This is a genomic window from Polaromonas sp. YR568 (assembly GCF_943369415.1).
Taxonomy (GTDB): domain Bacteria; phylum Pseudomonadota; class Gammaproteobacteria; order Burkholderiales; family Burkholderiaceae_C; genus Polaromonas.
In genome coordinates, this window is record NZ_CALRNF020000001.1 from 109,672 (window position 1) to 167,342 (window position 57,671).

Genomic DNA, 57,671 nt, shown 5'->3' on the forward strand with positions numbered 1-57,671 from the left:
CAATGCGGTCGGCCACCACCTGGTGGGTACAGCCGTACAGGCGCTCCACGCCCTGGATGCGGATGCGGCGCGTGCCGTGGCCTTCAATCTTCGCGCCCATCTTGATGAGCATTTCGGCCAGGTCGCCGATCTCGGGCTCCTGCGCGGCGTTTTCCAGGATGGTCTCGCCCTCGGCCAGGCTGCCGGCCATCAGGAAGTTTTCGGTACCGGTGACGGTCACCATGTCGGTGGTGATGCTGGTGCCCTTGAGCCGCTTCTGTCCGGCCGGCAGCTTGGCCAACATGTAGCCGTGCTCCACCGCGATCTCGGCGCCCATGGCCTGCAATCCCTTGATGTGCTGGTCCACCGGGCGCGAACCGATGGCGCAGCCGCCCGGCAGCGACACCGTGGCTTCGCCGAAGCGGGCCAGCAGCGGGCCCAGTGCCAGCACGGAGGCGCGCATGGTCTTGACCAGTTCATAGGGCGCCTCGGGCGAGCTGAGCTTGCCGGCGTTGATGCGCACCGTGCCGTCGTCGCCGCGCTCGGCGTCCACTCCCATGTTGCGGATCAGCTTGAGCATGGTGGCCACGTCCTGCAGGCGCGGCACGTTGTGCAGCGTGACCTCGTCGGCCGTGAGCAGCGCGGCGCACAGTTCGGGCAAGGCGGCGTTCTTGGCGCCCGAAATTTCGACCGTGCCGGCCAGCGGCTTGCCGCCTTTGATGAGTAATTTGTCCATGTTTTTCTTAGCTCGCGTTGCCGTTGTTGTTGGCCCATTCGGTGGGCGTGTAGGTTTTCATCGACAGCGCATGGACCTCGTCGGTCTGCATGCGGCCGCCTAGCGTGGCATACACCTTCTGGTGGCGCTGTATCAGGCGCTGGCCTTCAAAGGCGCTGGACACCACGGTGGCATACCAGTGGCGGCCGTCGCCCGACAGCTCGATGTGCTCGCAGGGCAGGCCCGCGGCGATGATGGATTGCAATTCTTCGCTGGTCATAGCTTACCTATTGGGCACGAGAGGAGTGGCTTCGCAAGCAGGGGCCGCGGAACTGGCTTTGCCGGGCCGCAGGCGCAGCGCCCCCTCGGGGGGCAGAGAGCGACACGAAGTGCGCGAACGTGGGGGCTCATAGCTCAGTGTCTTATTTTGTAGCCGGTGCGCAGCATGTTGACGGCCACGGCGCTGACGCCCAGCAAGGCGGTCGCCACGATGCCCAGGCTGAGCCAGGGGGAGACGTCGCTGACGCCGAAAAAGCCGTAGCGGAAACCGTCGATCATGTAGAAAAAGGGGTTCAGGTGGCTGACCTTCTGCCAGAAAGGCGGCAGCGAGTGGATGGAATAGAACACGCCGCTCAGAAAGGTCATGGGCATGATGACGAAGTTCTGGAAGGCCGCCATCTGGTCGAACTTCTCGGACCAGAGGCCGGCGATCACGCCCAGGGCGCCCAGCATGGCAGCACCCAGCACCGCGAACAGCACGATCCACAAGGGCGCCACAAAAGAAGGCTGGCCAAAAAAAGCGGTGACGGCAAATACGCCCACGCCCACCAGCAGGCCGCGCGCGACCGAGGAACCCACATAGGCGAAAAACCAGTGCCAGTGCGACAGCGGTGTGAGCAGCACAAACACCAGACTGCCCATGATCTTGCTCTGGATCAGCGACGAAGAGCTGTTGGCGAAAGCGTTCTGCAGCACGCTCATCATCACCAGGCCCGGCACCAGGAAGGCGGTGTAGCTGACCTGGTTGTAGACCTTGACCTGGTTCTGCAGCACGTGGCCGAAGATCAGCATGTAGAGCACGGCGGTCAGCACCGGGGCGCCCACGGTCTGGAAGCCCACCTTCCAGAAGCGCAGGGTTTCCTTGTAGAGCAGTGTTTGCCAGCCGGTCATGTTGCCACTTTCGCGAGATCTACCGCCACGGCCGCGGTGTCGCCGGCGGGCTTTTTGTTCATGACGTCCAGGAACACGTCTTCGAGGTCGGCCTTGCGGATTTCAACGTCCTCGGCCACCAGGCCTGCCTCGCGTATCGCCGCGAGGTATTGCTCGATCTCATGGGCGTTGTGCGCCGGGAACTGCACGATGCGGCCGGTGATGCGGGCCTGCACCGCGAGGTGCGCGGGCAGCTCGCTGTCGATCTTGAAGCGCAGCACGTTGGAAGACGCCGCCTTGAGCAGTTCGGAGGTCTGCGCCAGCGCCACCACCCGCCCCTGCTTGAGCATGGCGATGCGGCTGCACAGCGCTTCGGCTTCTTCGAGGTAGTGCGTGGTCAGCAGCACCGTGCTGCCCTGCTTGTTGAGTTTGGCGATGAATTGCCAGAGTGTCTGGCGCAGCTCCACGTCGACGCCGGCGGTGGGCTCGTCCAGCACGATGACCTGCGGTTTGTGCACCAGCGCCTGCGCCACCAGCACCCGGCGTTTCATGCCGCCCGAAAGCTGGCGCATGTTGGCGTTGGCCTTGTCGGCCAGGCCCAGGCTGACCAGCAGTTCGTCGATCCAGTCGTCGTTGTGCTTGATGCCGAAATAGCCGGACTGGATGCGCAGCGCCTCGCGCACCGAGAAAAAGGGGTCGAACACCAGTTCCTGCGGCACGACGCCGAGCTTTCGCCGGGCGCTGGCGTAGTCGGTCAGCACGTCGCTGCCGTGCACCTTGACGGTACCGCTGCTGGCACGCGAAAGGCCTGCCAGAATGCTGATGAGAGTGGTTTTTCCAGCGCCGTTGGGGCCCAGCAGGCCGAAAAATTCGCCCTGCTGGATATCGAAACTGACGTCATCAAGCGCCTTGACGACAGGACCCGTTTGATTTCGCGCGGAGGAGTAGGTTTTGGAGACGGACTGAAATGAGATCGCTGGCATGAGCCCGTCATTTTAAGGGCGGATGCCGTTTTTTAACCGGGCAGGCAATGGAATGCCCTTGGCGGGACCGCTACGAGCCGCCGCGCCGGATAAAGCAGGTCAGGCTGGCGTCGCCGGAATCAGTTCCGCCACGCCGTACAGGCCCGCCAGTTGGCGCAGCCGGGGCGGCAGGCCCGTCACCGAAAAGTCCTTGCCGGCGGCCAGCGCTTCACGCCGGCACTCCAGCAGCACGGCCAGCGCGGAAGAGTCGAACTCCTTGAGCGCGCCGGCGTCCGCCACCACGCCGGCCGGCTGGGACAGCACGGCCTGCTTGAGGCCGCGGGCGAACCCGGCAGCCTCGGCATGTGTGAGAACGGAGGGAAGCGTCAGCACCGCAATTCGCCCGCTCAGGACTTCTTGGCGGTCGCGCCGGTGTTGGACTGGTTGCGCTGCACCAGCGAGGCGATCAGGCCGTCCACGCCTTTGGTGCTGATTTCCTGGGCGAACTGCGTGCGGTAGGTTTCCACCAGCCAGACGCCGAGCACGTTCAGGTCATAAATCTTCCAGCCCGTGGAGGTTTTTTCCATGCGGTAGTCCAGCTGGACAGGGTCGCCGCGTCCCAGGACTTCGGTGCGCACCACCACTTCGGTGTCGGCAGCCTCGGCACGCAAAGGCTTGACGTTGACGCTCTGGTCGCTGACCTGCGCCAGCGCGCCGGAGTAGGTGCGGATCAACAGGGTCTTGAATTCATCCTGCAGCTTCTTTTGCTGCTCGGGCGTGGCTTGGCGCCAGTTGCGGCCCACGGCGGCGGCCGTCATGCGCGTGAAGTTCACGTTGGGCATGATCTTGCTGTCGACAAGTGACAGCACCTTGGTCAGGTCGCCGGCCTTGACGGCCTTGTCTGTCTTGATGTTGTCCAGCACTTCGGCGGACACGCGTTTGATCAGGGCGTCGGGGGCCTCGACCTGTTGGGCGCGGACAAAAGGCGCCGCGCCCAGCAAGGCCAGGCTGAGGGTGGCGGTCAACAAATGGCCAAGGGTTCTGCGTTTCATGGTGTTCCTTCAATGACAAAACATACGCTTGCCGGTAGCGCGGCATCAAACTGATGCATTACGTGCCGGAAAGCGCTGCTTCGAGGGAGATTCTGCGGGATTGCTTCCAGACCGGGGATGAAGTTATTCGGCAGTCTTGTAAATATTGTCTGCTTGGCGCTTAAACAAGACCTATTTGGCTCTGTTCAAGCTTGTTTCATATTCTTACTTGGCTGCGGGCGCGGGCGTGGCCGTCGCGCCTTCAGGCAAATCGAAGCGCTCTTCCTTTTCCACCGGGGCGTTACCGATCAGGCTGCTGCGGCGCTGCTGGTAGATCTCACGGGTGAAGCTGTATTTGTCCAGGGCCGCCTGGTCGAGCACGTCGCCGGCACCGAGCAGGTTGGCGCGGACGTTGACCACACGCAGCGTCGACAGGGAATTGCGGACGCGGACGTTGCTGGCCTGGGTCACCAAATCCAGCTGGGAATCCACCAGCAGGCCGGCGGTGTCGCGCACCGTGGAGGGGCCCAGCAAAGGCAATACCAGGTAAGGGCCGGAGCCCACACCCCATACACCCAGGGTCTGGCCGAAATCTTCCGAGTGTTTCGGAATCTTCAATCCCGTGGCCACGTCAAAAATACCGCCCAGGCCCCAGAGGGTGTTGGTGGTGACGCGGGCCAGGCTGTCGGCGGCGAATTCACCCTTGCCCTGCAGCAGGTTGTTGACGATAGCCCAGACATCCGAAATATTGCCGAAGAAGCTGGTGACGCCGGTGCGCACGGGCTGGGGCGTGACGTCGCGATAGACGGTCGCCACCGGTTTGAGGACGGCGCGGTCCACGCCCTCATTGAAACCGAACATGGCGCGGTTGAACGGCTCCAGAGGATCGGTTGGATTGGCGCCCGGCCCGGTGGCACACCCCTGAAGCAGCGCCACTGCCAGAACCGCCGCACCTGCCCACCCTGTTGATTTTTTCATCGTGTTATTGCTCGTCATTTTTTTTCTGTCGTCGCTGGTGGCGGTGCAGACCCTGATCCGGAACTGCTGTCCGCCGCTTTACTGTATAAAAACTGGCTGATCAGATTCTCTAGTACTACGGCAGATTGCGTGTTTTTGATCACGTCTCCCGAAGCAAAATTTTTCTCGTCCCCGCCGGCTTCCACGCCGATGTACTGCTCGCCGAGCAGGCCGCTGGTCAAAATTTTCAGCGAGCTGTCTTTCGGGAACACATAACGGCTTTCCATGGCCAGGTTGACGCTGGCCTGGTAGGACTTGTCGTCGAAAGTGATGTTTTCAACCCGTCCGACCACCACACCGGCACTTTTTACCGCGGCTCGCGGCTTCAGGCCGCCGATATTGTCGAATTTCGCCGTGATTTTGTAAGAAGTGTCGAAATTCAGTGAAAGAAGGTTGGCGGACTTCAGCGCCAGGAACAGGATGGCCGCGCCCCCAATCAGGACAAACAGGCCAACCCAGAGATCATTTTTGGAACGTTGCATGGTTTTCTTTCAGTGGCCCCGGAGGGCAGCCCTGCACCAACCATTCAAGGCGAACACTGGAGCGGTGGATTTTCTCATGGGCCGATTAAAAATGTTTTAGGACGGTTTAAAGCCCGGATCAGAGGCTGAACATCGATGCGGTGAGCAGGAAGTCCAGCCCCAGGACGGCCAGCGAGGCCACCACCACGGTGCGCGTGGTGGCCCGCGAGACGCCTTCGGGCGTTGGCTGGGCTTCAAAGCCCTGGTGCAGGGCGACGAAGGTGACGGTCACGCCGAACACAAAACTCTTGATGATGCCGTTGCCGACGTCGCGCCAGACGTCCACACCGGACTGCATCTGGCTCCAGAAGGAACCTGAATCGATACCAATCATGACCACCCCGACCAGCCAGCCGCCCATGATGCCCACGGCGCTGAACACCGCCGCGAGCAGGGGCATGGCGATGATGCCGCCCCAGAACCGGGGTGCCAGGATGCGCCGGATAGGGTCAACGGCCATCATTTCCATGGCCGACAGCTGCTCGCCGGCCTTCATCAAGCCGATTTCGGCGGTCAGGGCCGTGCCGGCACGGCCGGCAAACAGCAGCGCCGTGACCACCGGCCCGAGTTCGCGCACCAGGCTGAGGGCCACCAGCAGGCCCAGGGCCTCCGCCGAGCCGTAGCGCTGCAACGTGTAATAGCCCTGCAGGCCCAGCACAAAGCCGACAAAGAGCCCCGACACCCCGATGATGGCCAGTGAATAGTTGCCCAGGAAGAAAATCTGGTCGCGCACCAGGCCGAAGCGGGCCAGCGCCGGCCCGCTCACGACCACAAGGCGCGACATCAGCCGGGCGGCGTAACCCATCTCGGCCAGTTGCCGGCGCGTGGCAAATCCGAGGTCGGACACCAGGCGCACGGGGCTGTAGCGGCTCATGCATGCTCCTTTTTGGCCGCATCCGCATTGCCGAAGTCGGCCTCGACGCCCGGCCCGGGGTAATGGAATTTCACCGGGCCCTCGCTCTCGGCGTTGACGAACTGGTGCACCAGCGGGTCGGTGGAGCGCCTGACTTCTTCGGGCGTGCCCTGCGCCGCGATGCTGCCGTTGGCCAGGATGATGACCTTGTCGGCGATGCGGAAGGTCTCTTCGAGGTCGTGCGAGACCACGATGCTGGTGATGCCCAGCGTGTCGTTGAGCTGGCGTATGAGCTGCGCGGCGGTGCCCAGCGAGATCGGGTCGAGGCCGGAGAAGGGCTCGTCGTACATGATGAGCTCGGGATCCAGCACGATGGCGCGCGCCAGCGCCACGCGCCTGGCCATACCGCCGGAAATCTCGCTGGGCATCAGGTCGCGCGCGCCGCGCAGGCCCACGGCGTTGAGTTTCATCAGCACGATGTCGCGGATCAGGCGCTCACTCAGCGCGGTGTGCTCGCGCAGCGGGAAGGCCACGTTGTCGAACACGCTCAGATCGGTGAACAGCGCGCCGAACTGGAACAGCATGCCCATGCGCCGACGGGCTACATACAGTTCTTCCTGCACCAATTGCCCGACGTCCTTGCCGTCAAACAGCACGGCGCCGGCGGTGGCCTTCTGCTGGCCGCCGATGAGGCGCAGCACGGTCGTCTTGCCGCCGCCCGAGGCGCCCATCAGCGCGGTGACCTTGCCCCGGGGCACGGACAGGGTGACCCCGCCCAGAATGACGCGGTCGCCCGCGGAACCGGGGTAGGAGAAGGTCACATCCTTGAATTCAACCAGTGAAGAAGCGGAGATGTCGGCCATGGAAAAAGGAAGGGCCGACGGTCGTGTCGGCGGTGCTAGGGGAATGCCCTAATGATACGGGGTTTGACCCGGCGCTTCCCGGTAAGTAATACCAGACATGAATACCCGTAAGGACTGTACCCGCGGCACAACGGTGCAAACCCGCCGCAATCATGGCGGTGCTGGGGCCGGACGGCGATGCACTCAGCACTTGCAGGAGTGCCCTTGAATACCCCCCAAGCACCAGCCTGGGAGGTATTTGATTGCCTGGACGTTCAGCGAGGCAAGTCGCTGTAACCCATCAGGAATTCGTCGACTGCGCGCGCGGCCTGGCGGCCTTCGCGAATCGCCCACACCACGAGGCTCTGCCCGCGGCGGATGTCGCCGGCGGCAAACACCTTGGGCACGTTGGTGGCATAGCCGCCCGTGAAATCGGTGCCGGCTTTGGCATTGCCGCGGTTGTCTTTTTCGATGCCGAAAGCATCCAGCACGGACGCCACCGGAGAGACAAAGCCCATGGCCAGCAGCACCAGGTCGGCCTTGAGGGTCTGTTCGGAGCCGGGCACCTCGACCATCTTGCCGTCTTTCCACTCGACGCGAACCGTCTTCAGGCCCGTGACCTTGCCTTTTTCGCCTATCAATTCCTTGGTGGAGATGGCGAACTCGCGCTCGCAGCCTTCTTCATGGCTGGAACTGGTGCGCAGCTTGATCGGCCAGTAAGGCCAGGTCATGGGGCGGTTTTCTTCTTCGGGCGGCTGGGGCATCAGTTCAAACTGGGTGACGCTGGCGGCGCCGTGGCGGTTGCTGGTACCCACGCAGTCGGAGCCGGTGTCACCGCCGCCAATGACGATGACGTGCTTGCCGTCGGCGCGCAGCTGGCCCTTGACCTTGTCGCCGGCATTGACCTTGTTCTGCTGGGGCAAAAATTCCATCGCGAAATGCACGCCGTCCAGGTCGCGGCCGGGCACGGGCAGGTCGCGCGACTGCTCGGCGCCGCCGGTCAGGATCACGGCGTCAAAGTCTTTTTGCAGCTGCTCGGGGCTGATGCTTTCCTTGGCCCAGTTGGTGACTTTCGAATCCTTGGGCAAGGCGCCGACCATCACGCCGGTGCGGAAGTTCACGCCCTCAGCCTTCATCTGGTCGACACGGCGGTCGATGTGGACCTTTTCCATCTTGAAGTCGGGAATGCCGTAGCGCAGCAGGCCGCCCACGCGGTCGTTCTTCTCGAACAGGGTCACCTCGTGGCCGGCGCGCGCCAGCTGCTGGGCCGCGGCCATGCCGGCGGGGCCGGAGCCGACGACGGCGACTTTTTTGCCGGTCTTGTGTTTGGGCATCACCGGCTTGACCCAGCCTTCGGACCAGGCGCGGTCGATGATGGCGTGCTCGATGGACTTGATGCCGACGGCATCGTCGTTCACGTTCAGCGTGCAGGCGGCTTCACAGGGCGCCGGGCAGATGCGGCCGGTGAACTCGGGGAAGTTGTTGGTGCTGTGCAGCGTGTCGATGGCGTTTTTCCAGTCGGCGCGGAACACCATGTCGTTGAAGTCGGGAATGATGTTGTTGACCGGGCAGCCGCTGTTGCAGAACGGCGTGCCGCAGTCCATGCAGCGCGCGGCCTGCTTGTTGGCCTGCGCGTCGTCCAGCCCGATGACAAATTCGCGGTAGTTCTTCAGGCGCTCCGGCACGGGCTTGTAGCCCTCCTCGATGCGCTCGTATTCCATGAAGCCGGTGATTTTTCCCATGATGAGGTCCTGTGCGATTCTTTTAACTTTTCAGGCTGCCGGCCCCTGCCCAACAAGGGCAAGGGACGCCGCAGCGGTCAATTCCATGCGAACGGGGGGTGCCGCGCCGGCCTACTTGGCCGCCACCGCTTCCTGGTTTGTGGCAACCTGGGCGCGGGTGGTCTCGGTGGCGGCTTCCAGCCGGCGCTCCTTGCGCTCGATCAGGGCCTTCTTGTATTCGTTCGGGAAAACCTTCACGAACTTCAGCCGCGACTCGCTCCAGTTGTCCAGTAATTCGCGCGCGCGCTTGCTGCCGGTCCAGCGGTTGTGGTCCTGCAGCAGGCGCTTGAGCAGTTCCTCATCGCTTTGCTCGGCATGCCAGTCGGCCTTGTCATGGGTGTGCTGCTCGGCCGTGGTGACGATGCGGTCCATGGAGACCATGGAAGTGTTGCAGCGTGTGGCAAACAAGCCGTCTTCGTCGTACACATAGGCCACGCCGCCGCTCATGCCGGCGGCGAAGTTGCGGCCGGTCTTGCCCAGCACCGCGACAGTGCCGCCCGTCATGTATTCGCAGCCGTGATCGCCCGTGCCTTCAACGACCGCCGTGGCGCCCGAGAGGCGCACGGCAAAACGTTCGCCGGCCACGCCGCTGAAGAAGGCCTCGCCGGTGGTCGCGCCGTAGAGCACGGTGTTGCCGACGATGGTGTTCTTCACCGCATCGCCGCGGAAGTCGATGCTGGGGCGCACCACGATGCGGCCGCCGGACAGGCCCTTGCCGGTGTAGTCGTTGGCATCGCCTATCAGGTACATGGTGATGCCCTTGGCCAGGAAGGCGCCGAAGGACTGGCCGCCCGTGCCTTCCAGCTGGATGCGCAGGGTGTCGTCGGGCAGGCCCTGCGGATGGTGGCGCGTCAGCTCGCCCGACAGCATGGCGCCGACCGTGCGGTTGACGTTGCGCGCCACTTCGATGAACTGGACTTTTTCGCCCTTTTCAATTGCGGCCTTCGATTTTTCGATCAGGCGCACGTCCAGCGCTTTTTCCAGTGCGTGGTCCTGCTCCATGACGTGCATGCGCGGCACGTCGGCCGGCACGTTGGGCTGGTAAAACAGGCGGGCGAAATCCAGGCCGCTGGCCTTCCAGTGTTCGATGCCTTTTTGCGTGTCCAGCAGGTCGGCGCGGCCGATCAGGTCGTCGAACTTGCGCACGCCGAGCTGAGCCATGAGCTGACGGGCCTCTTCGGCGACGAAGAAGAAGTAATTGACGACGTGCTCGGGCTTGCCGCTGAATTTCTGGCGCAGCACCGGGTCCTGCGTGGCGACGCCGACGGGGCAGGTGTTGAGGTGGCACTTGCGCATCATGATGCAGCCTTCGACCACCAGCGGCGCGGTGGCGAAACCGAACTCGTCGGCGCCCAGCAGCGCGCCGATGATGACGTCACGGCCCGTTTTCATCTGGCCGTCGGCCTGCACGCGGATGCGGCCGCGCAGGCGGTTGAGCACCAGGGTCTGCTGGGTCTCGGCCAGGCCGATTTCCCAGGGCGAGCCGGCATGCTTGATGGACGACCAGGGCGAGGCGCCCGTGCCGCCGTCATGGCCGGCGATCACCACGTGGTCGGACTTGGCCTTGGCCACGCCCGCCGCGATGGTGCCGACGCCGACTTCGCTGACCAGCTTGACGCTGATGCTGGCGCGCGGGTTCACGTTCTTCAGGTCATGGATCAGCTGGGCCAAATCCTCGATCGAATAGATGTCGTGGTGCGGCGGGGGCGAGATCAAACCGACGCCGGGCACCGAATAGCGCAGGGCGCCGATGTACTCGCTGACCTTGCCGCCGGGCAACTGGCCGCCCTCGCCGGGCTTGGCGCCCTGCGCCATCTTGATCTGGATCTGGTCGGCCGAGACCAGGTATTCGGCTGTGACGCCGAAACGGCCCGACGCGACCTGCTTGATGCGCGAGCGCAGCGAGTCGCCGTCCTGCAGCGGCAGGTCGACCTCGACCTGTTTAGGGCCGATCACGCTCTTGAGCGTTTCGCCCTTCTTGATCGGGATGCCCTTGAGCTCTTGCCGATAACGGTTGGGGTCTTCACCGCCCTCGCCCGTGTTGCTCTTGCCGCCTATGCGGTTCATGGCCACGGCCAATGTGGCGTGGGCCTCGGTGCTGATGGAGCCCAGCGACATGGCGCCGGTGGCAAAACGCTTGACGATGTCCTTGGCCGGCTCGACCTCGTCGATGGGGATGGCTTTGGACGGGTCGATCTTGAACTCGAACAGACCGCGCAAGGTCATGTGGCGGCGGTTCTGGTCGTTGATCAGCTGGGCGTATTCCTTGTAGGTGTTCCAGTTGTTGGAGCGCGTGGAATGCTGCAGCTTGGCGATCGCGTCGGGCGTCCACATGTGGTCTTCGCCGCGCACGCGCCAGGCATATTCGCCGCCGGCGTCCAGCATGGTGGCCAGCACCGGGTCGTCGCTGAAGGCGGCGCGGTGCATGCGCAGGGCTTCCTCCGCGATCTCGAACACACCCATGCCTTCAACCTGGCTGGCGGTGCCGGTGAAGAACTTGGCCACGGCGTCGCGGTTCAGGCCTATGGCCTCGAACAGCTGGGCGCCGCAGTAGCTCATATAAGTCGACACGCCCATCTTGGACATGATCTTGGACAGGCCCTTGCCGATGGCCTTGGTGTAGTTGTAGACGGCCTTGTCGGTGCTGAGATCGCCCGGCAGGCCCTTGGACAGCTCACCCAGGGTTTCCATGGCGAGGTAGGGATGCACGGCTTCGGCGCCGTAGCCGGCGAGCACCGCGAAATGGTGCACTTCGCGCGCGGAGCCGGTTTCCACCACCAGGCCGGCCGTGGTGCGCAGGCCTTCCTTCACCAGGTGCTGATGGATGGCCGACAGGGCCAGCAGGGCCGGGATGGCGACCTGCGCGGCACTGATGCCGCGGTCGCTGACGATCAGGATGTTCTTGCCGTCCTTGATCGCGTCGACCGCCTCGGCGCACAGCGAAGCCAGCTTGGCCTCGACGCCTTCGTGGCCCCAGGCCAGCGGGTAGGTGATGTCCAGGGTGTAGCTCTTGAACTTGCCCTGGGTGTGCGCCTCGATGTCGCGCAGCTTTTGCATGTCGGCCACGTTGAGCACCGGCTGGCTGACTTCCAGCCGCATCGGCGGGTTGACCTGGTTGATGTCCAGCAGGTTGGGCTTGGGGCCGATGAAGGACACGAGCGACATCACGATGGCTTCGCGAATCGGGTCGATAGGCGGGTTGGTCACCTGCGCGAACAGCTGCTTGAAGTAGTTGTACAGCGGCTTGTTCTTGTTGGACAGCACGGCCAGCGGGCTGTCGTTGCCCATGGAGCCGGTGGCTTCCTCGCCGTTGGCGGCCATGGGGGACATCAGGAACTTGATGTCTTCCTGGGTGTAGCCGAAGGCCTGCTGCCTGTCGAGCAAAGCAATGTCGGAAACGGCGGGCGCGGTCACCGGCGCGGCTTTTGCGGCCTTGCCGGCCACGTCGTCCAGCTTGATGCGCAGGTTTTCAATCCACTGCTTGTAAGGCTTGCTGTGCGCCAGCGTGGCCTTGATTTCCTCGTCATCGACCATGCGCCCCTGTTCCAGGTCGATCAGGAACATCTTGCCGGGCTGCAGACGCCACTTGCGCACGATTTTGTGCTCGGGGATGGGCAGCACGCCCGATTCGGAGGCCATGATGACCAAGTCGTCGTCGGTCACGCAGTAGCGCGAGGGGCGCAGGCCGTTGCGGTCCAGCGTGGCGCCGATCTGGCGGCCGTCGGTGAAGACGATGGAAGCCGGGCCGTCCCAGGGCTCCAGCATGGCGGCATGGTATTCATAGAAAGCCTTGCGGCGCTCGTCCATGGTGGTGTGCTGTTCCCAGGGCTCGGGAATCATCATCATCACGGCCTGGCTGATGGGGTAGCCGGCCATGGTCAGCAATTCCAGGCAGTTGTCGAAGGTGGCGGTGTCGGACTGGCTGGCAAAGCTGATCGGATAAAGCTTTTGCAGGTCGGCGCCCAGCACCGGCGAGGACATCACGCCCTCGCGCGCCTTCATCCAGTTGTAGTTGCCTTTGACGGTGTTGATCTCGCCGTTGTGAGCGACGTAACGGTAGGGGTGGGCCAGCGGCCACTCGGGAAAGGTGTTGGTGGAAAAACGCTGGTGCACCAGGCCCAGGGCCGAAACGCAGCGCGTGTCGGTCAGGTCGCGGTAGTAGGTGCCCACTTGGTCGGCCAGCAGCAGGCCCTTGTAGACCACGGTGCGGCTGGACATGCTGGGCACGTAATATTCTTTGCTGTGCGTCAGCCGCAGGTTCTGGATGGCGGCGCTGGCGGTCTTGCGGATCACATACAGCTTGCGTTCCAGCGCGTCCTGCACGATGACGTCGTTGCCGCGGCCTATGAAGATCTGCCGCAGGATGGGTTCTTTGGCGCGCACCGTGGGCGACATGGGCATGTCGCGGTTGACCGGCACGTCGCGCCAGCCCAGCAGCACCTGGCCCTCGGCCTTGACGGCGCGCTCCAGGGCCTGTTCACAGGCCAGGCGGGAGGCGTGCTCTTTCGGCAAAAACACCATGCCCACGCCGTACTCACCGGGCGGGGGCAACTGAACGCCCTGGGTTGCCATCTCTTCGCGGTAGAGCGCGTCGGGCAGCTGGATCAATATGCCGGCACCGTCGCCCATGAGTTTGTCAGCCCCCACTGCGCCCCGGTGGTCCAGGTTTTCGAGGATCTTGAGGCCCTGCTGGACGATGGCGTGGCTTTTGTGCCCCTTGATATGGGCCACGAAACCGACGCCACAGGCATCGTGCTCGTTAGCTCCGGAGTACAAACCGTTTTCTTCAAAATGCTTGATTTCAGCAGCCGTGGCCATGGCAATTCCTCGTCAGGTGGGGATGACGGCGGTGCAAGGCGGCCTCGAAAAAGGGGCCGGCAGCGCTTCCATCCGCAAGGTTCATAATTTTTCGCAGGGAATGGGAGCATAGTGCACTGCAACAACAATGCCAAGAACTTTAAATAGGGTCAGATTCTAATTAAATATCGATTAAATCAATCAACATTTAATTGGGGACATATCTAATTCAATAGCACACGCCCCCTAATGGCAGTACTCAATCCAATGGAGGGTCTTCTTTTGGCATCATCGGCGGCCGCCCCGCCTGGTTTTTACTCACACGGCGCTCGGTACGTTTTTGCAGTTCGGCCAGGAAATCGCCCTCCCCCAGTGCCCAGCCGCTGAGGGCCGAGCGCGTCAGCAGGTCTTGCTGCTCCAGCGTGATGCCGGCGCGCACCAGTTCGGCGTAGGCCGCTTCACGCGCGAACGGTGTGTTGCCCAACGCCCAGACCAGCGGGTGCGGCGTGAGCAGGCTGTCGACCCGCAGGCCGGCGTAATGGCGGTAACTGGACCACGGGTAGTCTTTGGCTTCGGCCACCAGCCCCGCGCGCACGGGATTGAGGTCCATGTAGGCCATGCAGGGCAGCAGGTAGCGCTCAGCGTGGATCACGGTTGCACGGTAACGTCCCTCCCACAGGGTGCCGCTGCGCCCCTGACTGTCGTTGTAGTAGCGCACGTAGCGCCGTCCCGCCGCCTGCATCATCTGCGGCAGGCCGTCTGCCGTGGAGGGGGTGGCCAGCAAATGGAAGTGGTTGTCCATCAGCACATAGGCATGCAAGGCAACGCCGAATTTTCGGGCACTTTCGCCGAGCAGCGTCAGCAGCATTTGCTGGTCAGCCGCAGAAGAAAAAACAGTCTGGCGGTTATTGCCGCGCTGGATGATGTGGTGCGCGCAGCCGGGAAGGGTCAGACGGGGAAGACGGGCCATGAAGGTGCAATGCCTGGAGTTCGCACCATGATATTGGAATCCGACCCCGATTTTTCACCTGCACCCCGCACCCAAAATCGCCGCGTGCGATTTTGGGGCGAACCCGCTTAGCGAACGACCTTGCCGTCGGGCGTGATAGTGACCAGGTCGATCGCGCGCACCGATTCGTATTTTTTGGGCCGCAGATTGACGCGAAAACCACCTACGTCGTAATCCGTCATGCCCTCAAACGCTTTTTGCAGGCCGGCCCGGTCAGGCTTTCCGCTGCCAGCGGCGGCGCGGCGCACGCCTTCGGCGAAAGTGCGGGCTGCGATGAACCCTTCCACGCTTTCATAGCTGGGCGTCTGGTCGGTCTGGTTCAGCACGTCCAGGTATTCCTTGATGATGGGCGTGCCCGTGCTGCGCGGCGAAGGCACCACCTGCGAGATGACGATGCCGCCGATTTCCTTGCCCAGGGCGCTGAACAGGGGATCAATACCGACCACGGAAAAATTCAGAAACTGCCCGCCGAAACCGGCCTGGCGCATCTTGCGGATAAAGGCCGCCGAGGAATTGAACAGGCTGACCTGAATGATGGCCTGGGGTTGCGCTTTCATCAGTGCCGCCACGGCCGCGTCGACCTTGTCACTATTGACCGGCGACAGCGCGCTGCCGACGATGGCCGGGCGCTTCAGATCTATCAGTGCCTGGTTGACGGCGGCCAGGCCGCCGCGCCCCATGGCGTCGTCTTCGGCGAACACGGCAATGCGGTCCTGGTTCAGCGTGGCGCAATGACGCGCGATCTTGTAGGCCTCATCGGCCAGCGCGGGACGCACGTGAAACACGTTGGTCAGCGCGGGATCGTGCAGCGCATCCGACGCGGCAAAGGGCGCGAAGAACAGGGTTCCTGATGCCTTGGCGGCGGCGAAAGCGGCATCGCAACTGGCGGTGCCGGTGAAACCGAAGAGCGCATCGACGCCTTCTTCGATCAGTTGCTTGGCGTTGGCGGCGGCCTTGGCGGGGGCGTAGCCGTCGTCCAGGGCCTTGACTTCGATCTTGTAGCCGCCCGCGCCGTTCTTGGCATTGATCGCATCAAAGTAGATCTTGGCGCCATTCAGGTAGGCCAGGCCGATCTGGTCTGCGGCACCCGTGAGCGGCACGGATTGCCCGACGACGATTTTCCGTGCAGTCTTGCTTTGCGCCCACAGCACAGGGCTTGCCACCACGGCACCTGCGGACACACCACTGAGAATTAACTGACGCCGATTGAAGCCCATGACAAACACCTTTGAGTACGAAGTAGCTAAGCAGGTTTGATGCCTGCATTGCAACCTGCGCGGACTGTTCCAGAAAATGTCTCAAACTGTGCGCAGATGCTGAGCGTAATCCGTGCGGCCCCAAAAAAACAGCGGAGAAATGCCGACACGTCATAAGCCTATGCGCCGTGTTGTGGCCTTTCGTTTTCGCTTTCGGCGCTTGCGGATTTATTTTTTTTCGGCGCGGGCCGCTATGTGCTCCACCGCACGCAGGGCCGGCAAACGCTGCAGCTGCAGCGCCAGCACGAGGCCAAGGGCGGAACTGGCCGCCGTGACACAACCCGTCCATTGCCAGTTTCCGGCCGTGGCAGCCACCCAGGCCACCAGCGGAGGTCCCGCGAACTGGCCGAGCGCCGACCATTGCTGCATCCAGCCCACGGTGGTGGAGACGGTGTCCGCACCGGGGGCCAAACGGACGGCCAGGCTGAACAAGGTGGCGGGAACCAGGCCGCCGAGCATGGAAAACCCCAAAATCGCCAGGTACTGCAGCGTGGGTGAAACCTGCGCCGAAAAAGCCAGCAGGGCACCGCCCGCCATCACCAGAAAACCCGTACCGAGCAGGGCCAGCGGTGGAAGGCCGCGCCCCAGCAACCGCCCGGCGGCGACGTTGCCGATGATGTTGACGGCGGCGGCAAGCGCCGTGAGCGGGCCTGCCCAGGCGCCAGCCACACCGGCCTGAGCGTAGATGGATGGCAGAAAGCCCACGACCGCGAGCCACTGCCCCGAATACATCGCAAAGGTCATGGCCAGAAGCCAGGCTGGGCGTGAACGCAAGGTCGCGCCTATCAATCGGCCGCTGGAGGCACGAGCGTGGCCATGGACGGCGACGGGCGGCTCCGCCGGCACACGCCACGCAACAGCCAGGGCCAGCGCTGCGGCCACAGCGGCCAGCAACCACCACAAGATACGCCAGCCCAATTGCGGCGTGCCCCAATTGATGACAAAAGGCCCGGCCAGCAAAGCCAGCGAGGCACCCAGAGGCATGTACGCGCCCCACATGCCCAGCATGCCGCTGAGTTTTTCTTTCGGCACCAGCCGGCGCAGCAGCGCCGGCGCGGGCAGCACCACCCATAAAAATCCAAGGCCTTCCAGGACGCGCGTCGCCAACAATCCATACACATTGGGGACCATCGCCCCAAGGGCGCTGGCCAGCGCCAGCAGGCCCAGGCCGGCCGCCATGCTGCGCTTGAGGCCCACACGCTGCACCGCCAATCCGGTCAACAGGCCGAGCGTCATGCCGGCCAGCTGAACGAGCGAGAGCAGGAAACCGGCCTGCAACAACGAGACCCCCAGCACCTGGCCCAGCACAGGCAAGGCGGGCGGCAGCTTGCCGACATGCAGCGCGGCTACCACCCCGGCCGCGATTACGTACCAGGCGGCCAGCGGGCTGGCGGCGGTGTCCGGCTTGAACTCGGTCACATCAGGTGAAGCGGACGGTGGGCTCACGCCGCGAAAGCGGCGCGTCCCTTGAGGCGCTCATGCTCCCTGGCGGCAAAGCGGTCCGTCATGCCGGCAATGTAATCGGCCACCACCCGCTCGGGCTTGGCCCCAGCGGCATGCGGCGCGTCAATGCCGTCAAAGCGATCGATGTGGGCTTGCGGCATCTGCGCCGGGTCGGCCATATAGGCTTCGAACAAATCGCGGACCACCTGCTTGGCGGCCACCGTGGTTTCAACCACTTTCGGGTGGCGGTAGAGGTTTTGCAGCAGGAAGCGCTTGAGCGACGCGGACTGCTGCGCCATCTCGGGCGTGAAACAGACCAGCGCCGCGTTCTGGCGCACGTCGTCCACGCTGGCGGGCGCCGCCTTGTGGATGGCGGCCCAGGTCGCATCCATCACGTTGTAGACCTGTGCGCTGAGCATGCGTCGTATGGTTTCAAACAACAGCCGGCGGCCTTGCAGGGAGGGATAAGCCAGGCGTGTCTCGCGGCAGTATTGGCTGAAGAGCTCCACGTCCTCGAGTTGCTCCAGCGTCAGCAGGCCCGAGCGCACGCCGTCATCGATGTCGTGCGCGTTGTAGGCAATCTCATCGGCCAGGTTGGCGAGCTGCGCCTCGAGGCTGGGCTGCTGCCAGTGCGGGCCTTCGGCGGGTTGCTCGACAAAGCGGCGGGCCACTCCGCCCGGTTCGCGCGCTTCAATGTGGCGCGCATTGCGCCGTGAGCAATGCTTGAGGATGCCTTCGCGCGTCTCGAAGCTGAGGTTCAGGCCGTTGTAGGCGGGGTAGCGCTCTTCCAGCGCATCCACGACGCGCAGGCTTTGCAGGTTGTGTTCAAAGCCCGCGCTCTCGGGGTAGCCGGCCTTGAGGCAGGCATTAAGGGCGTCCTGGCCGGCATGGCCGAAAGGCGTGTGGCCCAGGTCATGGGCCAGCGCGACGGCCTCCACCAGGTCCTCATTGAGCTGCAGCGTGCGGGCAATGGAGCGCCCCAGTTGCGCGACCTCGAGCGAGTGGGTCAGGCGGGTGCGGAATAAGTCGCCTTCATGATTCAGGAAGACCTGGGTTTTGTAGACCAGGCGCCGAAAGGCCGTGGAATGCACGATGCGGTCGCGGTCGCGCTGGAAGTCGGAACGCGTGGGCGCGGCCGGCTCGGCGTAACGGCGCCCGCGCGAAAGCGCGGGATCACAGGCATAGGGCGCCAGGCTCATGGTTCAGGCTTTCTGCGGCGTCATGCGCAGCACTGGTCAATCACGCCGCGCACAATCGCATCGGGCGCGCTGCGAAGCGCCGCCTTGCCGGGGCCGTCGATCACGATGAACCGGATTTCGCCGGCTTCGGATTTTTTGTCGATGCGCATCAGTTCAAGGTAGCGGCCGGCATTGTCGCCAGCCGACAGCACCGGCGCCTTGACCGGCAAGCCGGCGCGCCGGATGAGCTTTGTCAGCCGCTGGACAAAAGCCATGTCGACCAGACCCAGACGCTCGGACAGGTGCGCGGCCATGACCATGCCGCAACCCACGCCCTCGCCATGCAGCCATTCGCCATACCCCAGGCCGGATTCAATCGCGTGGCCGAAGGTATGGCCAAAATTCAGGATGGCCCGCAGGCCGGCTTCACGCTCGTCCTGCCCCACGACCCGGGCCTTGATCTCGCAACTGCGCTGGATCGCATGGGCCATGGCCGCCGGTTCGCGGGCCATCAAGCCGTCGAGATTGGCCTCTATCCACGCCAGGAAGGCCATGTCGGCAATCGGTCCGTACTTGATGATTTCGGCCAGGCCCGCGCTCAGTTCGCGCGCAGGCAAAGTCTGCAGCGCATCGAGGTCGCAGACGACCAGCAAGGGCTGGTAAAACGCGCCAATCATGTTCTTGCCCAGCGGATGGTTGATCGCGGTCTTGCCGCCCACTGAGGAGTCCACCTGTGCCAGCAAGGTGGTGGGCACCTGCACAAAGGGCACGCCGCGCATGTAGCTGGCCGCGGCAAAACCCGTCATGTCGCCCACCACGCCACCACCCAGCGCGAACATGACAGTTTTACGGTCGCAGCCGTTTTCCAGCAAAGCATCAAAGATCAGTTGCAACGTGGGCCAGTCCTTGTGGACTTCGCCGTCGGGCAAGTTGACCAGCAGCACCTTGGCGTAATGCTGCTTCAATGCGTGGCTCAGTTGTGCCGCGTACAAGGGGGCGACCGTCGTATTCGACACCACAAGCGCGGTGGCGGCTTTCGGAAGATCCTGGTATGTCAGCGGATTCCCAAGAAGCCCGTTGCCGATGATGATCGGGTAGCTGCGCTCGGCCAGCTCGATCTGGACCCGCGCCGCCGTGGAAGAGGAATTTGCGTGCATGGAGGGAAGTGTAGAGGGACTCGGGCCCGGCAAGCACCCAGACCCCTAGGGCGCGGGCATCAGCCCGGCCAGCTCCAGTTGCATGAGGATCATGTTGACCAGGGTCGACACCGAAGGCCGGCCGGTTTCGATGACGAAGTGGGCGGTTTCCCTGTACAGGGGATCGCGGGCGGCGTAGAGGTCCCTGAGCCGGGCCAGCGGGTCGGCGACCTGAAGCAGGGGCCGGTTCTGGTCGTGCCGCAGGCGGCGAAATACCTCCTCCGGAACGGAGTGCAGGTAAACCACCTGGGAGCGCTCGCGAAGATGCAGCCGATTGGCGGGTCGCAATACGGTTCCGCCGCCACTGGATAGCACGCAAGCCTGGCCCAAGGTCAACTCGTCGATGACCTGCTGCTCGATGTCGCGGAATGCGTTCTCGCCTTCACGCTCGAAAAACTCGCGTATGGAGCAGCCGATGCGCTGCTCTATCACCTGGTCCGAGTCGATGAATCGCAGCCCCATCTTGCGAGCCAGGTGCCGGCCGACCGTGGACTTCCCCGAACCCGGCAGGCCCACGCAGGCGATTCTCAACGGGTTTGCATTCAATGGAGTCTGGAGGCATTTGCCCCGGATGCATGGACAGGAAGGGAAGAAAAAGAAACGGCTTCACAAACGCGACAGGCCCCAAAGGGCCCGCCATTACCTGCATTTTCGCACCAGGCCTGCCCCCGCCTCACGGTGGCCCGGCCCTGCGTAAGCCTAACGAAGCGCCGAGCCGTTGGTCAGCATCTTGGGCGTGATGAACACCAGCATTTCGGACTTGGTCGCGGAGCGGGTTGTCTGTTTGAAGAGATTACCCACACCAGGCAGGTCGCCGAGGAGCGGAACCTTGGTGACGTTGTCGCGGTCATTCTGTTCAAAAATACCGCCGATCACGACCGTTCCGCCGTTTTCCACCAGCACCTGCGTCTGGATGTGCTTGGTGTCGATCGCAAAACCATTTGAAGTTTCGCGGCCCACGCTGTCCTTGTTCACGTCGACGTTGAGGATGATGTTGCCCTCTGGCGTGATCTGCGGCGTGACCTCAAGTTTCAGGTTGGCCTTGCGGAAGGCGATAGAAGTTGCGCCGCTGGAAGTCGCTTGCTGGTAGGGCAGTTCCGTGCCCTGCTCGATCAGCGCCTTCACCTGGTCCGCCGTGACAACCCGCGGGCTCGACACAATCTTGGTCTTGCCGTCCGCTTCAGAGGCGGAAATCTCGAGATTGAGGAATCGCGTCTTGGCGGCGTTGAACAAGGAGACGGCAAACGTGGCCGCCGAGAAGCCGTTCTGCCCCACGGCCGGCAGGCTCAGGAATTGGCCGGCAGTCGTACCTGCCGTCGTCGCGCTGTAGCTGCCACCGAAAGAAGAGTTGGTATTCTGGTTGAAGGGCTGGCCGCCGAGCCGCACGCCCAGCGATTTTCCGAACGTATCCGACGCTTCCACAATCCGCGCCTCGATAAGCACCTGGCGCACCGCCACGTCCAATTTGGCGATCAGGCCTTGAACCTGCTCAAGTTTGGACGGAATGTCGGTCACAAACAGCTGGTTGGTCCGGGCTTCCGCAATGACGCTGCCCCGGTTTGACAGTATCCGGGCGCTGGCTGGCCCCGTCCCGGCTGCGCTGAGCTGGGTCGCGATATCCGCGGCTTTGGCGTAATTGATCTGGAAAGACTGCGTCCGGACGGCTTCAAGATTCTGTATGGCATTGCGGGACTCCAGATCGAGCTTGTCCTTGGCGGCCAATTCGTCCTTGGGAGCGATCACCAGTACATTGCCGTTTTTTCGCATGCCCAGACCCTTGGACTGCAAAATGATATCCAGCGCCTGGTCCCATGGCACATCCTTGAGCCTCAACGTGACGCTGCCCGACACGGAGTCGGAAGTGACGATATTGAAGTTCGTGAAATCGGCAATGACTTGCAAAAGGGAGCGAATTTCAATGTTCTGGAAATTCAGGGAGAGTTTCTCGCCGCTATAGCCTGGACCCTGGGTCAGTTTGGTCGGGTCAACCTTTTGCGGGCGGACTTCGAGGACAAACTGGTTGTCGCTCTGGTACGCGCTGTGTTCCCAGGCACCTTTGGGCTCCACCACCATCCGGACCTTGTCGCCCGTCTGGAAAGTCGTCACAGTTTGCACAGGCGTGCCGAAGTCCGCCACATCAAGCCGGCGGCGCAGGCCTTCGGGCAAGGCCGTCTTCAGGAATTCAATCACCAGGGTCTGGCCCTGCTGGCGGATGTCAACGCCGACTTCGTTATTGGACAGACCCACGACGATGCGCCCGCTGCTGTCGGTTCCGCGGCGGAAGTCGATGTCCTTGAGCGGCAGCACGTCACGATTACGGCTCTCCGCAAATACCTGCACCGGCGCCGGAGACGATGCCGCCGTCGCGGAGGAGTCCAGCGTGATTACCAGGGATTTTCCCTGAATCTCGGCCTTGTAGGTCGATGGCGCCTTGAGATTGAGCACGACCCGCGTCCGCTCCCCGGCCTGAACCACGTTTGCCGAACGCAGGTTTCCCATGTTCATGTCCACTGCGGACCGCCCCATGGCATTGCTGACACCGGGAAAGTCAAGGGCAATGCGCGCAGGCGCCTGGATGCTGAATCCGGTGGGAACTGCGGCAAGAGGCTCGGCCAGGTCTATGCGGATGATTTCCGAGCCGCCCTGAACCGAGCCGGTCACCGATTGGATCGAATTTTGCGCCTGGGCGGCCTGCGGCAGCGCCGCCAGCAATGCCAGTGCCATGCTTAACGAAGCGCCGCGCAATACACGTTCAAGCAAACGCTTCAGGCCGCCTCCCATACCCTCTGCCTCAAATGCCCACGTCTGCTTGTTCATTTTGATCCCTCTAAAAGCTGTAAAGTCGCCGTCCGCTCAATCCATTCGCCCGCGGCGTCCTGCACGATCTCACGCAGGGCAACGCTTGTTTCGGTCACTTTCGTAATACGGCCGTAATTCTGTCCAAGGTAGTTGCCGGCGCGCACCTGGTAAACCAGGTTGTCAACCTTGACCAGCGCCACCGGCTGCCCCACTTTGATCAAACTCCCCACCATGAAGGTCGCGTCCAGGGGATAGGCCTCCAGGGGCTCCTTGCGCCGGCTCAACTCCGGCGCTATCAGCGCCACATTGGACGTCGCCTGGCTGGAGTCGCGCTTGAGCGCCTGGGTCAGTTTCTGGTTGCTGAAGGGCTCTATGGCACCTTCCTGAACATAGGCTTGCGGCGAGAATTTGGTAGGTTCCGGCAGGGGTTCCACGCGGGGCCGGATCGCGTTACGCTGTTCCGTCATCCACTGCTGCAACTCTTCCTGGTCGGACGAGCCGCAACCGGCCAGCCCAAGCGACATCAGCATCAAGCCTCCCGTGAGCGCATAACTGGCAAGCTTCATTTTTTGGCTCCCTTGGCAGGCGCATTCTTGCGCTGCAGGGCCACTTCTTCAGTGTCCAGATAGCGGAAAGTCTTGGCCGTGGTGTCCATGGTGAGGTTGCCATCCTTGCCTGGAACCAGGGTCAGGTTGTTCAGGGTAACGATACGGGAAAGGTTGGCGATGTCGGCGGCAAAAGCACCCATATCGTGATATCGACCGGTGACGCGGACCGCAATTGGCAATTCAGCGTAATACTCCCTCACGCTCACTTGTCCCGGCCGGAACAGTTCAAACTGCAGGCTACGGCCAAGGCCGGCCTGGTTGATGTCGGACAGCAAGGCATCCATTTCGGCTTTGCTGGGCAGCTGCTTCTCAAGCTGGGTCACATACTGCTGGACCTGCTCGCGTTGCTTCTTCAATGCGTCCAGATTTATCGCCTGCACCAGCTTCTTCTTGTAGTCTTCTCTCAGTTGAACCTCTTTGGCCTGCTCGGCCACAAGTTCTTCGTCCGAGGAACTCAACCAGACAAACCACAACGCGACGACCACGCCAACCGTGACAGCAACGCACAGGAGATAGCGCGGAAGCGCCGGCCATGAGGGCGGGTCATTGGGATCGAGTCCACTGAACTGGGCCTTCAGGTTGTTTTGGATCGCCGAGAAATCGACGGAGACTTTGGGGGGTTTTGCCATGATCGTTCAGCCTGTTTCAGGTCTTGGCCGGCGTCGAGGCCGCAGCCGCCGGTACCGCGCCGGCTGGCGTAGAACCGGCCGCTTTCGGCGCATTGGCGCGCTTGAGGCCGACGCGCATGGAAAAATTGGACACCCGCCGCTGGTCGCGCGGGCTCAGTGCTACCGTGCCGGCGGTAATTTCAACCAGTTCGGGCTTGGTCAACCAGGGGCTGTTGTTGCCGAGATTGCGCAAAAGCTCGGAAACCCGTTCATTGGATTGGGCTACGCCGCTGATCAGCACCGTCTGGTTGTCCTGCCTCATGCTGTTGATGTACACGCCATCGGGCAGCTGTTTGACCAGCTCGCTGAGCAAATAGACCGGCAAATTCCGGTTGCCTTGCAGATCTTCCACCGCGTTCTGGCGCGCCCTCAGCGCGGCGATTTCCTCCTGCAGGGCGGCAATGTCCTTGATTTGCCCTTCCAGGCGCTTGATCTCTGTTGCCAGGAAGGTGTTCTTGCTTCGCTGGCCTTCAATCTGGGCCAAGTACCAGGAGTACACGGCACCGCAAATCAGGCCGCCAACGAGGGCCGCTACGCCAAGCGTCGCAAAAAATACTTCCCGCCTGCGCTTGCGCGCAGCTTCGCGGTGCGGGAGCAGATTGACGAGAATCACTGCAGGAACCTCCGCAAGGCCAGACCACAAGAGGTCAGGTAAGACGATGCCTCACGGCGCATTTTCTTTTCCCGCACGCCGTCGCCCAGTTCCATGCCCTCGAAAGGATTGGCCAGTAGGCAGGCAAATGAAGTCTGCTGCGTGACGGAATCGGTGAGACCGGGCAGGGCGGACGAACCGCCGGCAAGCATGACGTAGTCCACCTTGTTGTGCGGGGTGCTGGTAAAGAAGAACTGGAGTGCGCGGCCGATTTCCTGGGCCATGCTTTCCACAAATGGTTTCAGCACGCCGGAGCCATAGTCTTCCGGCAAATCACCGCTGCGTTTCTTGCTCTCCGCCTCCTCCGGCGAAAACCCGTACTGGCGCACGATCAGCTGCGTCAGCTGCGCACCGCCAAAGGCCTGGTCGCGCTCGTACAGCACCTCGTCGTTCCTGATGACCTGCATGCTGGTGGTCAACGCGCCCACTTCAAACAGGGCAACCATGGTGTCCACCCCTTTATTGGGCAGGTTTTCGACCAACCGGGCGGTTGCCAGGCGTGAGGCGTAGGACTCCACGTCAACCACGATGGGTTTGAGGCCCGCGGCTTCGGCCAAACCTTGCCGGTCTTGCACTTTTTCCTTGCGCGAGGCGGCAATCAGTACCTCGACGTCGCCACTGGAGGTGGCGCTGGGGCCCACCACGCAGAAGTCAAGGCTGACTTCATCCAGGGAAAAGGGAATATATTGGTTGGCCTCAGACTCGACCTGGATTTCGAGTTCGGCGTCCGTCATGCCGCCGGGCAGGATGATTTTCTTGGTGATGACCGCGGAAGCGGGCAGCGCCATGGCGACATTTTTGGTCCGGGTGCCACTCTTTTTGACCAGGCGGCGCACGGCTTCGGCGACTTCGTCGAATTTTTCGACATTGCCGTCGGTGATCCAGCCACGCTCCAGGGGCTCGATCGCGCAGCGATCCAGCACCAGGTTGCCGGCCTTGTCACGGCTCAACTCCACCAGCTTGACGCTGGACGAACTGATATCCAAACCCAGCAAGGCGGGTTGTTGGCGGTTGAATAACGATCCCAGAGAGATCAAAGCGGTCCCCAAATGACGGCTAATATGTAGCCCTGCATACTTAAGAAATCACTTGAATAGTAGCAGTAAGCTCTTTGTGCAGTAAGGATTTTTCCTGTTTCGCACATTCAGAGCGTTGTCAAAAGCCGACGCTTGTAACTGTCTGCAAGCGGACAGACCTGGGCAAAACGATGTCTGCAAACGTAAAAGTGTGTCGCTTGGCATGATGCCCCGTACGCCCCGCTTTCCAGGATTTTTATAATAGTGACGCGACTTTACGATTGCCTACATGCCCTCCACGCCTACCCCTCCTGATTCAACCCCCGGCCCCGCGAAGTCAACGCCGGCCAAGTCCTGGCTGCCGCGCTGGCTGGTCAAGTTCCTTTTATGGAGCGTAGGCCTTTTGCTGGCCGGCGTCGCCAGCGTTCTGCTATTCGTGGCGGTCGCCCTGTCGGTCGCCTACCCCAACCTGCCCGACATCTCGGACCTGGTGGACTACCGGCCCAAGCTTCCGCTGCGCGTTTTCTCCGCCGATGGCGTGGTCATCGGCGAATTCGGCGAGGAGCGCCGCAGCCTGACCCCCATCAAGGACATCCCGCAGGTCATGAAAGACGCCGTGCTCGCCATCGAGGACGCGCGCTTCTTCTCCCACGGCGGCGTGGATTACCTGGGCGTGATCCGCGCGGGCTTTGCCAACGTGGGCCGCGCCAAGAGCCAGGGCGCCTCCACCATCACCATGCAGGTGGCCCGCAATGTGTACCTGTCTGCGGAAAAGAGCTACACCCGCAAGATCTACGAGATCCTGCTGACCTTCAAGCTGGAACATATGTTGACCAAGGACCAGATCCTTGAGATCTATATGAACCAGATCTTCCTGGGCAACCGGGCTTACGGCTTTGCCGCAGCGTCGGAAGCCTACTTCGGCAAACCGCTGAAGAACATTTCGATTGCGGAAGCCGCCATGCTGGCCGGCTTGCCCAAAGCGCCTTCGGCCTACAACCCCATCATCAACCCCAAGCGCGCCCGGGCCCGCCAGCTCTACATCATCGAGCGCATGGAGGAAAACGGTTTCATCACGGCCGAACAGGCAAAATCCGCCAAGGAAGAAGAGCTCAAGGTCAGAACCGGGCCCGACGCGGGCCGGGTGCACGCCGAATATGTGGCGGAAACCGTGCGCCAGCTGGTCTACAACCAGTATGGCGACGAAACCTACACCCGCGGCCTGAACGTCTACACCACCCTGCGCTCCACCGACCAGACCGTGGCCTACAAGGCGCTGCGCAAGGGCATCATGGATTACGAACGCCGCCAGATTTACCGCGGCCCCGAGAAATTCATCGACCTGCCCGTCAACCCGCAGGAAACCGAAGACGCGATCGACGATGCACTGACCGACAACCCCGACAACGGCGACGTGATGTCGGCCGTCGTGCTGGAAGCCAATCCCAAGCGCATCCTGGCGCTGCGCCAGAACAGCGAGACGGTCGAAATCACCGGCGACGGCCTCAAACCCGCGCAGTCCGGCCTGGCCGACAAGGCCGGCCCCAACATCAAGATCCGCCGCGGCGCCCTGATCCGCGTCGCTAAAACGCCGAAAAACACCTGGGAAATCACCCAGTTGCCCGAGGTCGAAGGCGCTTTTGTGGCGCTGGACCCGCGCGACGGCTCGATACGCGCGCTGGTGGGCGGTTTTGACTTCGAGAAAAACAAGTTCAACCACGTGACCCAGGCATGGCGCCAGCCCGGCTCCAGCTTCAAGCCCTTTATCTACTCGGCCGCGCTCGAAAAAGGCTTTACCCCGGCCACCGTGGTCAACGACGCGCCTCTGTTCTTCGACGCCGGCGTGACCGGCGGCCAGCCCTGGGAGCCCAAGAACTACGACGGCACCTTCGACGGCCCCATGAGCCTGCGGACCGGCTTGAAGAAATCCAAGAACATGATCTCCATCCGCATCCTGCAGGCCATAGGCGCGCCCTACGCCCAGGACTGGATCACCCACTTCGGCTTTGAAGCGGAAAAGCACCCGGCCTACCTCACCATGGCGCTGGGCGCCGGCTCGGTGACGCCGATGCAGATGGCCACCGCCTATTCCGTGTTCGCCAACGGCGGCTACCGCGTCAATCCTTACCTGGTCAGCAAGATCACCGACCAGCGTGGCAAGGTTCTGCTCGACACCAAACCGCCCGCGCTGGACGAATCCATGCGGGGCATAGACGCGCGCAACGCCTTCATCATGGACAGCCTGCTGCAGGAAGTGGCACGCTCCGGCACGGCGGCCAGGGCGCAGGCCACCCTCAAGCGGCCCGACCTCTTCGGCAAAACCGGCACGACCAATGACTCCATCGACACCTGGTTCGTGGGCTTCCAGCCGACGCTGACGGCGGCGGTCTGGATGGGCTACGACACGCCGAAAAAGCTCGGCGACCGGGAAACCGGCGGCGGCCTGAGCCTGCCGATCTGGATCAACTTCATGGAATACGCCCTCAAGGGCGTGCCGGTCGCCGAATACCCGCCGCCCGAAGGCGTCGTGAACGTCGGCGGCGAGTGGTATTACAGCGAGTACGCCCGCGGCTCCGGTGTCAGCACCGTGGGCGTTCAGCAGGATCCGGCGGCCGCCAATGCGGGCCAGCCTGCCGGTCCGGCCGCGCCGGGCGGCCCCATCCAGGTGCTGCCGCCCTCGGACGAGAAAAAGCGCATCCTGGACTTGTTCAAGAATTGACCCGGCCGCGAGCCGCGCATGAAAAACGGCCCGTCAGGGCCGTTTTTCATTCAAGCAGCGAATCCGTATCAGGTATCAGGCCCGGGCCGTGAACACCAGCTGCTGGCCAGCCTGCTCACTGGCATAGCGCGACAGGTTGGCGAAAAACTCGCTGGCATCCTTGGTGTCGGCCCAGCGCCCACCGCTGAATTTGTAGTGAAACCCGCCGGCCTTGGCCGCCATCCAGATTTCCTGCAGGGGTTTTTGCAGGTTGATGATGATCTGGCTGCGGTTGGAAAAGGTGAGCGTGACCATGCCGCCGGTTCGCTGGTTGTCGATGTCCGCATCGGTTTCATCGTTGATCCGGTCACAGGCAGCCTCCACCGCCTGGAGCGCGCGCTCGGCCAAATCCTGGTATTCAAGGTCCGTCATTACAATCCCGTCATGGTTTCTTCAGCTCAAATTTTAGGTCGCGTCCGCAATCCCGCCTTACGGTATGGCCTTGCCGCGATTGTGGCCGGTACCGCCCTGCTGGCCGGCTGCGGCCAAAAAGGCCCTCTTTATTTTCCGGTGCCGCCCAGAATCCCGGGCGCGCCGGCCCTGCCGTCCCTGACCACCCCCCCCGCCACCACGCTCCCTGCGGCGCCGGATGATGCGGCCGTCGTGCCGCCTGTGCCGGTCTTGCCGGCCTCCGCCGCCCGTTGATCTCGCCCAACGCTTGCCCTCCCCGGCCTGAACCTTCAAATTCAAGGCGCCGGCGGACCGCCACCTTGAATCGGTCATGGCGCGCACGCCGCGCGCTCCTTAAGATACCCCGAACCCTCAGCCCGCATTGACAGCCCACGTACCACCATGACCCGCCCATCCCTTCCCGGCCATCCCCATTTCGCCTACCGCGAGGGCGAGCTCTTCGCCGAGAACGTCCGCCTGCGCGAACTCGCCGCCGTACACGGCACGCCGCTCTTCGTTTATTCCAAAGCCGCCATGCTGTCGGCGCTGGCCGCCTACCAGCGCGGCTTTGCCGGACGCCATGCGCAGATCTGCTACGCCATGAAGGCCAACTCCTCGCTGGGCGTGCTGCAGGTGTTCGCCCGCGCCGGCTGCGGCTTTGACATCGTCTCGGGCGGCGAGCTGGACCGCGTGCTGGCCGCGGGCGGGGAGGCCGGCAAGGTCATTTTTTCGGGCGTGGGCAAAACCCGCGCCGAAATGCGCAAGGCGCTGGCCGCCGGCATCGGCTGCTTCAATGTCGAAAGCGAAGCGGAACTCGACGTGCTGTCGGAAGTGGCACTGGCCCTGCAGCTGCGCGCGCCCGTCAGCATACGCGTCAACCCGAATGTGGACCCCAAGACGCACCCCTATATTTCCACCGGCCTGAAGGACAACAAGTTCGGCGTGGCGCATGAAGACGCGCTGCGCATCTACCAGCATGCGGCGTCGCTCAAGGGCTTGCGCGTCGTCGGCATCGACTGCCACATCGGCTCGCAGATCACCGATGCCACGCCCTACCTCGACGCCATGGACCGCGTGCTGGACCTGGTGTCTGCGATTGAAGCCGCCGGCATCACGCTGGAACACATCGACTTCGGCGGGGGCCTGGGCATCAACTACAACAACGACACGCCACCCGAGGCCGACGCGCTGTGGCGGCAGTTGCTGGCGCGCCTGGACGCGCGTGGCTACGGCGGCAAGAAGCTGATGATCGAACCCGGCCGCTCACTGGTCGGCAATGCCGGCGTGTGCCTGACGGAAGTGCTCTACGTCAAACCCGGCGAGCACAAGAACTTTTGCATCATCGATGCGGCCATGAACGACTTGCCGCGCCCCGCCATGTACCAGGCTTTCCACGCCATCGTTCCGGTGACGGCCATCGCCACGAAAGGTGCTGCGGAAATGACTTACGACGTGGTCGGGCCGGTCTGCGAAAGCGGCGACTGGATAGGCCGCGACCGGGCGCTCACTGTGGTGGCAGGCGACCAGCTGGCCGTGATGTCGGCGGGCGCTTACTGCATGAGCATGGCCAGCAACTACAACACGCGCGGCCGCGCGGCCGAGCTGCTGGTCGACGGCGACCAGGTGCACCTGATTCGCCGCCGGGAAACCGTGGAAGACCAGATGCGGCAGGAAGTGCTGATCAACAGCTGAGGCGGTAGCCCCGCCGGCCGGCGGCTGGCCTCTAGGAAAGCTTGCCGCGCACGCCATAGGCGGGCTGCAGCTTCTTTTTCCGGATGAACTGCTGCACGCGCCAGCCCAGCAGCACCGCGATGATCGCGGCGTAGACGAACACCTCGGCGAAATTGTTCTTGCCGGCGCGCATCCAGAAGAAATGCAAAAGCCCCAAGCCGGCCACCAGGTAGACCAGCTTGTGCAGCCACTGCCAGCGTTTGGCGCCCATGGCCTTGATCGCGGCGTTGAAGGACGTGGCCGCCAGCGGCGTCAGCAGCACAAAAGCCGAAAACCCCACGAGGATAAAAGGCCGCTTGGCGATGTCCTTGGCGATGTCGGCAACATCAAAGCCCATGTCGAAGCCGCTGTAGCTCAGCAGGTGAATGACGACATAAAAATACGCGAACAGCCCCAGCATGCGCCGAAAGCGCGCCAGCGCCGGCGTGCCGCTGATGACCCGCAGCGGCGTGACCGCCAGCACGATGCAGATGAAGCGCAGCGTCCAGTCGCCGGTGGCGCGTATCAGCGCTTCGGCCGGGTTGGCGCCCAACTGGTTGGTGAAAGCGCCATAGAACAGCCAGGCGAACGGCAGCAGGCAGATGGTGAACAGCACCGGCTTGGCGGCCGGATGCAGCAGCCACTTCTGCGTTGCCGCCTTGAGCGTGCCCATCAAAAGTTCTTCTTGAGATCCATGCCGGCGTAGAGCTGGCCTACCTGCGCTTCGTAGCCGTTGAACATCAGGGTCTTGCGCTTCTTGGCGAACAGGCCGTCTTCGCCGATGCGGCGTTCGGTTTCCTGGCTCCAGCGCGGGTGATCGACGTTGGGGTTCACGTTTGAATAAAAGCCGTACTCCTGCGCGGCGGCCTTGTTCCAGGCCGTGCGCGGCTCCTTGTCGGTGAAGCGGATCTTGACGATGCTTTTGCCGCTCTTGAAACCGTACTTCCAGGGCAGCACCATGCGCACCGGCGCGCCGTTCTGGTTGGGCAGCACTTCGCCGTACATGCCAAAAGCCAGCAGGGCCAGCGGGTGCATGGCTTCGTCCATGCGCAGGGCTTCCACATAAGGCCAGTCCAGGACGCGCGAACCGACGAAAGGCATGGTCTTGGGGTCGGCCAGGGTGATGAACTCGACGTACTTGGCACTGCCCAGAGGCTCGACCTTTTTGATCAGTTCGGACAGCGAATAGCCGACCCAGGGAATCACCATGGACCAGCCTTCGACGCAGCGCAGGCGGTAAATGCGCTCTTCCTGCGGGGCCAGCTTGATCAGGTCTTCCAGTGTGAAGGTTTTGGGCTGTTTGACCAAACCCTCGACGGCCACCGACCAGGGTTTGGTCACCAGCGTGTGGGCGTTCTTGGCGGGCTCGGCCTTGTCGACGCCGAACTCGTAGTAGTTGTTGTAGGTGGTGACGTCCTTGTAGTCGGTGATCTTTTCCATGGTCACCGCGCCGGCCACCGCCGACTTGCCGCCGGGCAGCGCCGCCAGCTTGCCGGGTTTTTGCACCGTCTGCGCCATGGCCTGGCGCCCCGCCCAGCTCGCCATGGCGGCACCGGCGGCGCCCGTGGCCATCAGTTTGATCAGGTCGCGGCGGCCGTGGTAGATGCCGCGCGGCGTGATCTCGCTGGGAACAGGGTGGTCGAAACCGCTGGCGTGGGTCTTGATGAGCATGGAGGCGTCCTTGAATATCCGTTAGGGGTTAGTCTGAATACGCAGCAAGTTCTTACAGGGATTCAGCCAGGGGCTTCTACAAAGACTCGCCGACGGCTACAAGGTTCCGTAACTGTGCAGTCCCGAGAGGAACATGTTGACGCCCAGGAAGGCGAACGAGGTCACCGCCAGCCCCACGAGCGCCCACCAGGCGGCGACCGTGCCGCGCAGGCCCTTCATGAGCCGCATGTGCAGCCACGCGGCGTAATTGAGCCAGACGATCAGCGCCCAGGTTTCCTTGGGGTCCCAGCTCCAGTAGCCGCCCCAGGCCTCGGCCGCCCACAGGGCGCCCAGCACCGTGGCGATGGTGAAGAAGGCAAACCCCACAGCAATCGCCTTGTACATCACGTCGTCCAGCACCTCGAAGCTGGGCAGGCGCGCGGCGATGCGCTTGCGGCCCAGCAGGATGCCGGCGGCGATCAACCCCGACACCGCCAGGTAACCGACCCAGTAGTAGCTGCCGCCCACTTCGGCCGGCGACTTGCTGCGAAACACGATGGGCACAAAGCACAGCACCACGCCGAGCAGCCACAGCGGCGTGAGCCGGTGCCAGCGCGTTTCATTGGCCTGTTGCTTGATCAAATAGGACAGCGACACCATGGCGGCCAGCGAGAACATGCCGTAGCCAATGAAGTTGGCCGGCACGTGCAGCTTCATCCACCAGCTTTTGAGGGCGGGCACCAGCGGCTGGATTTCATGGGCCTCGCGCACCACGGTGTACCAGAGCAGGAAGCCGACAGCGGCACTGACCACCAGCATCACGAAAGCGCCCAGCGCGCGGGTGTTGTACTGCGATTCAAAGTAGAGGTAGAAGGCCGCTGTCATCCAGCAGAACAGCACGAAAACTTCGTACAGGTTGCTGACGGGGATGTGGCCGACGTCGGCGCCAATCAGGTAGCTTTCATACCAGCGCACCAGCGTGCCTATCAGCGCCATGCCGACGGCGACCCAGGCGATTTTCGAACCCAATGATTCCAGCGTGCTGCTCTGGCTCTTGGCGAACATGCCGAGCCAGTAAAAAATCGTGCTCATGAAGAACAGCACGCTCATCCACAAAATGGCCGACTGGCTGGAGAGGAAGTACTTGAGCCAGAACACCTGGTCGGCGCGCGCCAGATCGCCCTGGTAAGAGGCAATGCCCAGCAGCGCGAAGGCGCTCACCACCACCATCAGCACGCGCAGCGGCCGCCAGAACCAGCCCATGGCGATGGCCGCCGGAATGGCGGCCAGCAGGATGCCCTTTTCATAGACGTCCATGAAAGCGCCGTAGCGGAAGAAGGCGTAGAGGAAGCCGCCGGCGACCAGCGCGGCGAACACCCAGTCCAGCACGTTACGCCGCACGAAATAGCCTTCGTTGAGGCTCAGCGTGCTATCGCCGCCGCCGGCCTTGAGTGTGGTGGTGTTCACCGCCGTGGTGTTGATCGTGGAGGTATTCATACAGGACCCTGCAACAGTTTTGTTTTCAACATCTCGAATTCCTTGTCGCCATCCATGGTCTTGCGGTTGGTCGACAAAGCCATGGTGGCCTGGCTGTTCGCAGCCAATTCTGGCACCGAATCCCCCCCAGCGGGAGCTCCTTGTCCCAGGGGTACTCGCGGCGCCAGCCAGACCCAGACCCGGCGCTCGCGCACATACAGCATGGCGAACACGCCCAGAATGAGGAAGGCGCAGCCCAGGTACACAATGGTTTTGCCCGGGGCGCGCGCCACCTGGAACACACTCGCCTGGACCTGGGTGAAATCCTTGAGCTCAAAGGCCATGGGCGCGGGGTAGAAGTGCGCGTCCGACAGGCTCAGCACCATCTGCGACATGAAGCCCAGTGTTTTTTCGTCCTGCGCCATGGGCTTGAGCCCGGCCTGCTCGCGCGTCATCTGGGCCAGTTCGAACAGCGCGCCGTTGAGGATGCGAACCAGCACTTCGCCGGCGCGGTTGCGCTCGGCCTCGGGCACATTGGCTTCCATGAAATCGGAAATCGCCTGCAGGCCCGCGGTCTTGCCGCTGCCATTGCCAGCCGCCGCCGCGTCGGTACCGCTGCCGGCAAACAGCGCCAGCGCGCGCGAAGCGGAGGCCGCGAGTTGCTGCGCCAGTTCGGGCCGGTCACGGCCTATGGCCTGGCTGGCATAGCGCCTGACGGCGAGCTCACGCTGGGCCGGGTCGGCCAGCGCGGCGCGCAGGCGCAAAAAGGTTTCCATGGCGCCTTCGGTATCGACCGGGATGCGCAGGTACTGGAAGGGAGCCGACGGTGTTTCGCGCACGCCCATCAAATACACCGCCGGGCTGTTTTCATCCGGGTCGGTCTTGACCGGCAGCATGTAGTTGTGGAACTCGCGGGCCTGGCCGGCGGAGTCACGCAGCTTGTAGCTCACGCTGGGGCCGACGTTGCGCAGCTCTTTTTGCGTCACCGTCTTGTTGGCCGCGCCCAGGCGCGAATCAATGGCCTGGTGCAGGTCGACCTTGCGCACGTCGGCGCCCGAGCCGCCCATGCTGCCGCCCGAGGCGAAGTTTTCCACGTTGATCACGCGCAGCGCGGTGTATTCGAGCGTCAGCTTTTCGGCGCCCTCGCCCTGACCGTTTGTCAGGCTGCTGGTGCCGCCAATCGTGCCCTGGATTTCAAAGGGCTTGCTGGCCGCGGCCATGGGAATGGCCTTGAGCGTGACGCTGGAGCCGCCGTCGTCAAAACTGGACTGGTAGATCTCCACGCCCCTGTGGCGGGCCGGGTGGTTGACCTCCACGCGTGCCGGGATTTTTTCGCCGGTTTCCTTGTCGTGGATGATGATGTCGCTGGCAAACAGCTTGGGCATGCCGGTCGAGTAGTACTCGACGATGAACTTCTTCAGCTCGATGGAAAACGGCAGCTCCTGCAGCAGCACGCCGCCCGGCTGGTTCAGGATGGCGGTGCTGGCCTGCGTGCCCTCGGCCACCAGCAGATTGGCGCGGAAAGTAGGGTTGCTGTCGCTCAGGCGGTATTGCGCCGGCACGTCGGCGATCAGGCCGCCGCCGGTGTAGATCGATTTGCCGTTGAGCCACATCTGCGCGCGCACGACCATGTCGCCGTCCAGAAGGCCGCCCACGCACACCAGCACGATGGCGCTGTGCGCGGCGATGTAACCCAGCTTGTTGGCCGCGCCCTTCTTGGCGGCCACCATCCAGCCGCCGCCTTCGGGCGTCTGGCGCTGCTGCAGCTTGACCTTCCACCCGCTTTGCACCAGCGTCTGGCCGATGCGTCGCGCGGCGGCTTCAGGCGCTTCGGCCAGCGATGCCTCGGCTCGGTGGCCGAAAGCCTTGAGGCTTTGCTCGCGTACGTTTTCCTTGAGCTGGTTCAGGTCCGCCAGGATTTTGGGCGCGTTGCGCGAAATGCACAGCGAGGTGGAAATCACCAGGAAAGCCAGGATCAGCAAAAACCACCAGGCGCTGTAGATGGTGTTCAGGCTCAGCAGGCTGAAGGCCTGCGCCCAGAACGGGCCGAACTGGTTCACATAGTTGCCCAGCGGCTCCGCCTGCTTGAGCACGGTGCCGATGATGGAGGCGATGCAGATGACCGTCAGGAGCGAGATGGAAAACCGCATGGAGGACAGCAGCTCCACTGCCGCCCGCAAACTGCGGGAGCCCCAATTGACCTTCATACCGTGGGTGGAAACTGTCATGCTTTGAGTGGAACCGGAGGCGGAATCGGAATCGGGCTGCTGGCAGCCGACAAGGGAGAAAAAGAAAAAAGGCGGGCTTTCATCAGAAAGACCCGCCTTGGTGTGATTGGTTTTAGCGGCTTGGGTTCAATACTGCAGGCGCCCTGCGTGTACTTTCGGCACAAAAGCCCGCCTCCCGGCAGGCCAGGGGCCTAGCGCAGGCCGGCGATATAGTCGGCCAGCGCGCGGATTTCGCGGTCGTTCAGCTTGGCCGCGACCTGGGCCATGGGGACGCTGTTCTTGCGGCCGCCGTCACGGAAAGCCGTCAGCTGCGTCACGGTGTAGTCGGCATGCTGGCCGCTCAAACGGGGATATTGGGACGGGATGCCGGCGCCGGTCGGGCTGTGGCAGCCTGCGCAGGCCGCAATCTGGCGATCCTGCACGCCGCCGCGGTAGATGCGCTCACCGAGGGCGACCAGCTCCTTGTCCTTGGCAAAGCCGGTCTTGGCTTTTTTCGAGGTCGCCCAGTAGGCGATGTTTTTCATGTCCTCGTCGGACAGCGCCGAGGCGAAGCCCTGCATGATGGGGTTTTTGCGCTTGCCGGACTTGAACTCCTGCAGCTGCTTGACCAGGTATTCAGGGTGTTGCTGCGCCAGCTTGGGGTTGGCGGGCGTGCCGGAATTGCCGTCGGCGCCGTGGCAGCTGGCGCAAACCGCCGTGAAGCTGGCCTCGCCTTTGACCAGGTCGGGCTTGGCCACCTTGGCCGGCGCCGCCGCAGCGGCCTCGTGCGCGGGTGCGGCTTCGCCGGCGGCAAACGACGACACGGCAGGCACGGCCAGCAAAGCGGCCAGGAGAGAAGTAACGAACAGCTTCATATCGGGGGTTTTAATTGGTTGGCGCACAAAACTTATAACTTTCTGATTTTACAATGGCTTCTGGGCATCCCCGATTATTCGGGTCTTGCCGCGGCAAGCCGCCACCGGCTTTCTGCCGGCCAACGGCCTCGGCAGCCGCGCCCACAGGGGCTCCGGCCCCTTTCAACGCATGCCGCCGGCATGCAACAGACCTTCAGGGACCGCCCGACATGACCTCAGCTTCCCCACCCAAAGCGCCTCCAGTTGCACCCGGCGCCCCCGATCCCAAGATCGCCATGGGCTGGCTGCACACGGCCAAATTCCTGACCACTGCGCCTGAACTCAAGCACCTGCCGCGCGTCGACGTGCCGGAAATCGCCTTCGTGGGCCGCTCCAACGCGGGCAAGTCCACCTGCATCAACACGCTGACGCAGCAGCACAGGCTGGCCTTTGCCTCCAAGACGCCCGGCCGCACGCAGAGCATCAACCTTTTCAGCCTGGGCAAACAGGGCGTGACCGACGCGGTACTGGCCGACCTGCCGGGCTACGGCTACGCTGCCGTGCCCAAGGAAGCCAAATACCGCTGGCAACAGGTGATGGGCAACTATTTGCAGACCCGCGACAACCTCAAGGCCGTGGTGTTGCTGTGCGACCCGCGCCTGGGCCTGACGGAACTCGACGAAATCCTGCTGGACGTCATCCGCCCGCGCGTGGAGGACGGCCTGAAATTCCTGGTACTGCTGACCAAATCCGACAAGCTCAACAAGACCGAGGCGGCCAAGGCGCTGTCCATTGTGCGACTGCAGGCCGGCGGCGGAGACGTCAAACTCTTTTCTTCGCTGAAGCGCCGCGGCGTCGAGGAAGTCGCCCAGCATTTGTGGGACTGGGCGCATCCGGTGGAAAAGCCGGCCAAGCCCGCCAAAGCCGCACCTGAGGAGTTGCCCGAAATCAACGATTGATGCCGGGCGGCGCTGCCGGCTGTCAACAGAAAGCGTAGCGCCATGATCGAAACCACTTTGCAGGGCCTGCCGCACGGCATCACCCTGTCCTGCCGTGCCAGTGGCGCCAAAGGCCGGCCCGTGCTGATGTTTCTGCACGGTTTTCCGGAAGCGGCTTTTGTCTGGGACGGCCTGCTCGAACATTTCGCGCGGCCCGAAAACGGCGGCTTTCGCTGCATCGCGCCCAACCTGCGCGGCTTCGAACAATCCAGCGCACCTCCCGAGCCCGCCGCCTACCGGCCCAAACACCTGGCGCAGGACATCGCGGCGCTGATCGCGCTGGAAGGCGGGCGGCTTGAATGCCTGGTTGCGCATGACTGGGGCGGCGCGGTGGCGTGGAAGCTGGCAGCCGACCAGCCGGCCTTGATGAAAAAACTGGCCATCATCAACTCGCCGCACCCGGGCACTTTCTTGCGCGAGCTGCAGCATTCGCCGGCGCAGCAGGACGCCAGCGCCTACATGAATTTTTTGATCCGTCCCGATGCCGAGGCGCTGCTGGCCGAAGACGACTTTCGCCGCCTCTGGGAATTTTTCACCCACATGGGCGCGGCCGACGGGCCGCATGCCTGGCTGACCGACGCGGTGCGCGAACAATACCGCGCCATCTGGCGCCAGGGCCTGACCGGGCCCTGCAACTACTACCGCGCCTCGCCGCTGCGCCCGCCGCGGCCCGGCCCGCCGCACAACGATCCGGCCGCGGCCGCCGTGACGATTCCGCGCGAAATGCTGGAAGTTCATTTGCCCACACTAGTGCTCTGGGCCCTGGACGACATCGCGCTGCCGGCGGCCCTGCTGGACGGCCTCCAGGACTACGTTCCGCAGATGGAGCTGCACAGCATCGCGGGCGCGACGCACTGGATCGTCCACGAGCAACCGAAACTGGTGGCGGCGTATCTGCGGGATTTTTTGCGTTAGCCGGCAACGGCCCCGCTCAATACAGCGAGGGCTCGCCTTCAGGCCGCGTCTTGAACCGCTTGTGCACCCAGTAGTACTGCGCCGGCATGGCCGCAATGTACTCGCTCAAGCGCGCATTCATGAGCGCGGTGTCGGCCACCGGGTCTTCGCTGGGGAAATTCGTCCAGGCCGGCAGCACCTGCACTTCGTAGCCGGTGGGAGTGATGCGCGGCAGCAGCGGCAGCACCTTGGCGCGGCCCAGTTTGGCGAAACGCGAGAGCGAAGGCACGGTAGCGGTCGGCACGCCGAAAAATGGCACGAACACGGAATCATCGGGGCCGAAATCCATGTCGGGCAGCAAATACAGCGGCTGGCCTTCGCGCAGCGCGGCCACGATGGGCTTGACGCCTGCCGCGCGGCCGAACAGCCGCAAATTGCCGAAGCGCCGCCGCCCGCGCAGTATCCAGCGGTCCACCAGCTTGTTGGACTGATCGGTGTAAATGGTGGTGGAGGGCCGCGGCATCTGCAGCGCCACGGCCGTCCAGGCCGCGTCCAGGCCCACGAAGTGCGGCAGGAAAATCACGGTCGGCGCGTTGCCCGCCAGCTCATCGACAGCGCCCGTCAAATGCACGCGCCGCTGTACCCAGGTCTTGGGCGCGTGCCACAGCCAGGCACGGTCCAGCCAGGCCTGGGCGAAGTAAACAAAGGTCTGCACGTTCAGCCGGCGCCGCTCTTGTACGGAAAGCGCCGGGAAACATAGCGCCAGGTTGGTCTCCACCACGCGCCGGCGCGCGCCCACCATCGCATACAGCACCCAGCCGAGCAGCACGCCCAGCCCGCGTGTCCACGACAGCGGCAGCAGGGCGAGCAATTGCATAAAGAGGATGCCGCCGCGGGTCACAAGCCGGCCGGCGATCTGGCGCGCAGTCTTCAAAGCGGTGCTTCCTTGCGTGGTGTCTTGTAGCGCGCGTAGCCCCAGAGGTACTGGCCGGGCTGGCTCAGCACGATGGCTTCGATGGCGCGATTGATCCGGGTCACGGCCTGCAGCAGGTCGGCGCGCGCTTTACCGGAATCGGCGGGCTCAACCCCTTCGACGGCCGGCCATATCTTGAGAAAGTAGCCCTTACCGTGCGCCAGGCGCTCGCAGCTCACCGGCAGCAGCACCGCGCCGCTTTGCAGGGCCAGCCGCGCCGCCAGCGTCATGGTGTAGGCCGGCTTGCCGAAAAACGGTGCCCAAACGCCCAACCCCTCCGGCGGCACCTGGTCGGTCAGCAGTGCCACGGCCTGGTTGGCCTTGAGGGTCTTGTGCATCAGGCGTATGCCGCTCAGGGATGCCGGCACCACGGTGAGGTTGGCGCGGTCGCGCGCCAGCCGTTCCAGCCGCGCCAGCCAGGCCTTGCGCGCGGGCCGGTAGATGGCGGTGATCGGCCCGTAAAGCTCGGCCAGCGCCTGCGGACCCAGTTCAAAGCTGCCGCAATGGGGGCCGAAAAAAATCACGCCGCGGCCCTGGGCGAAAGCGTTCTCCGCATTGCTCTGGCCCTCCACCCGCACGTTGCCCAGGCAGGACTCCGACGCGGGGCGCATCCACAGCTTGGGCAACTCGGCGATAAAACGCCCGGCTTCGGCAATCGCCGGGCGGGCCACGTCAAACGGCAAGCCGGCCTGCGCCACGTGGGCGCGGAATTGCGCGCGGTAGCGCGGGCTCAAGCCCCAGACCAGCCAGCCCAATGCGCCGCCCACCGCATGCAGGGCGGCCAGCGGCCAGAGGGCAAAGAAACGGAATAACCAGGACATCGATCAGGGAGGGGTATTGAAGGGCCAATGCGGCCTAAATAAGACAGTCATATAATGAGCGCTGTCGCCGAGTTACTGAACAACTTGCAGGGCGACATTAAACCAAACTGCTAAAGCGTTCGCCGAAGCACCCCAGCCGGCAACGCGCCGACAAACTTCATGGAGTGTACGCAATGGCGAACGATTTTCTCTTTACTTCCGAATCCGTCTCCGAGGGCCATCCCGACAAGGTCGCGGACCAGATTTCCGACGCGATTCTCGACGCGATTTTCAAGCAGGACCCGCGCAGCCGCGTCGCCGCCGAGACCTTGACCAACACCGGCCTGGTCGTGCTGGCCGGCGAAATCACCACCAACGCGCACGTCGACTACATCCAGGTCGCGCGCGACACCATCAAGCGCATCGGCTACGACAACACCGAATACGGCATCGACTACAAAGGCTGCGCCGTCATGGTCTGCTACGACAAGCAGTCCAACGACATCGCCCAGGGCGTGGACCATGCCAGCGACGACCACCTGAACATAGGCGCCGGCGACCAGGGCCTGATGTTCGGCTACGCCTGCGACGAAACGCCCGAACTGATGCCCGCGCCGATTTATTACGCGCACCGCCTCGTCGAGCGCCAGGCCCAGCTGCGCAAGGACGGCCGCCTGCCTTTCCTGCGCCCCGACGCGAAGAGCCAGGTCACCATGCGTTATGTGGACGGCAAGCCGCACAGCATAGACACCGTGGTGCTGTCGACCCAGCACAGCCCCGACCAGAGCGAGACGGCTCACAAGATGAAGGCCTCCTTCATCGAAGCCATCATTGAAGAAATCATCAAGCCGGTGCTGCCCAAGGGCATGCTGACCAAGGACACCAAGTACCTGATCAACCCGACCGGCCGCTTCGTCATCGGCGGCCCGCAAGGCGATTGCGGCCTGACCGGCCGCAAGATCATCGTCGACACCTACGGCGGCGCCTGCCCACACGGCGGCGGCGCCTTCAGCGGCAAGGACCCCAGCAAGGTGGACCGCTCGGCCGCCTACGCAGCCCGCTACGTCGCCAAGAACATCGTGGCCGCGGGCCTGGCCCGCCAGTGCCAGATCCAGGTGGCTTACGCGATCGGTGTGGCAAAGCCCATGAACGTGACGATCTATACTGAAGGCACCGGCGTCCTTTCCGACGAGAAGCTCTCGGCCCTGGTCAACGAACACTTCGACCTGCGCCCCAAGGGCATCATCCAGATGCTGGACCTGCTGCGTCCCATCTACGAAAAGACGGCAGCCTACGGCCACTTCGGCCGCGACGAACCGGAATTTACGTGGGAGCGTACCGACAAAGCTGCGGCCCTTCGGGCTGCAGCCGGCCTGTAATACCGAACGCTGTAAGCGCAACGTCCTACGCCGCCGACCGCCAAACCCCGGCAACATAAAGCCACCTTCGGGTGGCTTTTTTTATGCCTCGCCGAAGAGCCGGCGTCTACAATTTTCAGCAGGTTTGCGCCCAACCGGTGGCGCCTTTTCGAGCCCTTCACAAGAAAGCACCCATGCGAAGCACCACCCGAAAAATGGCCGTCAACATCGCCTCTGCCTTGTTCGCTTTTTTCACGCTCATCGGCATCAGCGAGTTTTCATATGACAACTCCATGGATGCCATGGATGATGTGGCGCAGGCACAGCTTGCGCGCGGCCACGTGCAGCGGCTGTTGCGCGACGTGCTCGATGCCGAAACCGGGCAGCGCGGCTACCTGCTGACGGGCGACACCATGTATCTGGAGCCCTATAAAGCCGCCATTGCCGACATCGGCCAGACACAGGACCAGTTGCGCGAACTGTTCGCCGCGCGAAGCGATCAGATCGGCACCCTGGCGCGGCTTGGGCGGACGGTGCAACGCAAGCTGGCCGAGATGGACCTGTCCATCCGCATGAAAAACGAAGGCAAGGACGATGCCTGGCGCTTTGTCCTGACGACGGAGGTGGGCCGGGAGCAGATGGACATCATCCGCAGCAGCGCCGGCCAGCTGATCGGTGAAACCAACCAGCAAACAGCCCATGGTTACGCCGAAGTGCGCCGCTCGCTGCTACTGGCGCGCTTAGGTATCACGCTGGTGGGGGCCGTTGCCTTTGTCGCTTTCTGGCTGTATTTGCGCCAGACTGCCGCGCTGGACCAGGCCGGCCGGCGCCAGCAAATGGCGCTGGAGGCCGAGCGCGACCTGCTGGACGTTCAGGTCAGGGAACGCACCACCCGGCTTGCCGAACTGGCGACCCATTTGCAGCAGGTACGGGAAGAGGAGCGCGGCCACCTGGCGCGCGAGCTCCACGATGAACTCGGCTCGCTGCTGACCGCCGCCAAGCTCGACGTGGCGCGTATCAAGGCCAGGATAGCCGCCGATGCCGGCGACCTGCATGCGCGCATCGAGCACCTGATTGAAACGCTGAACAGCGGCATCGCATTGAAGCGGCGCATCATCGAAGACCTCCGCCCCTCGTCGCTGTCCAACCTGGGCCTGGTGCCGGCCCTGGAAATACTGACCCGCGAATTCGGCCAGCGCTCGGGCCTGAACATCATCGCCAACCTGGAGCCGGCGGAACTCGACGAAACCATCCAGTTGACGGTCTATCGCCTGGTGCAGGAGTCGCTGACCAATATCGCCCGGTACGCGGAAGCGAAAAACGTGGAAATCAGCCTGCTCAGCTACAAGGACTACATCCTGGTGACCGTTCACGACGACGGCCGGGGCTTCGATCCACAGGCCGTGCAGTCCTCCAGCCACGGCCTGCAAGGCATGCGTCACAGGGTAGAGGCGTCAGGCGGCCGCCTTGACATCCGTTCCGATAACGGCGCCACCATTTCGGCCACCTTGCCCCTGACGGTGCGTAAAGCCGCGCCGCAAGCCTGAGGCAGCGGCTGAAGGCTTTCGCTCACCCGCGCGTGTAAGGCGTCTTTCCGACGTGCGGGGTGTTGCCCAATTCCTCTGAAGGCGCGGTGTCGGCCTTGGGTTCAGGAATGGTTTTGTTGGTGCCTTCCCTGCCGTATTCGCCGGCGGAGTTCTTGCCGGGCCCGGCCGCCGGCGTTTTCGCGGCGCCGCCCGGGCTGGTTTTCGCCGCCGTGGTGGTTTGTTGGCTCATGTCTTCTCCTTTGCCGCAAGGGCCGGCGAAATTTCGCGCGACCCCATCAGGTCACAAAACTGCTGGGGGCCGCCAAGGAAGACGCGGGCGCCTCGGGCGTGTGCGCCGCGCCAAAACCCCTGTCGGTCACGATGAAAGGCCATGCGCTGCGGGACTTTCCCGCATCAACCGGAGCGGGCTCACGCAGCGGTCGCACCGCCCGGTTTTCCGGCATTTGCAATTGCATGGGGAAACTGTCTAGAAACATGGCGATGCCGATAAGGCTGGAAGTGGCTGGGTTTTGACTTTAGGGTCCGTGCCGGCCATGAAGCGTCGGCAGGATAGGAAATGTGTGTAGGACAAGCCCGAATCAGCGGGCCACGTAGGTTCCGCCCCGCCCACCTCCATCGGCCAGGCAGGACATCAGCCTGTCATAGTCCACCGGCTTGACCAGGTGGTGGTCGAACCCCGCCAGGCTGGCGCGGTTTTTGTCGGTCGACTGACCCCATCCCGTGAGGGCGATGAGGACGATTTTTTCATTGCCCGGCTGCTGGCGGATCAGCCGCGCCGCATCGTAGCCGTTCATGCCGGGCATGCCGATGTCCATCACCACCACGTCCGGCCTGCCCGCCGCGACGGCGGCAACGGCGGCAAGGCCGTCGTAGGCCGTGCTGACGGCAAACCCGTCCATGCCCAGCAAGGCCTCCAGTGTGTTGGCCGCGTCCACGTTGTCGTCCACCACCAGGATCTTTTTGGCGCTTGCCGGCGGGGCGATGCCGGCCGCCGGCGCGGGTGATTCAGGCACCTCGCCCTCCAGCACCACCGGCATGGCCAGCACGAACTCGCTTCCTTTGCCCAGGCCTTCGCTGAGGGCGTGGAGCGTGCCGCCGTGCATCTCGGCAAACTGCCTGGCCAGGCTCAGGCCAATGCCCAGGCCGGTAGGCGCCTCGCCCGGCACAGGGGTCTGTGCAAACAGGTCGAATATCTTCGCGAGCGAGGCCGGCTCCAGCCCGATGCCGTTGTCCTTCACGCGAAACGTCACCACCGGCCCTGCGACTTCGGCGCGCAGCACGATATGCCCGCCGGCAGGCGTGAATTTGGCGGCATTGACCAGCAGGTTGGCAACGCTCTGCACCAGGCGGGCATGGTCGGCATCCAGCACGTGCGGCGCGTCGGGCTGCTGCACGTCCAGCCGGTGCTGCTTGCTCTCCATGGCGGAGCCTGATATTTCCACCGCATGGTTGATCACCGACTGCAGCGTGATCCGCCCCTTTTTCAGCATCACCTTGCCGCTGGTGATGCGGGCCACGTCCAGCAGGTCGTCCACCAGCCGCGTGAGGTGGGTCACCTGCCGGTCCACCACATTGCGCACCTGGGTGACCTGGCCCGAATCGGGATGAAGGTGCTTGAGGATGCCCATCGACGTGCGTATGGGCGCCAGCGGGTTGCGCAGCTCGTGCGCCAGCGTGGCCAGGAACTCGTCCTTGCGTTTGTCCGCATCGCGCACCTGGTATTGCCGTTCGCGCGCCCGCACGGCCGAGCGCGTGGCGGTGATCAGCGCGATGGTGCGCACCGGCCGCTCCACCAGCGTCACGTTGCCCAGGTGTTCCACGGCCCGCTGCACGTCCAGGGAATCGGCGCCGCTGCGGGTCAGCAGCAAAATCGGAATGTCCGACCAGGTCGGCTGTGAGGCCACATACTCGGCCAGCGGCCGCATGCCCGTGCCGCTGACCACCTCTTCCACCAGCAGCAGGGCACCGGCGCCCTGCGACAGCTGCACCATGAGTTCTTCGCTGTTCGCGCAGACGATGCTGTGGATCCCCACGGACTGGAGCACTTTGGCGGTCAAGGCGGCATCCCGCCCGGTCGGTGCGCAGATGACGATGCGCCGCTCCACTATCGCCCTCCGCGGGCGGCACCCACCTCGGGATCACTGCCGGTATACACAGGCACTCCCGTCAGGATGCCGCGGAAGCCGCGCAGCGGCGCGCCCACGTGGATGCCCTTGCGCGACATCGAAAACTGGCGGATGGTGCGCTCGTGCAGGCTGCCGCGTTTCTTGAAGACCGACACGGCCTGCTTGACCTCGCCGTCGTGCTCGAAGTAACGCAGCATGAGCACGTTGTCCGCGAGGTAGCTGGCGTCCACCGTGGTGGACATTTGCCCGCCCAGCATGCCCTGCTGCACGCCCACCAGGATGGTCACGACGCCGCGCTGGCCCAGGTAAGTCAGCAGCTCGTGCAAATGCGTGGTCAAAAAACGCTCGTCCGGCATGGCATTGAGGTAGCCGTTGATGCTGTCGATGACGATGACTTTGCAGCCGCGGTCGGCGGCCTGGCACACCACGGACGCAAACTCCCCCGGGGATAGCTCGGCCGGGTCAATTTGCTGGATGCTCAGCGTGCCGGTTTCGTAGGGCTCGCGGATCTTCATGCCCAGCCCGTCGGCGCGGTTCAGCAAATTATTGGCGGCCTCTTCGAACAGGAACATGGCGCTGGTCTGCCCGCGCTCCGCCGCGGCCGTGACAAACTGGGCCGCCAGCGACGACTTGCCGGTGCCGGGCGGCCCGGCAATCAGGGTGCTGGTGCCTTCTTCCAGACCGCCTCCGAGAAGCGTATCGAGGTCGCCCAGGCCGCTTTTGAGCTGTTCACGCTTTCCCATCACGCGCGATTCGGACGCGACCAGGCGCGGGTATACGCAGAGGCCGCCATACTGGATGTCGTAGTCATGCATGCCACCGCGAAACGCAACGCCGCGGTATTTCACCACGCGAATGCGCCGCCGCTCGGCGCCGTAATCCTTCACCGACTGCTCAAGCGTGATCACGCCATGGGCGATGCTGCGCACCTGAAGGTCTATGCCGGCGGCGGTGCGATCATCCAGCAGCATCACGGTGCAGGACCGGCTGGCGAAGAACTGCTTGAGCGCCAGCACCTGGCGGCGATAGCGCAAAGGCGTGTCGGCCAGCAGCTGCAATTCGGACAGGGAGTCGATCACCACCCGGGTCGGTTTGTACTTTTCAATCACCGACAGGATCATCTGCGTGGTCGTGCCCATTTCCACCTCCGACGGATGGAACATGGTGTATTCCGCCTCCGGCGTCAGCAGGTTTTCAGAAGGCAACACTTCATGGATAAGGATGCCGTCCAGGCCCCAGCCGTGGGATTCGGCCACGCCTTCGAGTTCGGCGGCCGTCTCCGCCAGCGTGATGTAGACGACGGATTCGCCCCGCTTGGCGCCTTCCACCAGGAACTGCAGGCCGGTGGTGGTCTTGCCGGTGCCCGGCTCACCTTCAATCAGGTAAATGCGGTCCTTCAGCAGGCCTCCGCTCAGGATGTTGTCCAGGCCGGGGATGCCGGTTGACAGGAAATTCGTCTCAGGAGGTTTTTGAGGGCTCATGGTTGCTTGCGGGTTGTCGGCCACACGGGGCACAGAAAGCACAATCCGCAACACCCCGTCAAAGAACGAAGCGGCTTGTAACACCTGGATAAATATTAGCCAGCACGCCCCGGATTTCAGGGTTTTCAGGGCCTGAGCTGCGCGTAGGACAAGACGCCGACCCGCAGTGCGACACGGGCTTGCGGCCGATTTTCACGACATCCCTTAAGGTCCGCTCCAACAGGGTGCGGATTCGGATTGGTGCGATAAAAAGAGAACGAAACAGCAGTTTCAGGTCGCGTCGCCTTGAAATGGGCCCTGATTGCCCCTATGATTAGCACTCGATGGTATTGAGTGCTAACAAGCCTCACCAACCACCAAAGTTAACAAGCGCCCACTTTCAGGTGGGTGTTTTTTGATTCCCAAAACCATTGTTCTCAAACAAGGAGCTCTCATGAAACTTCGTCCTTTGCACGACCGCGTGATCGTCAAACGCGTGGAAAACGAAACCAAAACCGCTTCCGGCATCGTCATTCCTGATAGCGCCGCCGAAAAGCCTGATCAAGGCGAAGTGCTGGCCGTTGGCCCCGGCAAGAAAAACGACAAGGGCGAATTGAGCCCCGTGGGCGTGAAAGTGGGCGACCGCGTCCTGTTCGGCAAATACAGCGGCCAGACCGTCAAGGTCGATGGCGACGAACTGCTCGTCATGAAAGAAGAAGATTTGTTTGCAGTGGTCGAGAAGTAATTCTTCGCCACCCCGAACCCCTTATTAACTGAATCTGGAGAATTAAACATGGCAGCAAAAGACGTCATTTTCGGCGGCGAAGCCCGCGCACGCATGGTCGAGGGTGTGAACATCCTGGCCAACGCGGTCAAGGTAACCCTGGGCCCCAAAGGCCGTAACGTGGTTCTGGAGCGCTCGTTCGGCGCCCCAACGGTGACCAAGGACGGTGTGTCCGTCGCCAAGGAAATCGAACTCAAGGACAAGCTGCAGAACATGGGCGCGCAGATGGTCAAGGAAGTCGCTTCCAAGACCTCCGACAACGCCGGCGACGGCACGACCACCGCCACCGTTCTGGCTCAAGCCATCGTCCGCGAAGGCATGAAGTACGTGGCCGCCGGCATGAACCCGATGGACCTCAAGCGCGGTATCGACAAGGCCGTGCTGGCCCTGACCGAAGAGCTCAAGAAGGCTTCCAAGCCCACCACGACGTCCAAGGAAATCGCCCAGGTCGGCTCGATCTCTGCCAACTCCGACGAATCCATCGGCAAGATCATTGCCGACGCAATGGACAAGGTTGGTAAAGAAGGCGTGATCACCGTGGAAGACGGCAAGTCCCTGCAAAACGAACTCGACGTCGTCGAAGGCATGCAGTTCGACCGCGGCTACCTCTCCCCTTACTTCATCAACAACCCTGAAAAGCAGTCCGCACTGCTGGACAACCCGTTTGTGCTGCTCTACGACAAGAAGATCAGCAACATCCGCGACCTGCTGCCCACCCTGGAGCAAGTCGCCAAGGCAGGCCGTCCGCTGCTCATCATCGCCGAAGAAGTCGAGGGCGAAGCCCTGGCAACCCTGGTCGTGAACACCCTGCGCGGCATCCTGAAGGTTGTGGCTGTGAAGGCCCCCGGCTTCGGCGACCGCCGCAAAGCCATGCTGGAAGACATCGCCTGCCTGACCGGCGGCAAGGTCATCGCTGAAGAAGTCGGCATGTCGCTTGAAAAAGTGACGCTGGCCGACCTCGGCCAGGCCAAGCGCATCGAAGTGGGCAAGGAAAACACCATCATCATCGACGGTTCCGGCGCCGCTGCCGACATCGAAGCACGCGTCAAGCAAGTCCGTGTCCAGATCGAAGAAGCGACCAGCGACTACGACCGTGAAAAACTGCAAGAGCGCGTGGCCAAGCTGGCCGGCGGTGTTGCCGTGATCAAGGTTGGCGCTGCCACCGAAGTCGAAATGAAGGAAAAGAAGGCCCGCGTGGAAGACGCACTGCACGCTACCCGCGCTGCCGTGGAAGAAGGCATTGTGGCCGGCGGCGGCGTGGCCCTGCTGCGCGCCAAGCAAGCCGCAGGCAAGATCGCCGGCGACAATCCTGACCAGGACGCCGGTATCAAGCTGGTGCTCCGCGCCATCGAAGCCCCCCTGCGCGAAATCGTTTACAACGCAGGCGGCGAAGCCTCTGTGGTGGTGAACGCCGTGCTGGCCGGCAAGGGTAACTATGGCTTCAATGCAGCCAACGACACCTACGGCGACATGATCGAAATGGGTATCCTGGATCCCACGAAGGTCACCCGCACCGCACTGCAGAATGCAGCTTCCGTCGCATCGCTGATGCTGACGACCGAAGCCATGATTGCCGAGGCTCCGAAGGAAGAGTCCGGCGCCGGCGGCGGCATGCCAGGCGGCATGGGTGGTATGGGCGGCATGGGCGACATGGGCATGTAATGCCTGCCTGAGCTTCTCGCTCCATCAAAAAGGGCCGCTTTCGCGGCCCTTTTTTTATGCTGCGTCCGACGGGCCCGCAGCAGGCGGCACCGGCGAGGCGCCTTCGTCAAATTGGTTGGGGCCTTCCGAAGGCTGCACGCACCAGTACAGCAGCAGCAGGTTGACCAGCGGGATCAGGCCGATCAGCAACAGCCAGCCGGTCTTGCCGATGTCATGCAGGCGCCGCACGCCAACCGCGATGCCCGGCAGCAACAGCGCAAGGGCGGCGATGCCGTACAGGGTGTAGCTGACCATGCTGGTGACACCCAGGACGATCACCTGGAACAGGAAAAACCACCAGAATTCCGGCCGCGATGCGCGGCCGGTAAAAGTGACGTATTTGGAAAAGCAGGTGGAAATGGCTTGGCCGAAATTCATGGCGATGATCCTCCTCACAAGGTGTAACGGGGTGAATTCCCCGTTGCATGATAAGGCCGCGCGTCCCGCGAGCGCTACCGCGCCTTGTACGAAGAACGTTTTCAATTGGCAAGCCGTTGCGCCCGCGCTTCACTCTTTCCCCCTAAAACTGCCCTGGATGCACCGGAAAGAGACGCTTGCCGCTACCATGCCATTTCACCGATCCACTGGATGAACCCCCTAACACCTCACAACGGTCCACCAGCCACATCACCCGCACCTTTCCCATGATTTCCACCAAAAAACACCTGATCGCCGCAGCCGTTCTCGCTGCATCCGCCACCCCTTTGTTTGCACAGCAAGCCGGCACCTGGTCCCTGTCGGCCGGCGTCACCTATATCAAGCCCTCCGTGGACAGCGCCAGCCTCACGGGCAGCATGCCGAATGTGCGCGTGGGCGTCAGTAACGACACCCGGCTGACGGGCGCGGTGAACTACATGGCCACCGACCACCTGAACCTGCATTTGCCGCTGGGCCTGGGGTTCCGGCATGACGTCACCGGCGACGGCGTGCTCGCGGGTTTCGGCAAGGTGGCCGAAACCAAGGCCTTGCCGATCACGCTGATAGCCCAGTACCGGTTTTTCGAGGCTGAGGCCCGATTCAGGCCCTACCTGGGCGCAGGCCTCTCCTACGTGAGGTTTTATAACGAGCAGGGCAGCAGCCTGCTGACCGCGCTCACCAATCCCGGCGGCCCGCCCACCGGCGTGACTTTCAAGTCGAAGCTGGCCCCGTCCTTCCAGGTGGGCGGCGTCTACCAGCTCAATGAAAAATGGTTTGTGGAAGGCAGCTACACCAAGACCCTGCTGAAGACCCGCGGCACGCTGAGCACGGGCCAGACGATCGATGTGGGGCTGGACCCGAACTGCTTCACGGTGCAGCTGGGCTACAGGTTCTGATCGCTACTTGCGCGCGACAGCCGAAGCCGGTACCAGCTTGAGCGGCCCGTAGAAGGCCTGCAACTGGCCTTCGTTTCTTTCGCCTTCGGTAAAGACCGCGACGCTCAGCAAGGCCCCCGGATCTTCGCCAAAGGCCTGGCGGTAGTCCGCACGGATGTCGCGCTCGTAGCTGCGCCACTCGTTGTAACCGTGGTCGCCCGAGTCGACGACGATCTTGCGGATGCGGTCGGTGCGGTCGTTGACGACGACCTCTCCCGGCTGGTTGACCCGCGACCACGAATAGACCAGTGTCGCGAACGGCATCTCTTCGCCGGTCAGCAAGCGGCTCAATTCCGACAACATGGCGTTTTTCATCGACAGCCGCGAGCGGTCGCCTTCAAACGCGAGCACCACACGCACCGGCACATCGTCGAGTTGCGGCAGCGTGAGGTTGGCGCCCACACCCGCGTTTGGCACGTTCCAGGAAAAGCGAACGAGGCCGAGCTCTTCGGGCTCGATGCGGTAGCGATGGCGCAGGATGCTGCCGGAGGCCTCGGCCTTCGCGAGCACCGCATCGCGGCCGTCATGGCGCACATAGCTGTAGCTGGCCGATTGCTTGCCGGGGACGCGGAATATCTCCCACTGGAGGTCGTCTGGCTTGAGTTCCCCGGCCTTCGGCGGTGCCGACATCTCGGCCCAGGCCGTTCCGGTCACCCCTTCCGCCAGGCCCAGGGTGCCGCCCTGGCTGACCGGCTCGTCGATGTCGGCGTCCTCATCAGCAACGCGCGCGCGCGTTGCGCAGCCGGTGGCCAGAACTGCCGCGAGGAAGGCTGCGGCGACTGCCGAAAAACGAGGGAGCACTAGGTAAGGCGGGACGGGAGAAACCATGATGCGAAGTCATCGAAAAATCTGTGAAGCGACAAGTTGACCACGGAACGGCGCGATCCCGTCAGGGAAAAAAGCACAGTGTTGCGCAAATCAGCCGGTAATTTTGCGCAGCAGGCCGGCCGTCGAGCCGTCAAGGCCGGCCACGTTCCCGCTTTGCAGGCGCGGCTCAATGTCTTTGGCCAGCACCTTGCCGAGTTCAACGCCCCACTGGTCGAAGCTGTTGATGCCCCAGATGGCGCCGCTGACGAACACGCGGTGTTCCTGCAGCGCGACCAGCGCACCCAGGCTGGCGGGCGTAAGCCGCTCCAGCAGCAAAAAGGTGCTGGGCCGGTTTCCGGGGAAATGTTTGTGGCCGCCCACATCTTCCTTGCCCTGCATGAGCGCTTGCGCCTGGGCCAGCACATTGGCCAGCAAAGTCGCGTGATGGCCCGGCAGGCTGTGTCCCGCCTGCCTGACGGCGACAAACTCCACCGGCACCACCGAGCTGCCCTGGTGCAGCATCTGGAAGTACGCATGCTGGCCGTTGGTGCCGGGCTCGCCCCACAGCACCGGGGAAGTGGCGAAAGGCAAGGCTTGGCCGTCGGCATCGACACGCTTGCCGTTGCTTTCCATTTCAAGCTGCTGCAGATACGCGGGCAAACGCCGCAAGGCGCTGCTGTAAGGCGCGATGCTGCGGCTGCTGAAGCCGTAAAAATTGCGATACCAGACATCCAGCAGGCCCAGGCGCACCGGCAGGTTGCGCGCCAGCGGCGCCGTGCGGAAGTGCTCATCCATGGCATGCGCGCCGGCCAGCAGCTCGCGAAAGCCCGCCGCGCCTATGGCGATGGCAATCGGCAGGCCTATGGCCGACCAGAGCGAATAGCGCCCGCCCACCCAGTCCCAGAAGCCGAAAGTCGTGGTGATGCCGAAGGCATTCGCCGCCGCGACATTGGTCGTGAGTGCCGCGAAATGCCGGGCGACGTCCGTGCCGCCTTGCGCCTCGAACCAGCGCCGCGCCGAGTGCGCGTTGGTCATGGTTTCGGTGGTGGTAAAGGTCTTGGACGCCACCAGGAACAGCGTGCTTTGCGGCTTGAGCCCCTGCAGCACGCCGGCCAGTTCACCGCCGTCGACGTTGGAGACAAAGTGAAAGCGCTTGCCGGGTATGGCGAATTCGCCCAATGCGATCACTGCCATCTGCGGCCCGAGGTCGGAGCCGCCTATGCCGATGTTCACGATGTCGGTGATGGCCGTGTCGGCACGCAGATCCTCTGCATAGGCGAGCATGGCATCCAGCGTCTCGTGCACGCGCGCAAGGTCACCTGCCATATCGCCGGCGGCCGGGCTCCTCAGCAGGAAATGCATCACGGCGCGCTGCTCGGTGCCGTTGATCAGCTCGCCGGCAAACATGGCGTCGCGGTGCTGCTCAAGCCGGCATTGCGCGGCCAGGTCCAACAACAGCGCTTCGCTGGTGCTGTCGATCAGGTTCTTGGAAAGGTCCGCGAAGAGGTGGGGCGCTGCCTGGCTGAAGTGCGCAAAGCGGCCGGCATCGGCCGTGAAGGCCTGACGCAGGTCAAATGACTTCCCCTGCGCATCAAAGCAGGCCTGCAACGCGGCCCAGGCCGGCGTGCGGTCGCAACGGGGTCTTGGTTCGACAGCCATTTCAAGCCGCCAGCATCAGGTGCTCAAGTTTCACGGCATCGGCCGCGAAAGCACGTATGCCCTCGGCCAGCTTCTCGGTGGCCATGGCGTCCTCATTGAGCGCATAACGGAAACCGGCCTCGTCGTAGTTGACGGCCGGCAGGTCCAGCGCAGCCGCGGCCTTGGCGTCCAGTGCGCGCGCGAGCGGCGCATCGGAAGCAGCCAGTTGAGCCAACAGCTCGGGGCTGATGGTCAGCAGGTCGCAGCCAGCCAGCGCGGTGATCTGGCCCACGTTGCGAAAGCTCGCACCCATCACCTCGGTGGCGATGCCGAAATGCTTGTAGTGGTTGTAGATCTCGCGCACCGACTTCACGCCGGGGTCGTTGGCGCCGGCCATGGCGGCTTCGTCCCAGGCGGTGCCGGCGGATTTTTTGTACCAGTCGTAAATGCGGCCGACAAAAGGCGAGATCAGCTGCACCTTAGCCTGGCCGCAGGCGACCGCCTGGGCGAAGGAGAACAGCAGGGTAAGGTTGGTGTGGATGCCGCGCTGCTCGAGCTTTTCGGCCGCCTGTATGCCCTCCCAGGTGGCGGCCACCTTGATCAGCACGCGGTCGATGTGTATGCCTTCGGCCTGGTAGAGCTCGACGATGCGTTCGCCGCGCGTGTAGGTGGCATTGGCGTCAAAGCTCAGGCGGGCGTCGACTTCGGTCGAGACGCGGCCCGGGATGATGGAGAGGATTTCGCAACCGAAGCGCACCAGCAGGCGGTCCATGATTTCATCGAGCTGCCGGCCCTTGAAGCGGGCAACCGTGTCCTTCAGGAGCGGCTGGTAGTCGGTTTTTTGCACCGCCTTCAGGATCAGCGAAGGGTTGGTGGTGGCGTCCTGCGGCTTGAACTGCCCCAGTTGCTTGAAATCACCGGTGTCGGCGACCACGGTGGTGAACTGTTTGAGCGCGTCAAGTTGGGTCATGGCGGGAAAGGCTGTGCAATACGCGAAAGTGGTCCGGATGAAACACCGTGGGAGCACCTGGAGGCGTGCATCTCGCGGGTTCAGGGTCGAGTTACCATTATGCCCATAGAATGTGAAACTTAATTACCAAGACACTTTTTTACCATGAGCTTTGACCTCATCCTGTTTGGCGGCACCGGCGACCTGGTGTGGCGCAAGATCATGCCGGCCTTGTTCCAGGCCTTCCGCCATGGCTCCTTGCCGGAAGGCGGGCGCATCGTGGGTGTGGCGCGCGACGATTTGTCCGACGACCAGTACCGCGCGCTGATCAAGTCCCGCTTTGACAACGTCGAGCTGGCCAAGCGCCCGAGTGAGGAAGAGTTCTCGCGCTTTGCCGCCTTGCTCGGTTACCTGCGCATGGACCTGTCCAACCCGGCCGATTACGCCGCGCTGGCCGCCCGCTTGCAACAGCGGCCCGCCGATGTGGTGGTGATGTACATGGCGACGGCGCCCAGCCTGTTCACCACCGTGTGCGAGCAGATCGCCGCCGCGGGCCTGAACGGCCCGCAGACGCGCGTGGTGCTGGAAAAACCGCTGGGCCACGACCTGGCCTCCAATCGCGCCATCAACAAGACGGTGCGCAGCGTGCTGAGCGAACAGCAAATCTTCCGTATCGACCACTACCTGGGCAAGCCCTCGGTGCAGAATTTGTTCGCGCTGCGCTTCGGCAATTCGCTGTTCGAGCCGCTGTGGCGCCGCGAGACGATCGCCAATATCCAGATCACCATCGCCGAAGACCTGGGCGTGGAAAAACGCGGAGCGTTCTACGACAGCACCGGCGCGTTGCGCGACATGGTGCAGAACCACGCGCTGCAGTTGCTGTGCGCCATCGGCATGGAGCCGCCCATCAACTCGCACGCCGACGCCATCCGCGACGAAAAGCTCAAGGTGTTGCGCTCGCTGAAACCGTGGACGCCTGAAACGCTGGGCCAGCATGTGGTGCGCGGCCAGTACGCGGCCGGCACCATAGACGGCGAAGCCGTGCCCGGCTACCGCGACGAAAAAGGCGTGGCGCCCGACAGCAGGACCGAAACCTTTGTGGCCCTGCGCACAGAGATCGCCAACTGGCGCTGGGCGGGTGTGCCCTTCTACATCCGCACCGGCAAGCGCCTGGGCAGCCGCGACGCCCACATCGAGGTCAACTTCCGCCCAGCGCCGCACGCGATCTTCAAGACGTCGATGGCAGGCTCCAATGTGGCCAACCGCCTGGTGATCAACCTGCAGCCCAAGGACGGCCTGGAGCTGCACCTGCTGGCGCAGGGCGCCGACCAGCGCTCGGGCAACCACCACGCGCGCGGCACACCCTCGCTGGCGCCGGTGCAACTGGACCTGGACTTCGACAAGCGCTTCGGCTCGGAACGCGTGGGCGCCTATGAGCGGCTGCTGCTGGACGTGCTCGACGGGCGGCTCAACCTCTTTGTGCGCAGCGACGAGCAGGAAGAAGCCTGGCGCTGGGTCGAACCGATCCTGGACAGCTGGAGCAGTGATTCCGGCGCGCCGCGGTCCTATGCGGCCGGCAGTTGGGGGCCTAGTGCGGCAAGCGCGATGATTGCGCGCGATGGCTATTGTTGGAGCGAGGAGTGCTAGCCCCCACGCTTTTCGCTCGCAGAGCCAAATACTGCAAGCCGGGGCCGCGGGACTGGCTTTGCCAGACCGCAGGCGCAGCGGCCCCCTCGGGGGGCAGGAAGCTACACGCAGTGAGCGACCGTGGGGGCCATTTCAATGCTTGACCGAATCAAAGCCTCCCTGCCTTCATTGGCCCCTGCGGAACAACGGGTGGGCCGCCTCGTACTGGCCGATCCGCGTGCCTTTGCCAACCTGCCGATCACCGAGCTGGCCAGCCGTTCGCACGTGAGCAAACCCACCGTCGTGCGCTTTTGCCGCAGCATGGGTTACGACGGGCTGTCGGACTTCAAGCTCAAGCTGGCGGGCAGTGTGAGTGAGGGCGTACCTTTCATCCACCGCAGCGTGGACGCCGATGACAAGACCGGTGACGTGATGGTCAAGGTGATAGACAACACCGTGGCGGCCTTTCTGAAGTACCGCAACGACGCGAGTTCGGTGGCCGTGGAAAGGGCCGCCGACGCGCTGCTGGCGACCTACAACACCGGAAGGCGCATCGAGTTTTTCGGCGTCGGCAATTCAGGCATCGTGGCGCAGGACGCGCAGCACAAGTTCTTTCGACTGGGCATCACCAGCATTGCCTACAGCGATGGCCACATGCAGGTCATGAGCGCCTCGCTGCTGGGTCCGGGCGACTGCGTGGTGGTGATCTCGAACTCGGGCCGCACGCGCGACCTGATGGACGCCTGCGACATCGCGCGCAAGAATGGCGCCACCACCATCGTCATCACGGTGACCGGCTCGCCGCTGGCCGCGGCCGGCAACATCCACCTGGCGGCCGACCACCCCGAAGGTTACGACCGCTACAGCCCCATGGTGTCGCGCCTGATGCACCTGATGATCATCGACATCCTGGCGACCTGTGTGGCGCTGCGCATCGGCAGCAAGCTGCAGCCGCTGCTCAAGGAAATGAAGAACAACCTGCGCAACAAGCGTTACGCCTGAGCCGATAGCGCCGGCACCGCCGGTATCAGGCCAGCGGCAGCGAACGCTCCACGATGCCGGCGAACAGCGCCGAGCCCAGCGGCAGCACGCTGTCGTTGAAGTCGTAGCAGCTGTTGTGCAGGAAGCGGCTGCCTACACCGCCCACGGTGCCGCCCTTGCCGTCGGGCAATTGCTCACCCTGGCCCAGGCGCAGGTAGGCGCCCGGCTTGACGCGCAGCATGAAAGAAAAATCTTCCGAACCCATGCTGGGCTCGAGGTTGCGCACCACGTTTTCCGCACCGACGAGTTGGTCGGCAACGCTGGTAGCCAGGGTGTATTCGGCCGGCGAATTGATGGTGGCCGGGTAAATGCGTTCGTACTTCACGGTGGCCGTGGCGCCAAATCCCTGCGCCACCGCCGCGCACAGTTCCTTGAGGCGGCGCTCAACCAGGTCCTGCACTTCAGGCTTGAAGGTGCGCACGGTGCCGACCAGTGTGGCGGTTTCGGGCACCACACTCATGGCACCCAGCTCCCCCGCCCGGACGGCGCAAATGCTGATCACGGCGCTGTCCATGGCCTTGACGTTGCGAGACACGATGCTTTGCACCGCAGTGATGATGTGAGCGGCCGCCAGCACCGGATCCACTGTCAGGTAAGCATGCGCGCCGTGGCCGCCCTTGCCCGTCACCTCAATGGTGATGCGGTCGGCCGCGGCCATCATGGGCCCGGGATTAATGCCTATGGTGCCGGGCTGCAGGGCCGGCCAGTTGTGCATGGCATAGATGGACTGCACCGGAAAGCGCTCGAAGAGGCCGTCCTTGATCATCGCGTCGGCGCCGCCGCGCCCTTCTTCGGCGGGCTGGAACACCAGCACGGCGTCACCGGCGAAGTTGCGCGTCTCGGCCAGGTAGCGGGCGGCACCCACCAGCATGGTGGTGTGGCCGTCGTGGCCGCAGCCGTGCATCAGCCCGGCTTTGGAAGACTTCCAGCCGAATTCGTTGTGCTCGGTCATGGGCAGCGCGTCCATATCGGCGCGCAGGCCCACCATAGGCCTCACGCCCGGCTTGCCGGGCTGCTGGCCCTTGATGACGGCCACCACGCCGGTCTTGCCGACGCCGGTATGCACTTCGTCAACCCCGCAAAGCTTGAGCGCATGCACA

At 63.4% G+C, this 57,671-nt stretch carries 51 protein-coding genes (2 of these 51 only partly in view); 12 read left to right on the forward strand and 39 right to left on the reverse strand.

Going from position 1 to position 57,671, the window contains the following annotated elements; genetic code table 11:
* The 23 genes from murA to ACLV74_RS00690 all read right to left on the reverse strand — a co-directional run.
* Positions 1–715 carry the 5' portion of a UDP-N-acetylglucosamine 1-carboxyvinyltransferase gene (gene murA, locus ACLV74_RS00580; RefSeq protein ID WP_411877414.1) on the reverse strand. Its footprint begins 554 nt before the window's first position, so the window shows 715 of its 1,269 coding nt (coding positions 1–715); its start codon is at positions 713–715; the stop codon falls past the left edge of the window.
* Positions 716–722: 7 nt separating this feature from the next.
* Positions 723–974, reverse strand: a complete 252-nt coding sequence (locus ACLV74_RS00585) for a BolA family protein (RefSeq protein ID WP_411877415.1) — start codon at positions 972–974, stop codon at positions 723–725.
* A 134-nt stretch (positions 975–1,108) separates the two neighbouring features.
* Positions 1,109–1,864, reverse strand: coding sequence for an ABC transporter permease (locus ACLV74_RS00590; protein WP_411877416.1), 756 nt, complete (start codon positions 1,862–1,864; stop codon positions 1,109–1,111).
* Positions 1,861–2,826, reverse strand: coding sequence for an ABC transporter ATP-binding protein (locus tag ACLV74_RS00595; RefSeq protein WP_411877417.1), 966 nt, complete (start codon positions 2,824–2,826; stop codon positions 1,861–1,863). The genes ACLV74_RS00590 and ACLV74_RS00595 overlap by 4 nt, the downstream gene beginning before the upstream one ends.
* A gap of 99 nt (positions 2,827–2,925) precedes the next feature.
* Positions 2,926–3,198 (reverse strand): lipid asymmetry maintenance protein MlaB, encoded by a 273-nt coding sequence (locus tag ACLV74_RS00600; protein WP_411877418.1) that lies wholly within the window; start codon positions 3,196–3,198, stop codon positions 2,926–2,928.
* 14 nt (positions 3,199–3,212) lie between these two features.
* Entirely contained in the window at positions 3,213–3,857 is a 645-nt protein-coding gene (locus tag ACLV74_RS00605) for a phospholipid-binding protein MlaC (RefSeq protein WP_411877419.1), read from the reverse strand.
* 204 nt (positions 3,858–4,061) lie between these two features.
* Positions 4,062–4,832: a VacJ family lipoprotein gene (locus tag ACLV74_RS00610; protein WP_411877420.1), complete on the reverse strand. Its 771-nt coding sequence runs from the start codon at positions 4,830–4,832 to the stop codon at positions 4,062–4,064.
* Entirely contained in the window at positions 4,829–5,335 is a 507-nt protein-coding gene (mlaD, locus tag ACLV74_RS00615) for an outer membrane lipid asymmetry maintenance protein MlaD (protein WP_411877421.1), read from the reverse strand. The genes ACLV74_RS00610 and mlaD overlap by 4 nt, the downstream gene beginning before the upstream one ends.
* Positions 5,336–5,453: 118 nt before the next feature.
* A complete protein-coding gene (gene mlaE / locus ACLV74_RS00620; protein ID WP_411877422.1) occupies positions 5,454–6,248 on the reverse strand; it encodes a lipid asymmetry maintenance ABC transporter permease subunit MlaE in 795 nt (264 codons plus the stop codon).
* Positions 6,245–7,090 carry an ABC transporter ATP-binding protein gene (locus ACLV74_RS00625; RefSeq protein WP_411877423.1) on the reverse strand — a complete coding sequence of 282 codons (846 nt, stop codon included), beginning with the start codon at positions 7,088–7,090 and terminating at the stop codon, positions 6,245–6,247. The genes mlaE and ACLV74_RS00625 overlap by 4 nt, the downstream gene beginning before the upstream one ends.
* Before the next feature lie 254 nt (positions 7,091–7,344).
* Positions 7,345–8,811 carry a glutamate synthase subunit beta gene (locus ACLV74_RS00630; protein WP_411877424.1) on the reverse strand — a complete coding sequence of 489 codons (1,467 nt, stop codon included), beginning with the start codon at positions 8,809–8,811 and terminating at the stop codon, positions 7,345–7,347.
* A gap of 111 nt (positions 8,812–8,922) precedes the next feature.
* Positions 8,923–13,668: a glutamate synthase-related protein gene (locus ACLV74_RS00635; protein WP_411877425.1), complete on the reverse strand. Its 4,746-nt coding sequence runs from the start codon at positions 13,666–13,668 to the stop codon at positions 8,923–8,925.
* 238 nt (positions 13,669–13,906) lie between these two features.
* Positions 13,907–14,617 (reverse strand): transposase, encoded by a 711-nt coding sequence (locus ACLV74_RS00640; RefSeq protein WP_411877426.1) that lies wholly within the window; start codon positions 14,615–14,617, stop codon positions 13,907–13,909.
* A 107-nt stretch (positions 14,618–14,724) separates the two neighbouring features.
* On the reverse strand, positions 14,725–15,873 hold the full coding sequence (locus ACLV74_RS00645) for an ABC transporter substrate-binding protein (protein ID WP_411877427.1): 1,149 nt from the start codon (positions 15,871–15,873) through the stop codon (positions 14,725–14,727).
* Between the two features lie 207 nt (positions 15,874–16,080).
* Positions 16,081–17,331 (reverse strand): CynX/NimT family MFS transporter, encoded by a 1,251-nt coding sequence (locus tag ACLV74_RS00650; protein ID WP_411877574.1) that lies wholly within the window; start codon positions 17,329–17,331, stop codon positions 16,081–16,083.
* 23 nt (positions 17,332–17,354) lie between these two features.
* On the reverse strand, positions 17,355–18,554 hold the full coding sequence (locus tag ACLV74_RS00655; protein WP_411877428.1) for a deoxyguanosinetriphosphate triphosphohydrolase: 1,200 nt from the start codon (positions 18,552–18,554) through the stop codon (positions 17,355–17,357).
* Between the two features lie 20 nt (positions 18,555–18,574).
* A complete protein-coding gene (gene aroB / locus ACLV74_RS00660; RefSeq protein WP_411877429.1) occupies positions 18,575–19,690 on the reverse strand; it encodes a 3-dehydroquinate synthase in 1,116 nt (371 codons plus the stop codon).
* 45 nt (positions 19,691–19,735) lie between these two features.
* Complete coding sequence (locus ACLV74_RS00665; RefSeq protein ID WP_411877430.1) at positions 19,736–20,260, reverse strand: shikimate kinase; 525 nt, start codon at positions 20,258–20,260, stop codon at positions 19,736–19,738.
* 168 nt (positions 20,261–20,428) lie between these two features.
* Complete coding sequence (gene pilQ, locus ACLV74_RS00670) at positions 20,429–22,546, reverse strand: type IV pilus secretin PilQ (RefSeq protein ID WP_411877431.1); 2,118 nt, start codon at positions 22,544–22,546, stop codon at positions 20,429–20,431.
* Positions 22,543–23,094 (reverse strand): pilus assembly protein PilP, encoded by a 552-nt coding sequence (locus tag ACLV74_RS00675; RefSeq protein ID WP_411877432.1) that lies wholly within the window; start codon positions 23,092–23,094, stop codon positions 22,543–22,545. Before ACLV74_RS00675 ends, pilQ begins: the two co-directional genes overlap by 4 nt.
* Complete coding sequence (locus tag ACLV74_RS00680) at positions 23,091–23,765, reverse strand: type 4a pilus biogenesis protein PilO (RefSeq protein ID WP_411877433.1); 675 nt, start codon at positions 23,763–23,765, stop codon at positions 23,091–23,093. Before ACLV74_RS00680 ends, ACLV74_RS00675 begins: the two co-directional genes overlap by 4 nt.
* A gap of 16 nt (positions 23,766–23,781) precedes the next feature.
* Complete coding sequence (locus ACLV74_RS00685; RefSeq protein WP_411877575.1) at positions 23,782–24,417, reverse strand: PilN domain-containing protein; 636 nt, start codon at positions 24,415–24,417, stop codon at positions 23,782–23,784.
* On the reverse strand, positions 24,414–25,493 hold the full coding sequence (locus ACLV74_RS00690; protein ID WP_411877434.1) for a pilus assembly protein PilM: 1,080 nt from the start codon (positions 25,491–25,493) through the stop codon (positions 24,414–24,416). Before ACLV74_RS00690 ends, ACLV74_RS00685 begins: the two co-directional genes overlap by 4 nt.
* Positions 25,494–25,761: 268 nt before the next feature.
* Between ACLV74_RS00690 and ACLV74_RS00695 the strand changes: the two genes are divergently transcribed.
* Positions 25,762–28,191, forward strand: a complete 2,430-nt coding sequence (locus ACLV74_RS00695) for a penicillin-binding protein 1A (protein WP_411877435.1) — start codon at positions 25,762–25,764, stop codon at positions 28,189–28,191.
* Positions 28,192–28,266: 75 nt separating this feature from the next.
* Here ACLV74_RS00695 and cyaY read toward each other — a convergent pair whose 3' ends face one another.
* Positions 28,267–28,602, reverse strand: a complete 336-nt coding sequence (gene cyaY, locus ACLV74_RS00700) for an iron donor protein CyaY (RefSeq protein ID WP_411877436.1) — start codon at positions 28,600–28,602, stop codon at positions 28,267–28,269.
* A gap of 12 nt (positions 28,603–28,614) precedes the next feature.
* On the opposite strand from cyaY, the gene lptM reads away from it, so the two are divergent.
* Positions 28,615–28,875 (forward strand): LPS translocon maturation chaperone LptM, encoded by a 261-nt coding sequence (gene lptM / locus ACLV74_RS00705; protein ID WP_411877437.1) that lies wholly within the window; start codon positions 28,615–28,617, stop codon positions 28,873–28,875.
* Between the two features lie 147 nt (positions 28,876–29,022).
* Positions 29,023–30,312, forward strand: coding sequence for a diaminopimelate decarboxylase (gene lysA / locus ACLV74_RS00710; RefSeq protein ID WP_411877438.1), 1,290 nt, complete (start codon positions 29,023–29,025; stop codon positions 30,310–30,312).
* 31 nt (positions 30,313–30,343) lie between these two features.
* Here lysA and ACLV74_RS00715 read toward each other — a convergent pair whose 3' ends face one another.
* The 5 genes from ACLV74_RS00715 to ACLV74_RS00735 all read right to left on the reverse strand — a co-directional run bounded on the left by ACLV74_RS00715 (position 30,344) and on the right by ACLV74_RS00735 (position 36,538).
* The gene (locus tag ACLV74_RS00715) at positions 30,344–31,003 is read right to left on the reverse strand and encodes a sulfite oxidase heme-binding subunit YedZ (RefSeq protein WP_411877439.1); all 660 of its coding nucleotides are present in this window, start codon (positions 31,001–31,003) and stop codon (positions 30,344–30,346) included.
* On the reverse strand, positions 31,003–32,001 hold the full coding sequence (gene msrP / locus ACLV74_RS00720) for a protein-methionine-sulfoxide reductase catalytic subunit MsrP (protein WP_411877440.1): 999 nt from the start codon (positions 31,999–32,001) through the stop codon (positions 31,003–31,005). Before msrP ends, ACLV74_RS00715 begins: the two co-directional genes overlap by 1 nt.
* A gap of 96 nt (positions 32,002–32,097) precedes the next feature.
* On the reverse strand, positions 32,098–33,477 hold the full coding sequence (gene ccsB / locus ACLV74_RS00725) for a c-type cytochrome biogenesis protein CcsB (protein WP_411877441.1): 1,380 nt from the start codon (positions 33,475–33,477) through the stop codon (positions 32,098–32,100).
* Entirely contained in the window at positions 33,474–35,684 is a 2,211-nt protein-coding gene (locus ACLV74_RS00730; protein WP_411877442.1) for a cytochrome c biogenesis protein ResB, read from the reverse strand. The genes ccsB and ACLV74_RS00730 overlap by 4 nt, the downstream gene beginning before the upstream one ends.
* Positions 35,685–35,875: 191 nt before the next feature.
* Positions 35,876–36,538 (reverse strand): c-type cytochrome, encoded by a 663-nt coding sequence (locus tag ACLV74_RS00735; RefSeq protein WP_411877443.1) that lies wholly within the window; start codon positions 36,536–36,538, stop codon positions 35,876–35,878.
* A 209-nt stretch (positions 36,539–36,747) separates the two neighbouring features.
* Between ACLV74_RS00735 and yihA the strand changes: the two genes are divergently transcribed.
* Positions 36,748–37,476 (forward strand): ribosome biogenesis GTP-binding protein YihA/YsxC, encoded by a 729-nt coding sequence (gene yihA, locus ACLV74_RS00740; RefSeq protein WP_411877444.1) that lies wholly within the window; start codon positions 36,748–36,750, stop codon positions 37,474–37,476.
* Between the two features lie 42 nt (positions 37,477–37,518).
* A complete protein-coding gene (locus ACLV74_RS00745) occupies positions 37,519–38,430 on the forward strand; it encodes an alpha/beta fold hydrolase (RefSeq protein ID WP_411877445.1) in 912 nt (303 codons plus the stop codon).
* Positions 38,431–38,446: 16 nt separating this feature from the next.
* Here ACLV74_RS00745 and ACLV74_RS00750 read toward each other — a convergent pair whose 3' ends face one another.
* Both ACLV74_RS00750 and ACLV74_RS00755 read right to left on the reverse strand, forming a co-directional pair.
* A complete protein-coding gene (locus ACLV74_RS00750) occupies positions 38,447–39,343 on the reverse strand; it encodes a lysophospholipid acyltransferase family protein (protein ID WP_411877446.1) in 897 nt (298 codons plus the stop codon).
* Positions 39,340–40,203 (reverse strand): lysophospholipid acyltransferase family protein, encoded by an 864-nt coding sequence (locus ACLV74_RS00755; protein ID WP_411877447.1) that lies wholly within the window; start codon positions 40,201–40,203, stop codon positions 39,340–39,342. Before ACLV74_RS00755 ends, ACLV74_RS00750 begins: the two co-directional genes overlap by 4 nt.
* A 173-nt stretch (positions 40,204–40,376) precedes the next feature.
* Between ACLV74_RS00755 and metK the strand changes: the two genes are divergently transcribed.
* Both metK and ACLV74_RS00765 read left to right on the forward strand, forming a co-directional pair.
* On the forward strand, positions 40,377–41,561 hold the full coding sequence (metK, locus tag ACLV74_RS00760; RefSeq protein WP_411877448.1) for a methionine adenosyltransferase: 1,185 nt from the start codon (positions 40,377–40,379) through the stop codon (positions 41,559–41,561).
* A gap of 173 nt (positions 41,562–41,734) precedes the next feature.
* Positions 41,735–43,087, forward strand: a complete 1,353-nt coding sequence (locus ACLV74_RS00765) for a CHASE3 domain-containing protein (RefSeq protein ID WP_411877449.1) — start codon at positions 41,735–41,737, stop codon at positions 43,085–43,087.
* Positions 43,088–43,109: 22 nt separating this feature from the next.
* Here ACLV74_RS00765 and ACLV74_RS00770 read toward each other — a convergent pair whose 3' ends face one another.
* The 3 genes from ACLV74_RS00770 to ACLV74_RS00780 all read right to left on the reverse strand — a co-directional run bounded on the left by ACLV74_RS00770 (position 43,110) and on the right by ACLV74_RS00780 (position 46,694).
* Complete coding sequence (locus tag ACLV74_RS00770; protein WP_411877450.1) at positions 43,110–43,316, reverse strand: hypothetical protein; 207 nt, start codon at positions 43,314–43,316, stop codon at positions 43,110–43,112.
* A 349-nt stretch (positions 43,317–43,665) separates the two neighbouring features.
* Positions 43,666–45,144 (reverse strand): response regulator, encoded by a 1,479-nt coding sequence (locus tag ACLV74_RS00775; protein WP_411877451.1) that lies wholly within the window; start codon positions 45,142–45,144, stop codon positions 43,666–43,668.
* Between the two features lie 47 nt (positions 45,145–45,191).
* Positions 45,192–46,694 carry an ATPase domain-containing protein gene (locus tag ACLV74_RS00780; RefSeq protein ID WP_411877452.1) on the reverse strand — a complete coding sequence of 501 codons (1,503 nt, stop codon included), beginning with the start codon at positions 46,692–46,694 and terminating at the stop codon, positions 45,192–45,194.
* A 433-nt stretch (positions 46,695–47,127) separates the two neighbouring features.
* Here ACLV74_RS00780 and ACLV74_RS00785 point away from each other — a divergent pair, with 433 nt between their 5' ends.
* The gene (locus ACLV74_RS00785) at positions 47,128–47,418 is read left to right on the forward strand and encodes a co-chaperone GroES (RefSeq protein ID WP_007872916.1); all 291 of its coding nucleotides are present in this window, start codon (positions 47,128–47,130) and stop codon (positions 47,416–47,418) included.
* 48 nt (positions 47,419–47,466) lie between these two features.
* On the forward strand, positions 47,467–49,119 hold the full coding sequence (gene groL / locus ACLV74_RS00790) for a chaperonin GroEL (protein WP_411877453.1): 1,653 nt from the start codon (positions 47,467–47,469) through the stop codon (positions 49,117–49,119).
* A gap of 54 nt (positions 49,120–49,173) precedes the next feature.
* Here groL and ACLV74_RS00795 read toward each other — a convergent pair whose 3' ends face one another.
* Positions 49,174–49,536: a DUF805 domain-containing protein gene (locus ACLV74_RS00795; RefSeq protein WP_411877454.1), complete on the reverse strand. Its 363-nt coding sequence runs from the start codon at positions 49,534–49,536 to the stop codon at positions 49,174–49,176.
* A gap of 266 nt (positions 49,537–49,802) precedes the next feature.
* Between ACLV74_RS00795 and ACLV74_RS00800 the strand changes: the two genes are divergently transcribed.
* Complete coding sequence (locus ACLV74_RS00800) at positions 49,803–50,471, forward strand: OmpW/AlkL family protein (RefSeq protein WP_411877455.1); 669 nt, start codon at positions 49,803–49,805, stop codon at positions 50,469–50,471.
* 3 nt (positions 50,472–50,474) lie between these two features.
* Here the strand turns inward: ACLV74_RS00800 and ACLV74_RS00805 are convergent, their stop codons facing one another.
* The 3 genes from ACLV74_RS00805 to tal form a co-directional block, all read right to left on the reverse strand.
* Entirely contained in the window at positions 50,475–51,311 is an 837-nt protein-coding gene (locus tag ACLV74_RS00805; protein WP_411877456.1) for a DUF3047 domain-containing protein, read from the reverse strand.
* 117 nt (positions 51,312–51,428) lie between these two features.
* Complete coding sequence (gene pgi / locus ACLV74_RS00810) at positions 51,429–52,976, reverse strand: glucose-6-phosphate isomerase (RefSeq protein WP_411877457.1); 1,548 nt, start codon at positions 52,974–52,976, stop codon at positions 51,429–51,431.
* Position 52,977: 1 nt separating this feature from the next.
* Positions 52,978–53,925, reverse strand: a complete 948-nt coding sequence (tal, locus tag ACLV74_RS00815) for a transaldolase (RefSeq protein WP_411877458.1) — start codon at positions 53,923–53,925, stop codon at positions 52,978–52,980.
* Between the two features lie 144 nt (positions 53,926–54,069).
* Between tal and zwf the strand changes: the two genes are divergently transcribed.
* A complete protein-coding gene (gene zwf, locus ACLV74_RS00820; protein WP_411877459.1) occupies positions 54,070–55,551 on the forward strand; it encodes a glucose-6-phosphate dehydrogenase in 1,482 nt (493 codons plus the stop codon).
* Positions 55,552–55,686: 135 nt separating this feature from the next.
* The gene (locus tag ACLV74_RS00825) at positions 55,687–56,532 is read left to right on the forward strand and encodes a MurR/RpiR family transcriptional regulator (RefSeq protein WP_411877460.1); all 846 of its coding nucleotides are present in this window, start codon (positions 55,687–55,689) and stop codon (positions 56,530–56,532) included.
* A 25-nt stretch (positions 56,533–56,557) separates the two neighbouring features.
* Here ACLV74_RS00825 and ACLV74_RS00830 read toward each other — a convergent pair whose 3' ends face one another.
* Positions 56,558–57,671, reverse strand: the 3' portion of a protein-coding gene (locus ACLV74_RS00830; protein ID WP_411877461.1) for a M20 aminoacylase family protein. Its footprint extends 215 nt past the window's final position; only the last 1,114 of its 1,329 coding nucleotides appear in the window; its start codon lies beyond the right edge, outside the window; it ends in the stop codon at positions 56,558–56,560.

Coding starts and splice junctions, on each gene's coding strand:
- ACLV74_RS00655 (WP_411877428.1), bottom strand. CDS start 18,554: ATGAGCCTGGCGCCCTATGCCTGTGATCCCGCGCTTTCGCGCGGGCGC.
- ACLV74_RS00645 (WP_411877427.1), bottom strand. CDS start 15,873: ATGGGCTTCAATCGGCGTCAGTTAATTCTCAGTGGTGTGTCCGCAGGT.
- ACLV74_RS00800 (WP_411877455.1), top strand. CDS start 49,803: ATGATTTCCACCAAAAAACACCTGATCGCCGCAGCCGTTCTCGCTGCA.
- ACLV74_RS00610 (WP_411877420.1), bottom strand. CDS start 4,832: ATGACGAGCAATAACACGATGAAAAAATCAACAGGGTGGGCAGGTGCG.
- pilQ (WP_411877431.1), bottom strand. CDS start 22,546: ATGAACAAGCAGACGTGGGCATTTGAGGCAGAGGGTATGGGAGGCGGC.
- mlaE (WP_411877422.1), bottom strand. CDS start 6,248: ATGAGCCGCTACAGCCCCGTGCGCCTGGTGTCCGACCTCGGATTTGCC.
- ACLV74_RS00735 (WP_411877443.1), bottom strand. CDS start 36,538: ATGAAGCTGTTCGTTACTTCTCTCCTGGCCGCTTTGCTGGCCGTGCCT.
- ACLV74_RS00625 (WP_411877423.1), bottom strand. CDS start 7,090: ATGGCCGACATCTCCGCTTCTTCACTGGTTGAATTCAAGGATGTGACC.
- groL (WP_411877453.1), top strand. CDS start 47,467: ATGGCAGCAAAAGACGTCATTTTCGGCGGCGAAGCCCGCGCACGCATG.
- ACLV74_RS00785 (WP_007872916.1), top strand. CDS start 47,128: ATGAAACTTCGTCCTTTGCACGACCGCGTGATCGTCAAACGCGTGGAA.
- lysA (WP_411877438.1), top strand. CDS start 29,023: ATGACCCGCCCATCCCTTCCCGGCCATCCCCATTTCGCCTACCGCGAG.
- ACLV74_RS00825 (WP_411877460.1), top strand. CDS start 55,687: ATGCTTGACCGAATCAAAGCCTCCCTGCCTTCATTGGCCCCTGCGGAA.
- ACLV74_RS00780 (WP_411877452.1), bottom strand. CDS start 46,694: ATGAGCCCTCAAAAACCTCCTGAGACGAATTTCCTGTCAACCGGCATC.
- ccsB (WP_411877441.1), bottom strand. CDS start 33,477: ATGAATACCTCCACGATCAACACCACGGCGGTGAACACCACCACACTC.
- ACLV74_RS00695 (WP_411877435.1), top strand. CDS start 25,762: ATGCCCTCCACGCCTACCCCTCCTGATTCAACCCCCGGCCCCGCGAAG.
- ACLV74_RS00765 (WP_411877449.1), top strand. CDS start 41,735: ATGCGAAGCACCACCCGAAAAATGGCCGTCAACATCGCCTCTGCCTTG.
- cyaY (WP_411877436.1), bottom strand. CDS start 28,602: ATGACGGACCTTGAATACCAGGATTTGGCCGAGCGCGCGCTCCAGGCG.
- ACLV74_RS00755 (WP_411877447.1), bottom strand. CDS start 40,203: ATGTCCTGGTTATTCCGTTTCTTTGCCCTCTGGCCGCTGGCCGCCCTG.
- ACLV74_RS00715 (WP_411877439.1), bottom strand. CDS start 31,003: ATGGGCACGCTCAAGGCGGCAACGCAGAAGTGGCTGCTGCATCCGGCC.
- zwf (WP_411877459.1), top strand. CDS start 54,070: ATGAGCTTTGACCTCATCCTGTTTGGCGGCACCGGCGACCTGGTGTGG.
- ACLV74_RS00745 (WP_411877445.1), top strand. CDS start 37,519: ATGATCGAAACCACTTTGCAGGGCCTGCCGCACGGCATCACCCTGTCC.
- ACLV74_RS00585 (WP_411877415.1), bottom strand. CDS start 974: ATGACCAGCGAAGAATTGCAATCCATCATCGCCGCGGGCCTGCCCTGC.
- mlaD (WP_411877421.1), bottom strand. CDS start 5,335: ATGCAACGTTCCAAAAATGATCTCTGGGTTGGCCTGTTTGTCCTGATT.
- metK (WP_411877448.1), top strand. CDS start 40,377: ATGGCGAACGATTTTCTCTTTACTTCCGAATCCGTCTCCGAGGGCCAT.
- msrP (WP_411877440.1), bottom strand. CDS start 32,001: ATGCTCATCAAGACCCACGCCAGCGGTTTCGACCACCCTGTTCCCAGC.
- ACLV74_RS00590 (WP_411877416.1), bottom strand. CDS start 1,864: ATGACCGGCTGGCAAACACTGCTCTACAAGGAAACCCTGCGCTTCTGG.
- ACLV74_RS00795 (WP_411877454.1), bottom strand. CDS start 49,536: ATGAATTTCGGCCAAGCCATTTCCACCTGCTTTTCCAAATACGTCACT.
- yihA (WP_411877444.1), top strand. CDS start 36,748: ATGACCTCAGCTTCCCCACCCAAAGCGCCTCCAGTTGCACCCGGCGCC.
- ACLV74_RS00675 (WP_411877432.1), bottom strand. CDS start 23,094: ATGAAGCTTGCCAGTTATGCGCTCACGGGAGGCTTGATGCTGATGTCG.
- ACLV74_RS00630 (WP_411877424.1), bottom strand. CDS start 8,811: ATGGGAAAAATCACCGGCTTCATGGAATACGAGCGCATCGAGGAGGGC.
- lptM (WP_411877437.1), top strand. CDS start 28,615: ATGGTTTCTTCAGCTCAAATTTTAGGTCGCGTCCGCAATCCCGCCTTA.
- pgi (WP_411877457.1), bottom strand. CDS start 52,976: ATGGCTGTCGAACCAAGACCCCGTTGCGACCGCACGCCGGCCTGGGCC.
- ACLV74_RS00730 (WP_411877442.1), bottom strand. CDS start 35,684: ATGACAGTTTCCACCCACGGTATGAAGGTCAATTGGGGCTCCCGCAGT.
- aroB (WP_411877429.1), bottom strand. CDS start 19,690: ATGCACGCAAATTCCTCTTCCACGGCGGCGCGGGTCCAGATCGAGCTG.
- ACLV74_RS00680 (WP_411877433.1), bottom strand. CDS start 23,765: ATGGCAAAACCCCCCAAAGTCTCCGTCGATTTCTCGGCGATCCAAAAC.
- ACLV74_RS00770 (WP_411877450.1), bottom strand. CDS start 43,316: ATGAGCCAACAAACCACCACGGCGGCGAAAACCAGCCCGGGCGGCGCC.
- tal (WP_411877458.1), bottom strand. CDS start 53,925: ATGACCCAACTTGACGCGCTCAAACAGTTCACCACCGTGGTCGCCGAC.
- ACLV74_RS00635 (WP_411877425.1), bottom strand. CDS start 13,668: ATGGCCACGGCTGCTGAAATCAAGCATTTTGAAGAAAACGGTTTGTAC.
- ACLV74_RS00640 (WP_411877426.1), bottom strand. CDS start 14,617: ATGGCCCGTCTTCCCCGTCTGACCCTTCCCGGCTGCGCGCACCACATC.
- ACLV74_RS00605 (WP_411877419.1), bottom strand. CDS start 3,857: ATGAAACGCAGAACCCTTGGCCATTTGTTGACCGCCACCCTCAGCCTG.
- ACLV74_RS00595 (WP_411877417.1), bottom strand. CDS start 2,826: ATGCCAGCGATCTCATTTCAGTCCGTCTCCAAAACCTACTCCTCCGCG.